The organism is Cupriavidus sp. GA3-3 (assembly GCF_000389805.1).
GTDB lineage: Bacteria > Pseudomonadota > Gammaproteobacteria > Burkholderiales > Burkholderiaceae > Cupriavidus > Cupriavidus necator_D.
The window spans coordinates 1-56,009 of sequence record NZ_KB944460.1 but is presented as its reverse complement, the minus strand read 5'-3'; the positions used below and the strand labels follow the sequence as shown (position 1 = coordinate 56,009).

Genomic DNA, 56,009 nt, shown 5'->3' with positions numbered 1-56,009 from the left:
GTCCCCGAACAGCGAACTGAAGAAACACAGCGCGCCCACGGCGGTGGTGGCCAGCAGCGCATTGAACGGCACGCCGCTCACGGTCAGCTTGCCGAACGCGCGCGGCGCGCGGCCGCTGACGGCGAGGCCGTAGAGGATCCGGGTCGATACATACATGCTGGAGGTGCCGGCCGAGAGCAGCGCGGTCAGCACCACCGCGTTCATCAGCCCCGCAGCAAAGGCCAGGCCGGCGTGGCGGAACACCAGTGCAAACGGACTCACGCCCACGTCGGTGACGTCGTTGCGCAGCAGGCTGGGATCGGTATAGGGAATCAGCACCCCGATGATCAGGATCGCGACCACATAGAACAGCAGGATGCGCCAGAAGGTCTGCCGGATCGCGCGCGGGATGGTCCTGGCCGGGTTCTCCGCTTCGCCGGCGGCCACGCCCACCGTTTCCGTGCCCTGGAAGGAGAAGCCCGCGATCATCGCCACGCCGATCATGGCCGGGATGCCGCCGACAAAGGGCGCGTCACCCATGGTGAAGTTGTGCCAGCCAGACTGCGGGCCGCCTTTCATGATGCCGAAGATCATCAGCAGGCCCACGCCCAGGAACACGATCACGGTCACCACCTTGATCAGCGCGAACCAGTACTCGGCCTCGCCGAAGCCGCGCACCGAGAACGCATTGAGCCCGAACATCAGCAGCAGGAACGCGGCGCTCCAGACCACGCCGGGCATTTCGGGGAACCAGTACTGCATCACCAGCTGCGCCGCGGTCAGTTCCACGGCGATGGTCACCGCCAGGCTGAACCAGTAGTTCCAGCCCAGCGCGAAGCCGAAGCCTTCGTCGACATAGAGCGCGCTGTAGGTGACGAAGGAGCCGGCCACCGGCATATGCACCGCCAGCTCGCCCAGGCTGGTCATCAGGCAATAGACCATCAGCCCGAGCAGCATATACATCAGCAGCGCGCCGCCGGGGCCGGCCTGCGCGATCGAGGCGCCCGAGGCCACGAACAGCCCGGTGCCGACCGCGCCGCCGATGGCAATCATGCTCAGGTGGCGGGCCTTGAGCCTGCGCTTGAGGTGGTCGTGCTCGACCACCGGGTGCTGGTGCTCGTGGGCGTGGGAATGTGAGGGGGAAGACATCAGGGTCGCTGGACCTTCCGCCGATCCGGCATCTTGTGGAACCCGGACGGCAAAAAACGAAAAGCCGCGAGTTTACAGGGTCGGCCCGCGCGATTTGTCCGTGTCGGCCAAATAAAGTCCGATACTGGTTTAGAGGCGGCACTCAGTCGCACTCGGCAAGTGCTTTATCCGCCATGGCGGGACGATTTAGCACCGCGTCAGGCGCCCCGCCATGCATCGCGGTCAGGGGCGGCATTAGCGCCGCGCATGTCGCCGGAAAAGTCCGAAAATTAAAATTGAACGACCGTGCTATTTTGTGTATGCTTGTTTCGCCCAGGCGCCGGAAGGCGTTGCGGGACGCGGGAAAGCGGCAGGTCGGGCGGAGGGTTTACCCGCTCATGACGGCAGCCTCCCGCAACAGTCGCCGGCCGCTGCCGGCCGCGCCGTGCAGTAAAAATTGAATTCGAGAATTCGAATCCCGAGACAACTTTTGACACCAAAGGAACCAGCATGACAGCGCAGTATCAGGTTCAGGACGGCGTAGCCGTCATCACGCTCGACAATCCCCCTGTCAACGGCCTGGGTCACAGCACCCGGCTTGGCATCGTCGAAGGCATGACCCGTGCGCTGGACGATGCCGCCGTCAAGGCCATCGTCATCACCGGCGCTGGCAAGGCTTTCTCGGGCGGCGCCGACATCCGTGAATTCAATACGCCCAAGGCCATGCAGGAGCCGACGCTGCACTCGGTGATCCGCGTGCTGGAAGGCTCGTCCAAGCCGGTCGTGGCCGCCGTGCACTCGGTCGCCATGGGTGGCGGCCTGGAGCTGGCGCTGGGCTGCAACTACCGCGTGGCGTCCAAGGGCGCCCAGATCGCGCTGCCGGAAGTGAAGCTGGGCCTGCTGCCGGGCGCCGGCGGCACGCAGCGCCTGCCGCGCGTGATCGGCCTGGAGGCCGCGGCCAACATGATCGTGTCGGGCACCCCGGTGCTGTCCGAGAAGTTTGCCGGCACCAAGCTGTTCGATGAAATCGTCGACGGTGACGTGCTGCCCGCCGCGGTCAAGTTCGCGCAGAACGTTGGCGCCGCCACCGGCCCGCATCCGAAGGTGCGCGACCTGAAGGTGCGCCACGAGAACCCCGAAGGCTACCTGGGCTTTGCCCGCAATACCGTGGCCGCGATGGCCAAGAACTTCCCGGCGCCGCTGAAGTGCCTGGAAGCGGTGGCCGGCTCGCTCAAGCCGTTCGAACAGGGCCTGAAGCAAGAGCGCGAGGGCTTCCTCTACCTGGTCACCACGCCGGAATCGCGCGCGCTGCGCCACGCCTTCTTTGGCGAGCGTGCCGCCAGCAAGATCCCCGATGTGCCCGAAGGCACGCCGACCCGCAAGATCGAGAAGGTCGCCGTGATCGGCGCCGGCACCATGGGCGGCGGCATCAGCATGAACTTCCTCAACGCGGGCATCCCGGTCACCATCCTGGAAACCAAGCAGGAAGCGCTCGACCGCGGCGTCGGCATCATCCGCAAGAACTACGAGAACAGCGCCAAGAAGGGCAAGCTCACGCAAGAGAAGGTCGAGCAGCGCATGGGCCTGCTCAGTACCACGCTGTCCTATGACGACCTCAAGGACGCCGACCTGATCATCGAGGCCGTGTTCGAAGAGATGGGCGTCAAGGAGACCGTGTTCAAGAAGCTGGATGAAGTCGCCAAGCAAGGCGCGATCCTGGCCTCGAACACCTCCACGCTGGACGTCAACAAGATCGCCTCGTTCACCAAGCGTCCGCAGGACGTGGTCGGCATGCATTTCTTCAGCCCGGCCAATGTGATGAAGCTGCTGGAAGTGGTGCGCGGCGAGAAGACCGGCAAGGACGTGCTGGCCACGGTCATGCAGGTCGGCAAGAAGATCAAGAAGACCGCGGTGGTGTCGGGCGTTTGCGACGGCTTTATCGGCAACCGCATGATCGAGCAGTACAGCCGCCAGGCTGGCTACCTGCTGGACGAAGGCGCGCTGCCGGAGCAGGTCGACAAGGCCATCGAGAAGTTCGGCTTTGCCATGGGCCCGTTCCGCATGGGCGACCTGGCCGGCAACGACATCGGCTGGGCCATCCGCAAGCGCCGCGCGGTGGACAAGCCGGAGATCCAGTATTCCAAGACCGCCGACCTGCTGTGCGAGATGGGCCGCTTCGGCCAGAAGACCGGCGCGGGCTGGTACGACTACAAGGCGGGCGACCGCAAGCCGTACCCGAACCAGCAGGTCAACGACATGATCGTGCAGCACTCGAAGGACCTGGGCATCACGCGCCGCAAGATCTCTGACGAAGAGATCGTCGAGCGCCTGGTGTTCGCGCTGGTCAACGAAGGCGCCAGGATCCTGGAGGAAGGCATTGCTTCCAAGGCCTCGGATATCGACATGGTGTACCTGACCGGCTACGGCTTCCCGCTGTTCCGCGGCGGCCCGATGCTGTACGCGGACCAGGTCGGCCTGTACAACGTGGCGCTGTCGATGAAGCGCTACGCCAAGGGCTACCACGGTGAAGCGTGGCAGGTCGCGCCGCTGCTGCAGAAGCTGGCGGACGAAGGCAAGGGCTTCAACGGTTAATACCGCCACATGGTTCAGCCTGGAGCTGAGATGAACACCACCATCGGACCGGACGATTGCCTGCTGGTGATCGACGTGCAGAACGACTTCATGCCGGGCGGCGCGCTTGCCGTGCCCCACGGCGATGAAGTGGTGCCCGTCATCAACCGGCTGGCTCGTGCGTTCGGTCATGTGGTGCTGACGCAGGACTGGCATCCCGTCAGCCACGTCTCGTTCGCGGCCAACCATGCGGGCACGCAGCCGTTCCAGACGCTGGCGCTGCCGTATGGCGAGCAGGTGCTGTGGCCGGTGCACTGCGTGCAGGGCACGCCCGGCGCTGCGCTGCATGCGGGCTTGCACGTGCCGCATGCGCGGCTGGTGATCCGCAAGGGCCACCATGCCGACGTGGATAGCTACTCCGCCTTCCTGGAGGCGGACCGCACCACGCGCACCGGGCTGGCCGGCTACCTGCGCGAGCATGGCGTCAAGCGCGTGTTCTGCGCGGGTCTGGCGACGGACTACTGCGTGGCCTGGAGCGCGCTCGATGCACGCGCCGCGGGCTTCGCGGCCGCGGTGATCGAGGATGCCTGCCGCGCCATCGACCTGGAAGGGTCGCTGGCCAAAGCATGGCAGGACCTCGGCGCCGCCGGCGTTGCGCGCGTCACGTCCGCTGAACTGCTCAAGGGCCAGGGCTGAACCGAACCACCGAACTGAACGACACAAGAGATTCCGAGGAGCAAGACATGAACGAAGCAGTCATCGTATCCACCGCGCGGACCCCGCTGGCCAAGAGCTGGAAGGGCGCCTTCAACATGACCCACGGCGCCACGCTCGGCGGTCATGCCGTCCAGCACGCCATTGCCCGCGCCAAGATCGAGGCCGCCGAAGTGGAAGACGTGCTGATGGGCTGCGCCAACCCGGAAGGTGCCACCGGCGCCAACATCGCACGCCAGATCGCACTGCGCGCCGGCTGCCCGGTGACCGTGCCCGGCGCCACCGTCAACCGCTTCTGCTCGTCCGGCCTGCAGACCATCGCCATGGCCGCGCAGCGCGTGATCGCTGATGAGGGCGACATCTTCGTCGCCGGCGGCGTGGAAAGCATCTCGTGCGTGCAGCAGGAGATGAACCGCCATATGGTCCAGGAAAGCTGGCTGCTGAAGAACAAGCCGGAAATCTACTGGAACATGCTGCAGACCGCCGAGAACGTGGCCAAGCGCTACAACATCTCGAAGGAGCGCCAGGACGAGTACGGCGTGCGCAGCCAGCAACGCGCCGCCGCCGGGCAGGAAGCCGGCAAGTTCAAGGACGAGATCGTGCCGATGACGGTGCTGGCGGGCGTGGCCGACAAATCGACCGGCCAGCTGGTGACCAAGGAAGTCACCGTCTCCGCCGACGAGGGCATCCGCGCCGATACCACGCTGGAAGGCGTGTCCAAGATCCGCAGCGCGGTGCCGGGTGGCGTGATCACCGCCGGCAATGCCTCGCAGTTCTCGGACGGCGCTTCGGCAGCGGTGGTGATGAATGCGCGCGTCGCCGAGGCCCGCGGCCTGCAGCCGCTGGGCGTGTTCCGCGGCTTTGCCGTGGCTGGCTGCGAGCCGGACGAGATGGGTATCGGCCCGGTCTTTGCTGTGCCCAAGCTGCTGAAGAAGGCCGGCCTGAAGGTCGACGACATCGGCCTGTGGGAGCTGAACGAAGCCTTCGCCGTGCAGGTGCTGTACTGCGCCGACACGCTCGGCATCCCGATGGACCGGCTGAACGTCAACGGCGGCGCCATCGCCGTGGGCCACCCCTACGGTGTGTCGGGCGCGCGCCTGGTCGGCCATGCGCTGATCGAAGGCAAGCGCCGCGGCGTCAAGTACGTGGTGGTGACCATGTGCATCGGCGGCGGCCAGGGCGCGGCCGGCCTGTTCGAAGTGCTCTGATGTCGGCTGCGGGCACCGCGCGGGCCACGCCCGCCGACATGCTCGCCTGGGGCCGGGAGGTGCTGGCCAGCCAGCCCTTCTCGGTCCTGGTCGGCACCGAGCTGGCGGCGTTGTCGCCGGGCAAGGCTGAGTTGCGCCTGCCGATCCGTCAGGACCTGCGGCAGCAGCACGGCTTCCTGCACGGCGGCGTGGTCAGCTACCTGGCCGACAATGCGCTGACCTACGCGGGCGGCGCGGCCATGGCGGTGCCGGTCGTGACATCCGAGTACAAGATCAACTACGTGCGCCCGGCGATCGGCGAGCTGCTGGTCGCCCGCGCCGAATGCGTCAGCGCCGGCCGCCAGCAGGCGGTGGTGCGCTGCGACGTGTACGTCGTCAGGGATGGCGAGGAGAGGCTCTGCGCGGTGGCGCAGGGAACGATCGCGCGCCTTGGCGAAGGCGCCTGAGCGGCACGCAGGGAAGGGCGCGGCAGCGCCCTTTTTTGACCGCGCCCGGCGCCTCCCATGCTAGCAAAAAGAACTCGCGGCACGCCACGCAGTGCGCCGCATGGAGACACCATGTCGATGATCCTATCCCGCCGCGACCTGAATTTCGTGCTGTACGAATGGCTCAAGGTCGACGAGCTCACGCGCATCCCGCGCTATGCCGACCACTCGCGCGAGACTTTCGACGCCGCGCTGGACACCTGCGAGAAAATCGCCACCGACCTGTTCGCGCCGCACAACAAGAAGAACGACCAGCAAGAGCCGCATTTCGACGGCGAGACCGTCAGCATCATCCCCGAGGTCAGCACCGCGCTGAAGGCCTTCTGCGAGGCCGGCTTGATGGCCGCCGGCCAGGACTACGAACTGGGCGGCATGCAACTGCCGGTGGTGGTCGAGAAGGCTGGCTTTGCCTACTTCAAGGGTGCCAACGTCGGCACCAGCTCGTACCCGTTCCTGACCATCGGCAACGCCAACCTGCTGCTGGCGCACGGCACGCCGGCGCAGGTCGAGACCTTCGTCAAGCCGGAGATGGACGGTCGCTTCTTCGGCACCATGTGCCTGTCCGAGCCGCAGGCGGGCTCGTCGCTGTCGGACATCACCACGCGCGCCGAGTACGAGGGCGAATCGCCGCTGGGCGCGCAGTACCGGCTGCGCGGCAACAAGATGTGGATCTCTGCCGGCGAGCACGAGCTGTCGGAAAATATCGTCCACCTGGTGCTGGCCAAGATCCCCGGCCCGGACGGCAAGCTGATCCCGGGCGTGAAGGGCATCTCGCTCTTCATCGTGCCCAAGTACCTGGTCAATGAAGACGGCTCGCTGGGCGAGCACAACGACGTGGTGCTGGCCGGCCTGAACCACAAGATGGGCTACCGCGGCACCACCAACTGCCTGCTCAACTTCGGCGAAGGCATGAAGTACCGGCCGGGCGGCAAGGCCGGCGCGATCGGCTACCTGGTGGGCGAGCCGCACAAGGGCCTGGCCTGCATGTTCCACATGATGAACGAGGCGCGCATCGGCGTGGGCCTGGGCGCGGTGATGCTGGGCTATACCGGCTACCTGCACGCGCTGGACTACGCGCGCAACCGCCCGCAAGGCCGCGCGGTCGGCCCCGGCGGCAAGGATGCGGCCAGCCCGCAGGTGAAGCTGGTCGAGCACGCCGATATCCGCCGCATGCTGCTGGCGCAGAAGAGCTATGTCGAAGGCGGCCTGGCGCTGAACCTCTATTGCGCGCGCCTGGTCGACGAGGAAGAGGCCGCTGCGGCCGCCGGCGACCAAGCCGCGCATGCGCGCCTGGCGCTATTGCTCGATATCCTGACCCCGATCGCCAAGAGCTGGCCGTCGCAATGGTGCCTGGAGGCCAACAACCTGGCGATCCAGGTGCATGGCGGCTACGGCTATACGCGCGAGTACAACGTCGAGCAGTTCTACCGCGACAACCGCCTCAACCCGATCCACGAAGGCACGCACGGCATCCAGGGCCTGGACCTGCTGGGCCGCAAGGTGGTGATGAAGGACGGCGCCGCCTTCAAGCTGCTGGGCGAGCGCGTGCAGGACACCATCACCCGCGCGCTCGCCGCCGGCAATGCCGAGTTGTCGCAGCAGGCAGGCGCCCTCGGCACCGCCACCAAGCGCCTGGCCGAGGTCACGCAGGCGCTGTGGAGCGCGGGCGACCCCAACGTGACGCTGGCCAATGCCTCGGTCTACCTGGAGGCCTTCGGGCACGTGGTGGTGGCGTGGATCTGGCTGGAACAGGCACTGCTGGCGCAAGCCGCGCTGCCGCGCGCGAACGGCAAGGAAGACGAGGACTTCTACCGCGGCAAGCTGGCCGCGGCGGCCTACTTCTTCCGCTGGGAGCTGCCCAAGGTCGGCCCGCAGCTGGCGCTGCTCGAGTCGCTCGACCGCACCACGCTCGACATGCAGGACGCGTGGTTCTGAGCGGCGCTTGCCCATCCCCGAACACTACAGAACGAAGGAAGACAATATGCGTACCATCCAGCAACTGTTTGACCTGAAGGGCAAGACCGCGCTGATCACCGGCGGCTCGCGCGGGCTTGGCCTGCAGATTGCCGAGGCGCTGGGCGAGCAGGGCGCGCGCCTGGTGCTGTCGGCGCGCAAGGCCGACGAGCTGCAGGCGGCGCAGGCGCACCTGAAGTCGCTCGGCATCGAGGCCGACTGGATCGCCGCCGACGGCTCGCAGGAGTCGGAGATCGCGCGCCTGGCCGACGAGGCCATCGCGAAGCTGGGCCACGTCGACATCCTGGTCAACAACGCCGGCGCCACCTGGGGCGCCCCGGCCGAAGACCATCCGGTCGAAGCCTGGGACAAGGTGATGAACCTGAACATCCGCGGCCTGTTCCTGCTGAGCCAGCGCATCGGCAAGCTGTCGATGATCCCGCGCCGCTACGGCCGCATCATCAACGTGGCGTCGATCGCGGGGCTGGCCGGCAACCCGCCGGGCAGCATGGAGACCATTGCCTACAACACCTCCAAGGGTGCGGTGGTCAACTTCACGCGCACGCTGGCGGCCGAGTGGGGCGAGCACAACATCACCGTCAACGCGCTCGCGCCGGGCTTCTTCCCGTCGAAGATGACCAAGGGCTCGCTCGAGCGCATGGGCGTTGAGGCCATGTGCGCCGGCGTGCCGCTGCACCGCCTGGGCGACGACGAGGACCTGAAGGGCGCCGCGCTGCTGTTTGCCAGCGACGCCGGCAAACACATCACCGGCCAGATCCTGGCGGTGGACGGCGGCGTCAGCGCGGTCTGAGCCGGGCAGGGCGCATTCCGGGCAAGCCGCACCGTGCGGCTTGGCGGAATCCCGGATTGCCCTCAAACTTGGGGCCGGCGCGAGGCCTCGGCCTCGCCGGCACCTAATTCTCGGACTCGCAATTGCCATGAACCAGTTCAAAGGCCCCCTGACCCACATTCCCTTCCTCGCCGACCTCGGCGTGACCTGCAACCTCGCCGAAGGCGGCCGCAGCGAGATCGCGCTGCCGATCGAGAAGCGCCACCAGAACAGCTGGGACATGGCCCACGGCGGCGTAATCATGACGCTGCTCGACGTGGCCATGGCGGTGGCCGGCCGCAGCAGCGACGCGGATGGCCGGGGCGTGGTCACCATCGAGATGAAGACCAGCTTCATGGCGCCGGGGCGCGGCGCGTTGACCGCGCGCGGCACCACCGTGCACCGCACCACCACCATGGTGTTCTGCGAAGCCGAGATCGTCGACGCCGACGGCAAGACCGTGGCGCGCGGCTCGGGCACCTTCAAGTACATCCGGCGCATGCCGCCGCAGCGCCCGGGTGAGACCGATACCGGCGCCGACGGCTGAGCGCCGGCACCGATGCAGCAGACGGGGCAGCGCGGCTGTCCCTTCCCGACGCAGTATTCAAGCCGTTCCATATATTCCTACTGAAAGGAATCGACCATGTCCAAAACGTTCAAGCGCATCGTCCTGGCCTCGCGTCCCGAAGGCGCGGTGACGCCGGCCAATCTCCGCCTGGAAGAAGTGCCCGTGCCGCAGATCGCCGACGGCCAGGTGCTGGTGCGCAACCACTACCTGTCGCTGGACCCGTACATGCGCGGCCGCATGAACGACAGCAAGTCCTACGCCGCGCCGCAGCCGCTCGATGAGGTCATGATCGGCGGCACCGTGGGCGAAGTGGTGGAAAGCAGGAACAGCAAGTTCAAGCCAGGCGACAAGGTGGTCGGCATGTTCGGCTGGCAGGAGATGGGCGTCAGCGACGGCACCGGCCTGCAGCCGGTCGACACCACGCATATCCCGCTGTCGGCCTACCTCGGTTCGGTCGGCATGCCGGGCGTGACCGCCTGGTATGGCCTGAACAAGATCATCCTGCCCAAGCCGGGCAAGACCATCGCGGTCAGCGCTGCCTCCGGCGCAGTGGGCAGCGTGGTCGGGCAGCTGGCCAAGCTGGCCGGCTGCCGCGCGGTCGGCTTTGCCGGCGGCAAGGACAAGTGCGACTACGTGGTCAATGAGCTGGGCTTCGATGCCTGCATCGACTACAAGGCGGCCAAGGATCCCAAGGAGCTCTACAAGATGCTCAAGGAAGCCACCCCGGACGGCATCGACGGCTATTTCGAGAATGTCGGCGGCGATATCCTGGACGCCGTGCTGACGCGCATGAACGCCTTCGGCCGCATCGCCATGTGCGGCATGATCGCGGGCTATGACGGCCAGCCGCTGCCGCTGAAGAACCCGCAGCTGATCCTGGTGTCGCGCCTGACCATCGAAGGCTTTATCGTCTCCGAGCATATGGAGGTCTGGCCGCAGGCGCTGAAGGAACTGGGCACCGCCGTCGCCCAGGGCAAGCTCAAGTTCCGCGAGAGCATTGCCGAAGGCCTGGCCAGCGCGCCGGAAGCCTTTATCGGCCTGCTCAAGGGCAAGAACTTCGGCAAGCAGCTGGTCAAGCTGGTCTGACCGGCGCATGCAGGGCCGCGGCGCGCCTGCCGGGCGCGCCGCGGGCAACGGATTTCACCAAAAAGATGGAGACACCGATGAATGCCCCGCAAGCCCCGCAAATCCAGAGCGGCGACGAGATCGGCGCCGGCCTGCCCGAAGAGGTCAAGGCCCGCTACCGCAACCTGCCGCGCCCGCCGCAGTTCGCCACCGCCGCCGCAGAGCGCCTGCACCGCAAGCAGCGCCTGGCCGCGGCCTTCCGGCTGTTTTCCAGGTTCGGTTTCGACGAAGGCGTGGCCGGCCATATCACCGCGCGCGACCCGGAGTTTCCCGATACCTTCTGGGTCAATCCCTTCGGCGTCCATTTCAGCCAGGTCAAGGTCTCCAACCTGATCCGCTGCGACCACCACGGCGACGTGGTCGAGGGCGACTACCCGGTCAATGCCGCGGCCTTCGCCATCCATTCGCGTGTGCACCAGACCCGCTCCGACGCGGTCGCGGCAGCGCATTCGCACAGCACCCATGGCCGCGCGTGGTCCACGCTGGGCCGCCCGCTCGATCCGCTCACGCAGGACGTGTGCGCGTTCTACCAGGATCATGCGGTCTATGACGATTTCGGCGGCGTGGTGGTGGAGCTCGACGAAGGCCAGCGCATCGCCAATGCGCTGGGCCAGAACAAGGCCGCGATCCTGCAGAACCATGGCCTGCTGACGGTCGGCAAGACCGTGGACGAAGCCGCCTGGTGGTTCATCACCATGGAGCGCTCCTGCCAGGTCCAGCTGCTGGCCGAAGCCGCCGCGGCGCGCACCCAGGCGCCGCTCAAGCTGATCTCCGATGCGGCCGCGCGCCAGGCCTATTCGATCGTCGGCACGGCGCAGGCGGGCTGGTTCCAGTTCCAGCCGCTCTATGCCCGCATCGTCAAGGAGCAGCCGGACCTGCTGGACTGAACCGCACGGCACCCGCTGGCAAACATGGAGTTGGATCGCATGGCCGACATCATTCTTCACCAGTACGCAACTTCGCCATTCTCCGAGAAGGTCCGCCTGCTGCTGGGCGCCAAGGGACTGGCCTGGCACGCGGTGGAAATCCCCGCCATCCTGCCCAAGCCTGACCTGCTGGCGCTGACCGGCGGCTACCGCCGCACGCCGGTGCTGCAGGTCGGTGCCGATATCTACTGCGATACCGCGCTGATCTGCGAGGTGCTGGACGCGCTGGCGCCCGCGCCGGCGCTGTATCCGCCGGCCCAGGCCGCGGCGGCGCGGGTCGCGGCAGCCTGGTTCGATGCGGCGCTGTTCACGGCATCGGTGACCTATGTGTTCCAGCCGGCCGGCGTTGCCAGCATGCTGGGCCACCTGTCGCCGGCGCAGGTCCAGGCCTTCAGCGCGGACCGCAAGGCCATGCGTGGCGACACCAATGCGCTGCGCATGCCGTTGCCCGAAGCCACCGCGCTGCTGCATGAAACGTTCGGCCAACTGGAAACGCAGTTCGCTGCCGGGATCGGGCATGTGGCCGGGCCGGCGCTGTCGGTTGCCGATTTCTCGCTGTACCACAACCTCTGGTTTATCCGCCGCGCCGGCGCGCTGGCGCAGCTGCTGGAGGCTTATCCGCGCTTGCAGGCCTGGTATGCGCGCATGAACACCTTCGGCCATGGCCGGCCGCGCGTGATCGACAGCGAGGACGCGATCGGCGCCGCGCGCAGTGCCGATCCGCTGGCGCTGGATGAGGGCGTGGTCGTGGATGCCGGCCTGCAGGCCGGCGACGCCGTCACCGTCACGCCGACCGACTATGCGCGCGACCCGGTGGCCGGCGTGCTGCTGGCGCTGAGCGCGCGCCGCGTCACGCTGCGCCGCCAGGACCCGCGCGCCGGCGCGCTCAATGTGCATTTCCCGCGGCAGGGCTACCAGGTGCAGCGCGCCGCCTGAGCGCGCATGGCACACGGCCCGCCGTTTCCCAAAACGAATCACGCGACAGGACAGACGATATGAAGGACTTCTCCAACAAGGTGGCTGTCATTACCGGCGGCGCCTCGGGTTTCGGCAAGGAGTTTGCCCACATTGCCGCCGACCTCGGCATGAAGCTGGTGCTGGCGGATGTGCAGGAAGACGCGCTGGACGCGACCGTGGCGGAATTCAAGGCACGCAATGTGCCGGTGATCGGGTTGCGCACGGACGTCTCGCGTGCCGACCAGGTGCAGGCGCTGGCCGATGCCGCCATCGAGGCCTTCGGCCAGGTCAACCTGCTGTTCAATAACGCCGGCGTGGGCGCGGGCGGCCTGATCTGGGAGAACTCCGAGAAGGACTGGGAGTGGGTGCTGGGCGTCAACCTGTACGGCGTCGTGCACGGCGTGCGCATCTTCACGCCGCTGATGCTGGCCGCGGCGGAGAAGGATCCGGCCTACCAGGGCCATATCGTCAACACGGCGTCGATGGCGGGCTTGCTGAACCCGCCGGCAATGGGCGTGTACAACGTGTCCAAGCACGCGGTGGTGGCGTTGACCGAAACCCTGTACCAGGACCTGGGCCTGGTGACGGAGCAGGTGCGCTGCTCGGTGCTGTGCCCGTACTTCGTGCCCACCGGCATCAACCAGTCCCAGCGCAACCGGCCCGCCGACCTGGCCAACCAGGCGCCGCCGACGCGTTCGCAGCTGGTGTCGCAGGCCTTGTCGGACAAGGCCGTCGGCTCCGGCAAGGTGACCGCCGCCGAGGTCGCGCAGCTGACCTTCGATGCCATCCGCGACGAAAGCTTCTATATTTATTCCCACCCCCAGGCGCTCGCCCCCGTGCGCCAGCGCTTCGAGGACATCGTCGGGCAGCGCAATCCCGGCGATCCGTTTGCCGACAAGCCCGAGGTCCGCGCGGGCCTCGTTGCCGCGCTGCGCGGCTGACGCCAGCACAACGCCACAACGAGGAGGACCGCATATGGAGAACAACATGGCTGCCCCCGCCGCCGTGATCCGCCACCTGCAGTACGCCACGCTGCCCAACGGCACCCGCCTGCACTACGCCAGCGCGGGCGAGCGCGGCAAGCCGCTGATGCTGTTCGTGCACGGCTTTCCTGAATTCTGGTTCGAATGGGAGGCCCAGCTGGCCGAGTTCGGACGCACGCATTTTGCCGTGGCGCCGGACCTGCGCGGCTACAACCTGTCGAGCAAGCCCGCCGAGGTCGAGGCCTACCGGCCGCGCCATATCGTCGAAGACCTGGTGCAGCTGGTCAGCGCGCTGGGCTATGACCAGGCCGTGGTGGTGGCGCACGACTGGGGCGGGGCGATCTGCTGGAACCTGGCGATCCAGTTCCCGCAGCTGGTGCGCCAGCTCGTCATCGTCAACTCGCCGCATCCGTACCTGTTTGCGCGCGCGCTGGCCACCGATCCCGAGCAGCAGGCCGCTTCCGCCTACATGAACTGGCTGCGCAAGCCGGGCTCGGAAAAGGCGCTGGCCGCCAACGACTTCGCGCTGCTGGACCGGATGCTGGCCGATGCCGACGGCAAGCCGGCGGCATGGTACACGCCGGAGACGCGCGCCAGGTACCACGCGGCATGGTCCCAGCCGGGCGAAGGCCAGGACGCCGGCGTCCATCCGCTCACCGGCGGCGTCAATTTCTACCGCGCCTCGCCCATGCACCCGCCGGGCGAGGGCGAGCCGCCGCCCGATATCTCGCGCCTGGATCCGGCCGCGTTTGTGGTCAAGGTACCCACGCTGGTGATCTGGGGCGAACGCGACCGCGCGCTGCCGAAGTCGCTGGTGGACGGGCTGGGCGACTTCGTGCCTGACCTGCGCCTGGAACGCATCCCCGAGGGCACGCACTGGGTGATCCATGAGCAGCCGGAACGCGTCAACCTGCTGATCCGGAGTGCGCTGCCGGGGTAGCTGCCAGATGTCGTTCGGGCCGCCAACGAAACCCCAGTCAGCAGCTTCAGCCCCGCCTTGATGGCGGGGCTTTTTGTTGGTGCGCCATGCCTGGCGCTGTCCGGCTCGCGCTGGTGTTTCCGGAACGTCTGAAGCATTTACTGAGTAATCCGGACGACCCCTGACTTTTTATTAAGGGCTGGCTTTCATTCCATGTCTCATTGGGGAAAATATCTACGATGTCCTATTAATTGTCCTATTGAAGCGACAATAATACTGATATATCTTTCGGTCCATGCTTCAGAGTCGATATTCCCTTGACTAATTGGCCTGAACGGGAAGTATCCGATGTCGGTGAACCGATAAATTTCAACGGGTCGAAAGATAGCAGCCGCCATTTATGGGAAACCAAAATTCGCCGATGCCGCGGTATCACCGCATTTACCTGGTGCTGCGGCAGAAAATCCTGAACGGGTTATACGACGAGAGCGGGCTGCCGGCCGAGTTCCGCTTGATGGAGCAGTATCGCGTGGCGCGGGTGACGGTGCGGCGGGCGTTAGCCGAGCTGCTCCAGGAAGGCCTGATCTACCGGCGGCCCGGGCAGGGGACATTCGTCAATATCGAGCAGGTTCGGCTGAACAGGCCACCAGCGCAGATGTGCGGCCTGCTCGACAGCCTGCTCGAAGTCGTCGCCGGCACCTCGGTGCGGGTGGTCGATTTCGGCATGCGGAGCTGCCCCACGCACGTCCGGGAGGCGCTGCGGCTGGCGGAGCGGGACGAAGCCCTGCACGTGATGCGCGTGCGCCTGCACCGGGACGAACCGGTCTCGCTGATCACGACATGGTCGCCGCCGCACGTGGCGCTGTTGCTGACACCGGGCGCGCTGCAGCAGCAGCCCATGCTGGCGCTGCTGGAAGGCGGCGGGGTTCGCATCGGCCACGCCGACCAGACGCTGTCCTGCTGCCTTGCCGACGCGCAGGCCGCGGCGCTGCTGGACGAGCCGGTGGGTGCGGCGCTGCTGTCGGTGGTGCGCGTGGTGCGCGATGTCGACGGCAACCCGGTCCAGTGGCTCAGCGGCCTGTATCGCCCGCAATGCTACGACTACCGCATGGCGCTGACGCGCGCTGGCGAAGACAAGGCGCGTATCTGGCTTGCGCGCGACCTATCCACCGCGACGCGGTGATCCAAGAAATCGGGAGGAGACAGAAATGACCAAGACTTATCCGGCAAGACGCCGGTTCCTGGGCCAGGCCGCGCTGCTTGGCGCCGGTGCGCTGGCGCCGCAGATCGGACGGGCCCAGCCCAGGCCGGTGCGCATCGGCGTGCTGCATCCGGTCACCGGAGCGCTGGCGTTTTCCGGCACGCAATGCCGTGCCGGCGCGCTGCTGGCGATCGCCGACATCAACGCCGCCGGCGGTATCAAGTCGCTGGGCGGCGCCAGGCTGGAAGCGGTGCTGGGCGATGCCCAGTCGCAGCCGGAGATCGGCGCGGCCGAAGTCGAGAAGATGAACGAGGCCGGCGTCAGCGCCGTGGTCGGCGCCTATGCCAGCGCGATCTGCCTGGCCACCACGCAGGCGGCGGCGCGGCATGGCCTGGCGCATGTGGTCGACGTGGGCGTGGCCGATGCCATCGTCGAGCGCGGCCTGACCAACACGTTCCGCTTCGGCCCCGGCTACAAGGTCGCCACCGAAACCGCGATGAGCAACCTGCGCACGCTCAACCAGCTCAGCGGCAACCGCGCGCGCACGGCGATGATCATCCACGAGGAATCGCTGTTCGGCAGTGGCACGGCCAAGCTGCTGAGCCAGCGCCTGCCGGAGTTCGGTTTCGAGGTGAAGGAGGTGGTCAAGCACGCCAACCCGACGCGCGACTTCAGCAATATCGTGCTACGCATGAAGGCGGCCAATCCGGACATCGTGATCGCGGCCAACTACTACAACGAGTACGCCCTGCTGATGCGCACCATGCAGCAGCAGAAGTTCCGGCCCAAGGCGGTCTACTCGGTGCTGGGCGGCGCGGCGTCGAGCTTCAAGTTCATCAAGGAGTTCCCGGCGGCGGCGCAGCATGTGCTGGACTGCAACCACTGGTACAACCCCAGGGATCCTCGCGCCATTGCGCTGCGCAAGCGCGTTGAGGCCAGCGGCCTGTTCTTTACCTACGAGGTTTTCTGCACCTATGCGTCCACCATGCTGCTGGCCGACAGCATTGAGCGCGCCGGCTCGGCGCAGCGCGAGCGCGTGATCGAAGCGCTCGCCAGCAGCAGCTTCAGCAGCCACTTCATGCCGTACGGGCCGACGCGCTTCGTCAACGGCCAGAACACCGGCGCGCAGCCGCTGCTGACGCAGGTGGTGGATGGCGACATCAAGGTGGTCTTCCCCAACGCCTACCGGCAGGTCGACGCGGTGTTCCCGCTGCCGGCCAGCTAAGCGCTTCACGCCGGTCGCGCCGGTACGCCGTTTATCCCTAGTCGCTACGGTCGGGAAGCCCGCCTCCCGACCGCTGGACTCCTGTTGCCGCGAGGAACGCATTACATGTTCGATATCCCGATACTCTGGGCCTCCTGGCTCAACGGCCTGACCACCGGGGCGATCTATGCCCTGGTCGCGCTGGGCCTGACGCTGATCTACGGCGTGCTCCATATCGTCAACTTCGCCCACGGCGCCGCGCTGATGGCGGCGCTGTATGGCGTCTATTTCCTCTTTACCCGGCTCCATGTCGATCCCTACGCGGCGCTGCTGGTGATGGTGCCGGCCATGTTCGCCGCGGGCTACCTGCTGCAGCGCCACCTGATCGCGCGGGCAAGTCGCGGCAACGAGCAGAACGTGCTGCTGGTCACGCTGGGCATCTCGATCGTGCTGGAGAACCTGGCGCTGTACCTGTTCCGCTCCGACACCTACACCATCGACACGCCCTATGCGCTGTCCACCGTCGAGCTGCTGGGTGCATCGATCGCGCTGCCCAAGGTGATCGCCTTCGCCGGCGCACTGTTGGCCTGCGGCCTGCTGATGCTGATGATCCGGCGCACCACGCTGGGCCGCGCCATCCGCGCGGTGGCCAGGGAAAAGCAGGGCGCGCGCGTGGTCGGCATCGATGTCGAGCGCGTCTATGCGCTCAGTTTCGGCATCGGCCTGGCCTGCCTGGGTGCGGCCGCCTGCTTCCTGCTGCCGGCCTACTACGTCAATCCGCGCGTCGGCGACGGCTTCGTGCTGATCGCCTTCACCGTGGTCGTGCTGGGTGGCATGGGCAGCTTCGCCGGGGCGCTGTGGGGCGGCCTGCTGATCGGCGTGGTCGAGTCACTGGGCGGCCTGTGGCTGGGCGACAGCCTGGGCCAGGTCGGCATTTTCCTGATCTTCATCCTGGTGCTGCTGTTCCGTCCGCAGGGCCTGTTCGGCGCGAAGGCGTGACTCGAGGAGCCTGACATGAATCGAATTTCTTCTCTTCCCACGCTCGGCTGGATCGCCATCGTTCTGGCCGGCTTTGCCGCGGCGCCGCTGTGGCTGTCCTCCGGCTTCGCGCTGAACCTGCTGGTGATGGTGCTGCTGATGACGCTGATGGCGCAGTCGTGGAACATCCTCGGCGGCTTTGGCGGGCAGTTCTCGTTCGGCCACGCGGCGTTCTTCGGCACCGGCGCCTATGCCATGGCGATCTTGCAGGTCGCGTTCGGCATGAATGCGTGGCTGGCGCTGGTGCTGGCGACCGGCGTCGGCGCGCTCGCCGGCGTCGGCGTGGGCGTGCTGTCGTTCCGCTACGGGCTCAAGGGTTCGTACTTCTCGCTGGCGACGCTGGCGGTGGCCGAGGTGCTGCGCATCGTGGCCAATGCGGTGGGCTTTACCGGTGCCGGCGCAGGCATGCAGTTGCCGTTGCAGCCCGGTGCCTTGCATCTCCAGTTTGCCGGCAAGGCTGGCTACCTCTGGTTCATCCTGACGTTCGTCGCCGCGGGCCTTCTCCTCTCGTGGTGGCTGCGCAGGTCGCGCTTCGGTGCCTGTCTGATGGCGGTGCGGGACAGTGAGGACGCGGCGAAGGCGCTCGGCATCGACGTGCTGCGCGTCAAGTTGGTAGCCATTGCCATGTCCGCGGCGCTGATGGCGGCGGCCGGCGTTTTTTATACGCAGTACCTGCAATACCTCGATCCGCATATCGCCTACGGTCCGGCCTTTTCGGTGGCCGCGCTGGTTGGGGCGGTGATCGGCGGCACCGCCACGGTGTTCGGCCCGCTGCTCGGCGCGCTGGCGCTGCAGCTGCTCAACGAGCTGACGCGCAATGCGCTGGGCGATGTGCCGGGCGTGAGCCTGGTGATCTACGGCGCGCTGCTGGTGCTGATGGTGATGTTCCTGCCGCAGGGCCTGGCCGGGGCGGCCGGATCGGTGCGCAAGGCGAGGGCATAAGGCAAGGGAAATGACGATGCAGACCATACTTTCGACCCACGGACTGTCGATCCGCTTCGGCGGCCTGGCGGCGGTGCAGGACGTGAACCTGTCCATTGCGCGCGGCCGCATCACCGGCCTGATCGGCCCCAACGGCGCCGGCAAGTCGACCCTGTTCGGAATGCTGTCCGGCTTCCTCGCGCCCACGCAGGGCACGGTGGAGCTGGAAGGCCGCACCCTCAACGGGCTCGCGCCTCATGTCATCTGCCGGCTCGGGCTGGCGCGCACCTTCCAGATCGTGCAGCCGTTTGCCGGGCAGACCGTGCGCGAGAACATCGCGGTCGGCGCCCACCTGCATGTGCGCGGCCGCAATGTGGCGCTGGCACAGGCCGATGAAGTGGCCCGCCGGGTCGGGCTGGAAGACCAGCTGCACAAGAGCGCTTCGAGCCTGACCGTGGCCGGGCGCAAGCGCCTGGAGCTGGCGCGCGCACTGGCCACGCGGCCGCGCGTGCTGCTGCTGGACGAGGTGCTGGCCGGGCTCAACCCCGGCGAAATCGCCGCGATGATCCCGGTGGTGCGCGGCATCTGCGACGACGGCGTGACCGTCGTGATGATCGAGCACGTGATGCAGGCGGTGATGAACCTGGCGCAGGACGTATTCGTGCTGGCCGGCGGCCGGCTGATCGCGCAGGGTTCGCCCGCGCAGGTGACGCGCGACCCGCAGGTGATCGAGGCCTACCTGGGCCACGGCATGGCGCAGCGCATCGGCGCGCAGCAGGAGGCGGCCGCCCATGCCTGAGACCCTGTTGTCGGTGCAAGGGCTGCACAGCGGCTACGGCGAGGTGCAGGTGCTGCACGGCGTCAGCGTGGAGGTGAATCGCGGCGAGATCGTGGCCCTGCTGGGCGCCAACGGCGCCGGCAAATCGACGCTGATCAACACGGCCTGCCGCCTGGTGTCCGGCACCTCCGGCACGGTCCGCTTCGACGGGCGGGACGTCAGCCGGGCCCGGCCGCAGGACATCGTCGGCGCCGGACTGATCCAGGTGCCCGAAGGGCGCCGCATCTTCCCCAACCTGACCGTGCTGGAGAACCTGGAGCTGGGCGCCTGCCGCCGCGCCACGCGCCAGCGCAAGGCCAACCTGGAATCGGTGCTCGATACCTTCCCGCGCCTGCGCGAACGGCTGGGCCAGCGCGCCGGCACCATGTCCGGCGGCGAGCAGCAGATGCTGGCCATCGGCCGCGGCCTGATGGGCGATCCGCGCCTGCTGATCCTGGACGAGCCCTCGCTCGGGCTGTCGCCGCTGATGGTCGAGGAGATGTTCGGCCTGGTCCGCCGCCTGCACAAGGAAGGACTGTCGATCCTGCTGGTCGAGCAGAACGTGGCGCTGTCGCTGGAAATCGCCTCGCGGGCCTACGTGCTGGAAAACGGCGAAGTCAGGTTCTCCGGTACGCCCGGGACGCTGCTGGCAGCCCCTGAACTGCGGGCCGCTTACCTGGGCGTGTGAGCGTATCCATCCAGCCATCAGAGAAGCAAAGAACGGAGTCAAACCGATGGAATTGTCAGACAAGACCGCGCGCCAGATCTGGCAGGAGGTCAGGGCCAACCCCAGCCGGGCGCGCTTCGGCTTCGGGCGCAAGGCGGTGCTGGTCAATATCGACCTGCAGAACGCCTACACCTGCACCGACCGCTTCAAGACCGCGTACGAGACCGATCCCGCGCAGCTGGCGCATATCAACGGGCTGGCGCGGCGCTTCCGGGCGCTGGGCTGGCCGGTGGTGTGGACGCGGGTGGCGTACATGGCGTCCGGCGAGGATGCGGGCATCTGGGGCACCCGCACCGATACGCCGGATTCGCTGCAGAACATCAAGCATGGGTCGGAGCGCGCGCAGTTCGACAGCCGCGTCGACGTCGATCCGGTGCGCGACGTGGTCTATTGCAAGAAGATGCCGTCGGCGTTCTTCGAGACCCAGCTGCAGTCGTTGCTGGTGTGGCACCAGGTGGATACCGTGGTCATCACCGGCGGCTCCACCTCGGGCTGCGTGCGCGCCACGGCGGTGGATTCGCTGTCACGCGGCTATCGCACCATCGTGCCGGAGCAGTGCGTGGCCGACAAGCATGAGAGCTACCACTTCGCCAACCTGACCGACCTGATGCTGAAATACGCCGACGTGCTCGACGTGCTCGAGGTGCAGAACTGGCTCGAAGACCAGCATGCCATGCTGCACACCGCGAAGGGGGACTGACATGCGTGAAAGCCCCGGCTACTACGACTACTGGCCCTACCAGGACCGCCCCAGGATCAGCTGGCCGGGCGGGGCACGGCTGGCCTTCTGGGTCGCGCCCAACATCGAGTTCTATGAACTCGACCCGCCAGGCAATCCGCACCGGCGCGCATGGCCCCATCCGTACCCCGCGGTGCCGGGCTACTCGATCCGCGACTACGGCAACCGCGTCGGCCATCAGCGCCAGATGCGGCTGCTGGACAAGTACGGCATCCGCGGCTCGGTGTCGCTGTCGGCGGCGCTGTGCGTGCATCACCCCGAGATCGTGGCGATGTGCATGGAGCGCGAGTGGGAGTTCTTCTCGCACGGCATCTACAACACGCGCTACACCTACGGCATGTCCGAGGAACAGGAGCGCGAGATGATCCGCGAGTCGATGCAGATCATCGAGGACTGCACCGGCAGCAAGCCGGCCGGCTACCTGGCGCCAGCGCTGTCGCACAGCGAATCGACTCTGGACTTGTTCGCCGAACTGGGCGGCCGCTATACCTGCGACCTGTTCCATGACGACCAGCCCACGCCGGTGCGCGTGCGCGGCGGCCAGCGCTTTATCTCGCTGCCGTACTCGCTGGAGATGAACGACACCATCGCCTACGTGGTGAACAAGGTCGAGCCGCGCCGCTACGGGCAGATGCTGAAGGATTGCTTCGACCGGCTCTATGCGGAAGGGGCCGAGTCCGGCACCGTGATGTGCATCCCGACCCATAACTACCAGGTCAGCTGCCCGCACCGGCTGCGCGCCTTCGAGGAAGCGCTGGAATACATCACTGGCCACGCGGATGTCTGGGTCACCACCGGCCGCGAGATCGCCGATTACTACCTCGAACATTGCTACGACACGGCCGCGGCTGCGATTGCCGCAGCCAACCCGGTGCGGAGGGCGTGCTGATGCCACGCGACCATCAAGCCCCGCAATACCCGCACCGCCGCGCCGGCATGGACCACGACCGCTATGACTGGTCGATGCTGGCAAGCCGCGCGCCGGTGCGCTGGCCAGGCGGCAAGACGCTGGCCCTGTGGGTCAACGTCAGCCTGCAGTTCTTCCCGCTGAACCCGACCGGCAAACCGGTGGCGGTGCCGGGCAACATGACCATGCCGTATCCGGACCTGCGCCACTACACGCTGCGCGACTACGGCAACCGCATCGGCATCCACCGGATGCTGCGCGGCTTCGACCGCTACGGCGTGCGCCCGACCTTTGCCATCAATGCGCGGCTGGCCGAGCTGTATCCGTCGCTGCTCGCCACGGTGAGCGAGCGCGGCGACGAGATCATCGGCCATTCATGGAGCATGGACACCGCACACGCCGGCGGCCTGGATGAAGCCGTCGAGGCGGAAGTCGTCCGGCGTTCGCTGGACCGGCTTCGTACGCTCAGCGGGCAAGACGTCCGCGGCTGGCTCAGCCCCGGCAAGCTGCAGAGCGCCAATACGCCGGAGCTGCTGCGCGCCAACGGCATCGAGTACCTGTGCGACTGGGTCAACGACGACATGCCTTACCCGTTCCGCACGCGCCACGGCAAGTTGTGGGCGATGCCGCTGTCGACCGAGCTGGAGGACCGCTTCGTGCTGATGGAGAACCTGCACCCGGAAGCATCGTGGGCGCGGCAGGTGAAAGACGCCTGCGACCTGCTGCTCGACGAAGCGCGCGAACAGGGCGGGCGCATCCTCGCGCTGTCCGTGCACCCGTGGGTGCTGGGGCAGCCGCACCGGATCCGCTACCTGGAAGCCGCGCTCGAATACGTGATGGCAAGACCTGAAGTCTGGAGCGCGGGCGCGGGCGAGATTCTCGCGGCGTTCGCGGCACAGGATTCCCAACCACAGGAAAACCCATGACAGCAAACATGCAGAACATCGACGTACTGGTCAGCGAAGTCGGCCCGCGCGACGGCCTGCAGATGACCCGGCGCGTGATGGCGACCGCGGCCAAGAAGGCCTGGATCAGCGCGGAAGCCGCCGCCGGCGTGCGCGAGATCGAGGTCGGCTCGTTCGTTCCGGCCACGGTGCTACCGCAGATGGCGGACACGGCCGAGGTGGTGGCGCACGCGCTCGGCATCGGCGGGCTCACGGTGGCGGCACTGGTGCCCAACTACGTGGGCGCCGAGCGCGCCATCGGCGCCGGCGTGCACAAGCTCACCATCCCGGTGTCGGTCAGCGAGACGCACAGCCTGCGCAACGTCAACCGCACCCATGAGCAGATGCTGCGCGAGGTCCGGCGCATTGCTGAACGCATCCGCGCCTTGCCGGCCCATGCGCGGCCGCGCTTCGAGGCGGGGCTGTCGACCGCATTCGGCTGCACGCTGGAAGGCCCGGTCGCCGAGGCGCGCGTGGTCGGGCTGGCCGAAGCGCTGATGGACGCGGGCTGCGACGAAGTCGGCCTGTCCGACACCACCGGCTACGGCAATCCGCGCCAGGTGCGCAGCCTGACGCTGGCGGTATGGCGCGCGATCGGGCAGCAGCACCTGAGCGGCATCCACCTGCACAACACGCGCGGGCAGGGGCTGGCCAATGTGCTGGCGGCGATCGACGTGGGCCTGACCACGGTCGATGCCTCGCTGGGCGGGCTCGGCGGCTGTCCGTTCGCGCCCGGCGCGAGCGGCAATGTGGTGACGGAGGACCTGGTGTTCCTGCTCGAGTCGATGGGGCTGCGCACCGGCATCGACCTGGAGGCGCTGTTCCGCGTGCGCGACATCGTCAGGGCCAACCTGGCGGACGAACCGCTTTACGGGCACACGCCGGAGGCCGGCCTGCCCAAGGGCTTCGTGCCTGCCGTCCTGGCGGCGTGGCAATGATCAGCAGGAGCGACGGATGACAACAATGGAAAGGCCGCTGGTTGGCCTGAAGGTAGTCGAATTCACCCACATGGTGATGGGGCCGGCGATCGGCATGATCCTCGCCGACATGGGCGCGGAGGTGACCAAGGTCGAGCCGCCCGGCGGCGACAACACGCGCCGGCTGGGGGGCTCGGGCGCGGGCTACTTCGCCATGTACAACCGCAACAAGCAGAGCCTGTGCGCGGACCTGAAGTCGGCAGCGGGCAGGGACGCCGTGCGCAGGCTGGTGGACAGCGCCGACGTGGTGATCGAGAACTTCCGTGCCGGGGCGATGGACGAGAACGGCTTCGGCTACGGCGTGCTGGCGGCGCACAACCCCGGCCTGATCTACTGCTCGGCCAAGGGCTTTCTTGCCGGCCCCTACGACCGGCGCGTGGCACTGGACGAAGTCACCCAGATGATGGGCGGGCTGGCCTATATGACGGGCCTGCCGGGCAAGCCGATGCGCGCCGGCGCCTCGGTGATCGACGTCACCGGCGCGATGTTCGGCGTGATCGCCATTCTCGGCGCGCTGCAGGAACGGCACCGGACCGGACGCGGGCAGCATGTGTGCAGCTCGCTGTTCGAGACCACGGCCTTCCTGGTCGGCCAGCACATGGCACAGCAGGCCGTGACGGGCACGCCCGCTCTGCCGATGACGGTGCGCAGTTCGGCGTGGGGGGTCTATGACACCTTCGAGACCATGGAAGGCACCCCGGTCTTTGTCGGCATCGTCAGCGACACGCAGTGGCGCAAGTTCTGCGAGGCGTTTGCACTGGCCGACTTCATCGGCGACCCCACCCTGGACCGCAACGACGGACGCGTGCGGCAGCGGCCGCGCGTGCTGGGCGCGCTGGCGCCGATGTTCCGCAGCTTCGGCAAGCAGGAACTGATGGCGAAGCTGGAAGCGTGTGGCCTGCCGTTCGCGCCGATTTCCCGGCCCGAAGACCTGTTCGACGATCCGCACCTGAACGCGGGCGGCGGGCTGGTGCCGGTGACGCTGCCCTCGGGCCAGCAGGTGCAGCTGCCGGCGCTGCCGATTGCGATGGACGGGCGGCGCTTCGACGTCTACCGCGACTTGCCGCGCGCCGGCGAGCATTCGCGCACGGCACTGCTGGCCGCGGGCATGAGCGGCGACGCCATCGACACGCTGGAGAGTGAGCGCGCGATCGGAGCGCAGCGATGAGCGCCATGTCCCAGGGCCGGACCCTGTTCGACAAGATTTGGCAGGTGCATGCCATTGCCGAACTGGACGGCGCCAGCCTGCTGCATATAGACCGCGTCTTCCTGCACGAGCGCACTGGCAGCATCGCGCTGAGCTCGCTGCGCGCGGCCGGGCGGCGCGTGCGCGCGCCGGCGCTGGCGTTCTGCACCATGGACCATATCGTCGATACGCGGCCCGGGCGCAACGACAGCACGCTGATGCCGGGCGGCGAGGCCTTTATCACCAGCACGCGCGACAGCGCCAGGCGCGAGGCCATCCGGCTGTTCGATATCGGCGATCCCGGCCAGGGCATCGTCCATGTGGTGTCGCCGGAACAGGGCATTGCCTTGCCCGGCACCACCGTGGTCTGTCCCGACAGCCATACCTGCACGCAGGGCGGCCTGGGCGCGCTGGCCTGGGGCATCGGCTCGTCCGAGGCGGAACATGCGCTGGCGACGCAGACGCTGCGCGTGACGCGGCCGCGCACCATGCGGGTGTCGTTCGACGGCGCACTGCCAGCGGGCGTCGGCGCCAAGGACCTGATGCTGTGGCTGATCGCACGCTACTCGGCGGCGGGCGCCGGCGGCCATATGCTCGAATTCGGCGGCAGCGCGGTGCGCAGCCTGCCGGTCGAGGCGCGCCTGACGCTGTGCAACCTGGCGGTGGAGTTCTCGGCGTTCTCGGGCATTGTCGCGCCCGACGACACGGTCTTCGAATACCTCGCCGGCCGGCCGTATGCGCCCGCCGGTGCGCAGTGGGAACCAGCGCTGTCGCACTGGCGCAGCCTGTACAGCGACGCCGACGCCGTGTTCGACCGCGAGCTGTCGGTGGATTGCAGGCGGCTGGCGCCGATGGTGACCTGGGGCACCAGCCCGCAGCACGGCGTGGCCGTCGACGGCGCCGTGCCCGACCCCGCCATGGCGATCGATGCCGATACGCGCCAGGCCATGGAGCGCGCACTGTCCTACATGGACCTGCGTCCCGGGCAGCGGATGGCGGACATCGCCATCGATGCCGCATTTATCGGCTCCTGCACCAACGGCCGGCTGTCGGACCTGCGCAGCGCGGCCGGTGTGCTGGCCGGGCGCAAGGTGGCGCCCGGCGTGACGGCCATCTGCGTGCCGGGTTCCAGCGCCGTCAAGCGCGCCGCCGAGGCCGAAGGGCTGGATCGCGTGTTCCGTGAAGCGGGATTCGAGTGGCGTGAATCGGGTTGCTCGATGTGCTTCTACGCCGGCGGCGAAAGCTTCGGCCACCGGCAGCGCGTGATCAGCAGCACCAACCGCAATTTTGAAAGCCGCCAGGGCCCGCAGACCCGCACCCACCTTGCCAGCCCGGCCACGGTGGCGGCATCGGCCGTGCTGGGGCGCATCGCCGACCCGCGCCGGCCGCCAGGAGCCTGAGATGGAGCCGTTTACCATGCATCGCGGCGTGGCCGCGCCGCTGCTGCGCATCAACATCGACACCGACGCCATCATCCCGTCGCGGGAAATGAAGCGCGTCTCCAGGCACGGGCTGGCCGAGGGCCTGTTCGCCGGCTGGCGCTACCTGGCGGGGACGGACCGCAGCCCCGATCCCTTGTTCGTGCTGAACCAGCCGGAGTACACCGGGGCGTCGATCCTGCTGGCCGGAAGCAATTTTGGCTGCGGCTCCTCGCGCGAGCATGCGGTGTGGGCGCTGAAGGAGTTCGGCATCCGCGCCATCGTTGCGCCCGGCTTCGGTGCCATCTTCCACAACAACTGCGTGCGCAACGGCCTGCTTCCGGTGGTGCTGCCGATGGCAACGGTGCAGGCACTCGCCGACGACTGCGCCGCAGCGCCGGCCACGCGGCAGGTGACGGTCGACCTCCGGCAGCTGGAAGTGGTGTCGCCAGCGGGCGCGCGGTACGGCTTCACGCTGGGCAGCGAGCAGCGGCAGATGCTGCTTGAAGGGCTGGACCCGATCGCGCTGACGCTGAAGCTGGCGTCAAGCATCGACGCGTTCCAGGGCGCGGACCGGTTGCGCCGGCCCTGGATCCATTTCGATGGCTAAGGCGCAGCGGCTGTCGGGCGGGACGGCCTGACGCGCATTCCTGCCTGCGTCTCGTCGTTTTCAAAACGCGCGGCGGTTCTTGGTTCTGATTTTTCCAGGGGTGGATGTTCGGCTTTGCGCCAGCGGCGCAAAGCCGTGCTCACGGCGTGAGCGGCTTTGTCACGCCCATCGCCAGCGAAACGCGGGCGGAATCCCTCAGCAGGTGTCGTTGCAGTGGTTTTCGAAGGCAGTTCCGGGAGGGCCCGCACCCAGTCGGCGCATATGCGAGGGACGCGAATCAACAGGTGCGGCAACAAATTCATAGACGGAGGAAACAGAATGAAAAAGCAGCTTGCAGGTTTTGCATTGATCGGCGGATTCGCGCAGATGGCTTGCGCACAGGGCAGCGTGACCCTCTATGGCGTCGTCGATGAAGGCCTGACCTACAACAACAACGCCGGTGGCCATCACCAGTTTGGCCTGGTCAGCGGCGTGATCCAGGCCAGCCGCTTCGGCCTGCGCGGCAGTGAGGACCTGGGCGGTGGCATGAAGGCGCTGTTCGTGCTGGAAAACGGATTCGACGCCAGCAGCGGCAAGCTGGGGCAGGGCGGCCTGATATTCGGGCGCCAGGCGTACGTCGGCCTGTCCGGCAACTACGGCACGGTGACCATGGGCCGCCAGTACGACTCGGTGGTGGATTTTGTCGGTCCGCTCAACATCGGCGCGCAATGGGGCGGCTTCTACAACGCCCACCCCGGCGATATCGACAACCTGAACAACTCCGCCCGGGTCAACAACGCCATCAAGTTCCGCAGCCAGAACTACGGCGGCCTGAGTTTTGGCGGGGTCTACAGCCTGGGCGGCGTGGCGGGCAGCCCGGCGCGCAACCAGATCTGGTCGCTGGGCGCAGGCTATGGCAGCGGGCCGTTGCTGCTCGGCATCGGCTACCTGAACGTCAGGAACCCCAATACCTCGTTCTACGGCACCGGTGTCACGGCCAACACCACCGGCTCGGCACCGTTGAACACGCTGACCAATATCGGCTCGCCGGTGCAGTCGGGCTACACGTCGGCGCGCTCGCAGGAAGTCTTTGCCGCGGGCGCGGCGTACAGCTTCGGCGCGGCCACGGTCGGGACCACATACTCCAACACGCGCTTCAAGGACCTGGGAGACCTGTCGTCCGGCCCGAATCCGTTCGGCTATCGCGGCACCGCGACCTTCAACAATGTGGAAGTCAGCTTCAAGTACCAGGTGACGCCGGCATTGCTGATGGGCGTGGCCGCGGACTATGCCAGGGGCAGTGGCATCAATGACGCCAGCTACCGGCAGTTCGTGCTGGGGGCGGACTACAGCCTGTCCAGGCGCACCGATGTCTACGCGATGGCGATCTACCAGAAGGCCTCGGGAATCGATTCCACCGGCAAGCGCGCGGTGGCCGCGATCAACGGCGTGCGTCCGTCGGCCGATGACAGCCAGGCGGTGTTGCGCGTGGGCCTGCGCCACAAGTTCTGACGCAGGCGGTGGAGTTCGCGGGGCATGCCCCGCGATCCGTCTCAGGACAAGCGCTCGCGGTACAGGCGGTAGTTCTCGTCGTCGAAGCAGACGAAGGTGACCTGCTCGATCTCCGGCGCCGCGGCCAGCGCCTCGCGCACCGCGGCGATGGCGATATCCGCCGCGCGCTCGCGCGGGAAGGCGTAGATGCCGGTGCTGATATTGGGAAAGGCCAGCCTGCGCAGGTGGTGCTGCGCCGCCAGCCGGATGCTGTTGCGGTAGGCGTTGGCGAGCAGTTCGTCCTCGCCCTGGTCGCCGCCTTGCCAGACCGGCCCGACCGCGTGGATCACGTATGGCGCCGGCAGGTGGCCGCCGGTAGTGATCACCGCCTCGCCGGTGGGGCAGCCGCCCTGCGTGTCGCGGATCGCGCGGCAGGCCTCCTTGATCGCGGAGCCGCCTGCCCCGTGGATGGCCCCGTCGACGCCGCCGCCGCCCAACAGGCCGCTATTGGCCGCGTTGACGATGGCATCGACTTCCATCCGGGTGATATCGCCATGGACTACCTGCAAGTGCTCGCCGCTCATGTTGTCTCCTGCGCTGTGGAGGGAGGGCCGCCGGACAGCCGCTTGGTCGGTCTGACCGGCGGGAAGCCGCTGTGTGCTACATGGACTGCTCAAGCATACGCCGATAATCCGCGGCGCTGGCTTCTTTCGGGTTGGTCTTGTGGCAATGGTCGACCAGCGCACCGGCAATCACCTTGTCGAACATGTCCTCGGTGACACCCATCTGACGCAGCCCGGTGGGCAGGCCCAGGCGCACGGTCATGTCGTGCACGGCCTGCGCGATATCGGCGCCGTCGGGCAGGTGCATGGCGCGGCGCAGGCGTGCGTAGCGGTCGTCGCGCACCACCGTGGGCGCATCGGCGTTGAAGCGCAGCACCGCCGGCATCACCACCGCGTTGAGCGTGCCGTGGTGCAGGCCGGTGCGGCCGTCGATCTTCAGCCCGCCCAGCGGGTGCGACAGCGAATGCACGCAGCCCAGCCCCTTCTGGAACGCCATTGCGCCCTGCATCGACGCGCTCATCATGTTCAGGCGTGCGTCGCGGTCCTGGCCGTCGCGGGTGGCGCGTTCGATATGGCCCCAGCCGCGCTCCAGCCCGTCCAGCGCAATGCCGTCCGCGGGCGGGTTGAAGGCGGGGGCCAGGAAGGTCTCGATGCAGTGCGCGATCGCATCCATGCCGGTGGCCGCGGTCAGCCCGGCCGGCAGCCCCAGCGTCAGTTCCGGGTCGCAGACGGCGGACTTGGGCAGCAAATGCCAGGAATGGAAGCCCAGCTTGCGGCCGTCGTCCAGGATGATGATGGCGCCGCGCGCCACCTCGCTGCCGGTGCCCGAGGTGGTGGGCACCGCGATCAGCGGCGCCGCCTTGTCGGTGATCCTGGCGCTGCCGCCTTCGATGGTGGCATAAGTGGTCAGCTCGCCCTCATGCGTGGCCAGGATGGCGATGCCCTTGGCGAGGTCGATCGACGAGCCGCCGCCCACTGCCACCAGCCCGTCGCAGCCGGCTTCGCGGTATTGTGCGGCGGCCTTGCGCACCATGGCCTCGGTCGGGTTCGACGGGGTTTCATCGAATACCGCAACCTGCAGGCCCTGCATTGCATCGATGGCACGCTGCGCCACTCCCGCGGCGACCACGCCCTTGTCGGTCACCAGCAACGGGCGGCGGATGCCGATGCGCTCGCATTCGGACTTGAGCAGGCTTACCGCGCCGAAATCCAGGTGGATGTGGGTCAGATAGTAGATAAACGCCATGTTTGCTTGTCTCCTGCCGGGATCTGCCGCCAAATTGTCTTTTGCACGGGCCTGGAGCGGATGCTCGCCAGGCCCGCTGTCTTGGGTTTCAATGGACCTGCACTACTGCGTTTCCGGAGCCCTCGGGACCGCTTCAGCCGATCATCGCGCAAAAACTTGCCGCGTGGCAGGCTGACAGCGACTTTTCGGGGTTATCTCGTACTGCCGGGCACCTGCAACATCTGGCATCATACTAAAATCGAACGATCGTTCACAATTCGAACTTGTCCCGATGCGGGCGACGCGCAGAACTTCTGCACGCCGCTGGCACCGGCTCCGGATCCGCGTCATTCCCTATGTCCGCCGCACCGTCTTCCAGCCCTGATGCGCCCGCCACGCCCGGCCTGCCGTCCAGCCCGCTCGACCCGCAGGTGGCCGCGCTGCTGGAGCTGATCGCGCGCGCCAAGCGGCCGCCGATCCACGCGATGGAGCCCGAGGACGCCAAGATCGCCTACGAGAAAAGCGCGCCGATCCTCGATATCAACCCGCCGCCCGTGCATATGGCGGAAGACCTGCTGGCGCCGGCGCGCGACGGCCACGCCATCCCGCTCAGGCTGTACACCCCGCGCGAGGCCAGCTGGACCGAGCCGCTGCCCTTGCTGGTGTATTTCCATGGCGGCGGCTTCACGGTCGGCAGCGTCGATTCGCACGATCCGCTGTGCCGGCTGCTGTGTGGCCAGGCGGACTGCATGGTGCTGTCGGTGGACTACCGGCTCGGGCCGCAATGGCGTTTCCCGACGGCGGCCAACGACGCCTTCGATGTGCTGCACTGGGTCTTCGCCGAAGCCGGCCGGCTCGGTGCCGACCCGGCGCGCATCGCCGTGGGTGGCGACAGCGCCGGCGGCACGCTGGCCGCGGCGTGTGCCGTGGAGGCCCGCAATGCGGGCCTGGCGCCCGTGCTGCAGTTGCTGATCTATCCCGGCACCTGTGCACGCCAGGACACGCCGTCGCACCGCGCGCTGGCCGATGGCTACCTGCTGACGGCGGACATGATCCGCTGGTTCTTTGCCCAGTACCTGGACCAGGAAGCCAGCCGCGACGACTGGCGTTTCGCCCCGCTGGATGGCGGCGGCGCCGGCGCCGAGGTGCGCGGCACATGCCCGGCCTGGATCGCCGTGGCCGGCTACGATCCGCTGCATGACGAGGGTGTGGCCTACGCGGAGAAGCTGCGCGCCGCCGGCGTGGCCGCCACGCTGGCGGACTACCCCGGCATGATCCATGATTTCTTCAAGCTGGGCCGGTTCGTGCCGGCGGTGGCGCAGGCACATGCCGAGGCCGTTGCCGCGCTGCGCGCCGCGTTCGGCACACCGCACAACTAGACCAGCAGCCACGGTCAGGGCCGCACCGGCCCCGGCCTTCCATTTTCAGCAGTGACTTGCAGCACAAGGAGACATAGTCAAATGCAACGCCGCCACTTCATCGCCCGCGCGGGCATCGCCGCCGCCACCGCGGCACTGGGCCTTGCCGCCACGCCCGCCCAGGCACAGGCCGACAAGTTCCCGCAGCGCCCGATCCGCCTGGTGATCGGCTACACCGCCGGCGGCTCCACGGATATCCCGTTCCGCGTGCTCGCCGACAACGCCTCCAAGATCCTGGGCCAGCCCGTGATCGTCGAGAACAAGCCCGGCGCGGGTGGCGTGCTGCCCGCGCAGATGATGCAGTCCACCGCGCCGGACGGCTACACGCTGGCCCAGGTCGCCATGCCGGTCTACCGCCTGCCGTACACCACCAAGATCAACTGGGACCCGGTCAAGGACCTGAACTACATCATCAACCTCGCCGGCTATTCGTTCGGCCTGGTGGTGCCGGCCGATTCGCCGATCAAGACGATGCAGGAGTACATTGCCTACGCCAAGGCCAATCCGGGCAAGCTGACCTACGGTTCGCCGGGCTCGATGACCACGCTGCACCTGACCATGGAAGAGCTGGCGATGAAGCAGGGCGTGCAGTTCTCGCACATCCCCTACAAGGGCAATTCCGAGTCGATGCAGGCGCTGCTGGGCGGCCACGTGATGTCGGTGGCCGACACGCCGGCATGGGCACCGTACGTTGAGCAGGGCAAGCTGCGCCTGCTGTCGACCTGGGGCGAGAAGCGCTCGGCGCGCTTCCCCAACGTGCCGACGCTGAAGGAACTGGGCATCGGCATCGTGCAGACCTCGCCGTTCGGCCTGGTCGCGCCCAAGGGCACCGATCCGAAGATCGTGCAGAAGCTGCATGACGCCTTCAAGAAGGCCATGGACATGCCCAACTACCGCGAATCGCTGGCCAAGTTCGACATGGAGCCGTACTACATGAACAGCCAGCAATACGCGCAGTTTGCGGCCGAGACCGTCAAGAAGGAAAAGGCGATCATCGAGAAGCTGGGGCTGGCCAAGGCACAGTAAGCGCAATCAGCCTGCCGCCGCCATCATCGATCCAGGCCGCCGCGCCTGCCGGTCCTGTCCGGCGGGCCGGCGGCCTGGTGCTTTGACAAGCCACGACAAACAAGGAGACCAGGCCGATGGCCAAAGAGGATTTTCGCCACAGCATCCCGCTGCGCGTGCGCTGGGCCGAAGTCGATCCGCAGTCGATCGTCTTCAACGCGCACTACCTGACGTACTGCGATATCTGCGTGACCGAGTACTGGCGCGCGCTGGGCATCCGCTATCCGGAAGATGTGCTGCACGCGCATGGCGTGGACATCTTCGTGGTCAAGTCCACGCTGGAATACCACGCCTCGGCGCGCTTTGACGACGAGCTGGAAATCCGCGGCCGCATGTCGCGCCTGGGGCGCTCGAGCATGCTGTTCCGGGTGGAGATGTTCCGCGGCGACGAACACCTGATTACCGGTGAGATCGTCTATGTGTGCGCGGACCCGGCCACGCAGAAATCGGCGGCGATTCCGGGGCCGGTGCGGGAGATTATCGAGGGGTATGAGGTGGTGAAGCCGGCGGGGTGATTCCGTGCCGACGAGTCTTCAAATCCCGCTTGTTTGCTCCCCTCTCCCGCTAGCGGGAGAGGGGAGCGGCTCTCAGCAAATATTAGGGCCGTCGCAGCAGGGAGGCGAGATTCGCTTACTTGGCCAGCCCCGCATCTTCCATATAGGCGCGAATCACCTCATCAAAGCTCGCGTCGCTCTGGAACCCCAGCGCCAGCGCACGCTCCGCGTTCCACGCCGCCGGCCAGGTGCCGACGATGTTCTCCACGCGCGCTTCGCGCTCCCACGTCACGCGGTCCGCCACGGCATTGCCCGCCACGCGGCGCAGGGCTTCGATCATGCCGGCAGCCGTGACCGACAACCCCGGCAAGTTCACCACGCGGCGGTTGCCCAGCCGTTCGCCGGCCAGTTCGATGCCATTGACCAGTGCCGCGACGGCCGCTCGCGGCGACAGCAGCCACAGCGGCGTTTCCGGTGCCACCGGGCAGTTGGCAGCAACACCAGACAGCGGCTCACGGATGATGCCGCTGGCGAACGACGAGGCCGCCGCATTGGGTTTGCCGGGGCGCACGCTGATGGTCGGCAGGCGCAGCACGCGGCCGTCGACAAAGCCGCGGCGGCTGTAGTCCGACAGCAGCAGCTCGCCGATGGCCTTCTGCACGCCGTATGACGATTGCGGGTTCAGCGCGGTATCGTCCTGCACCACCGGCGGCAACTGGCCCCCGTAGACCGCGACCGAGCTGGTGAACAGCACGCGCGGCTGGTGGCCCAGCTCGCGGCAGGTTTCCAGCAGCGCGCGCGAGGCGTCCAGGTTGACGCGCATGCCCAGGTCGAAGTCGGCCTCGGCCTGGCCGCTGACCACGGCCGCCAGGTGGAACACGGCGCCAGTGTTGGTGTCGATGGCCTGGCGCAGCACGGCCGGGTCGGACAGGTCGCCGGTGACCACGCGCACGCGCGCATCGTCCAGGCCTTGCGGCGCCACCACGTCCAGCAGCGTCAGGCGCTTGATGGCCACGGGCCGGCCGTCCAGGTTCAGGGTGCCGCGTTGCAGCAGCAGGCGGGCGAGTTGCAGGCCGAGGAAGCCGGCGCCGCCGGTAATCAGTACGTTCATGGCAGGATGGGAGCGGTTGTTCTTGGGGTTGGTCGCGATCAGCGGCCCAGGTAGGGCTTGAGCCAGCCCAGGCCGGCCGAGGTGCCGGCGCGCGGGCGGTATTCGCAGCCGATCCAGCCGTCGTAGCCGAGCGTGTCCATGACCTCGAACAGGTAGGGATAGTTCAGCTCGCCCACGTCCGGCTCATGGCGCTCGGGCACGCCGGCGATCTGGATATGGCCGATGCCCGCGATGTCGCGCTTGAGCTTCATCGCGACATCGCCTTCGACGATCTGGCAGTGGTAGCAGTCGAACTGCACCTTCAGGTTGGCCGCGCCGACTTCCTTGCAGATAGCCTGGCCGTCGTCCTGGCGGTTCAGGAAATAGCCCGGCATGTCGCGCGTGTTGATCGGCTCGATCAGCACGGTCACGCCCTGGGCGGCGGCAGCGTTGGCAGCAAAGGCGAGGTTCTCGAGGTATGTGGCGCGGCAGCGCGCGCGGTCGGCATCGGCAGGGATCAGGCCCGCCATCACGTGGATGCGGTCATTGCCGATCACGCCGGCGTATTCCAGCGCGCGGCCGATGGTGCCGCGGAAATCCGCCTCGCGCCCGGGCAGGGCGGCCAGGCCGCGTTCGCCTGCTGCCCAGTCGCCCGGCGCCGCGTTGAACAGTGCCTGTGTGAGGCCGTTCGCGTCCAGGCGCGCGCGCAGCTCGGCGGCGGCGTGCTCGTATGGGAACAGGAACTCCACCGCCCGGAAGCCGTCGGCCGCGGCTGCGGCAAAGCGGTCCAGGAAGGCGTGCTCGTTGTACATCATCGAGAGGTTTGCGGCGAAGCGCGGCATTCGGAACTCCAAAGCGGTGGTACGGATCCGGCCCGATCGAGACTACGTCGAAAGCGGGCCGGCCAGGATCAGCGGTTGACCAGTTTAGCGGGCGTCAGCCACACCAGCACGGCGCCGACGACCAGGATCGCGGACAGCACGTACATGGGCAGCTGCGTACTTTGTGTCATGTCCTTCAGCGCGCCGACCATGTACGGCGACACGAAACCGGCCAGGTTGCCCACCGAATTCACCACGGCAATACCGGAAGCGGCGGCAATGCCCGACAGGAACGAGGTCGGCAGCGACCAGAACAGCGGCGCGCAGGTCAGCACCCCGGCGGCGGCCAGCGACAGCGCGGCGATGGCCACCGTTGTATTGTTGGTGAACGAGGCCGCAATGGCAAAGCCCGTGGCACCCATCAGCGCCGGCACGATCAGGTGCCAGCGGCGCTCGCGGCGTGCGTCGGCGCTGTGGCCCAGGATGTTCATGACGATCACGGCGCAGATGAACGGGATCGCCGACAGCAGGCCGATGTTCAGGTTGCCGGTCACGCCGCTGGCCTTCACCAGCGTCGGCATCCAGAAGGTCAGCGCGTACTGGCCGGTGACGAAGCAGAAGTAGATCAGGCACATCCACCACACGCGGCGGTCGGAGAACACCGCGCCCAGCGAGTGGCCGTGGGCCTTGCCGGCGGCGCTGGCGGCGTTATGGGCGCCGCGCTGGTCTTCCTCGATATTGCGCTTGAGCACGCGCTTTTCATCGGCGTCGAGCCACGGCGCCTTGTCGATGCCGTCGCGCAGCACGAACACCGTCACCACGCCGATCACAAGCGCGGGCAGGGCCTCGAGCAGGAACATCCATTGCCAGCCGCGCATGCCGTGCGTGCCGTTGAACGCGTCCATGATCCAGCCCGACAGCGGATTGCCGAACATGCCCGCGATGGGGATGCCCGACATGAACAGCGCGATCATCTTGCCGCGGCGGTTGGCCGGGAACCAGTAGGTCAGGTACAGGATCACGCCGGGATAGAAACCCGCTTCGGCGAGGCCGAGCAGGAAGCGCATCACGTAGAACTGGGTCGGCGTCTTCACGAACAGGAACAGCGCCGAGATGATGCCCCACGTGATCATGATGCGCGCGATCCAGATGCGCGCGCCGATACGATGCATCAGCAGGTTGCTGGGCACCTCGAACAGGAAGTAGCCGATAAAGAACAGGCCGGCGCCGAGGCCGAACACGGTTTCGGAGAAGGCCAGGTCCTGGCCCATCTGCAGCTTGGCGAAGCCGACATTGACGCGGTCCAGGTAGGCGACCACGTAGCACAGCATCAGGAACGGCATGACGCGCCAGAACACCTTGCTGTAGGCGCGTTTTTCGATCTGGGCTTCGGTGTCCAGCCGGGCGTTGCCGCCCAGGCTGTCAAGGGCGGGCACGCTTGCCGCCGGTTGGTTTGGATTCACGGTGGTCTCCGGGTATGGTGGTGGGTCTAATGCGGCGGCGCGCGGACTGCAGGCATGCGCGTCCCCCGCACGGTGGCCGCAAGGCAACCGCGCCGGGTGAAGCCGTCGTTTATCGGGGAAAAGCGGTTGTTACCAGCGCGCCTGGAAGGCGTCGCGCAGCTCAGTCAGTGCGCCGTCGGGCAGCGCAGCGCGGGCGGCGAAGCCCGGCGTGTCTTTCATCGTCATCCATAGCTTGGCGGTTTCCTCCAGTTCTTCCAGCGCGAACGCGGCGCGCGAGACGCTGGATTCCCACACTACCGGACCAAGGCGCTCCAGCAGCACGCCACGCACCTGCGCGGCCAGCGTGGCCACGCGCGCGGCCACGGCCGGATCGCCGGGGCGATGGTAGGGAATCAGCGGGATATGGCCGACCTTCATCACGTAGTAGGGCGTGAGCGGCGGCAGTACGTCGTCCGGTTGCCAGACACCGGCCAGCGTCAGGGCCACGAGGTGCGTCGAGTGCGTATGCACCACGGCGTGCGCCTCGCGGTTGTTGTCGTAGATCGCGCGATGCAGCATCAGCGTCTTGGACGGCTTGTCGCCGGAGACCCAGCTGCCATCGGTGGCCACCTTGGCGACCGCGGCCGGGTCCATCATCCCCAGGCAGGCATCGGTCGGCGTGATCAGCCAGCCGTCGTCCAGCCGCGCGCTGATATTGCCGGCCGAGCCCACGGTATAGCCGCGCTGGTACAGGCTGGCGCCGATGCGGCAGATCTCTTCGCGCAGCTTGCTTTCGGTGCTCATCAGTGACCTCCAAGCTGGCGCAGCGCTTCGTCAAAGAAATCCGGGCCGCCGAAGTTGCCCGACTTGAGCGCCAGTGCCAGCGGCTTGGCATCCAGCGTGACGGTGGCCGGCACGCCCGGTGCAATCTGCGCGCCGATACGCAAGGCGCGCACGCCCAGCGCCTGCACCACCGCGCCGGAGGTTTCGCCGCCGGCCACGACGAAGCGGCGCGTGCCGCGTGCCAGCAGCCCGGCGGCAACCGTGGCCAGGCACTGTTCGACCAGGTGTCCGGCGCGCTCGACGCCCAGTTCGGCCTGCACGGCCTTGACTTCGTCGGGGCTGGAGGTGGCGTAGATCAGCACCGGTTCGCCATGACCGTCGGCAAAGGCCAGCGCCGCGTCGGCAACGGCTTCGCCGCGTGCCAGCGCGAGCGGGTCGATGCGCAGCGCCGGGCGGCCTTGCTCCAGCCAGCGTGCTACCTGGCCATTGGTCGCGCGCGAGGCGCTGCCGGCCAGCACCACGCCCGGGCCGTCGATGGCCGGCACCGAGGCCGCGTCACCGCGCTGCGGTAGCAGGCCGGCGCGGCGGAAATTCTCGGGCAGTCCCAGCGCGATGCCGGAGCCGCCGGTGATCAGCGGCAGGTTGGCGCAGGCCTCGCCCAGCGTGAACAGGTCCGCGTCGGACACCGCATCGGCAATCGCCATGCGCACGCCGTCGCTGCGCAGCGCAGCGATGCGCTCGGCGGTGGCATGCGCGCCGCGCGCAACCGCGTCGTAGCGCAGCAGCCCGACCTTGTTCTTGCTCTGGCGCTGCAGTACGCGCACCAGGCTGGCATCGGTCATCGGCGTCAGCGGATGGTGCTCCATGCCCGATTCATTGAGCAGCGCATCGCCCACGAACAGGTGGCCGCGAAAGATGGTGCGGCCGTTTTCGGGGAAGGCCGGGCAGGCGATGGTGAAGTCGCTGTCCAGTGCCGCCAGCAGCGCCTCGGCCACCGGGCCGATATTGCCGGCATCGGTCGAGTCGAAGGTGGAGCAGTACTTGAATACGAACTGGCGGCAGCCCTGCGCGCGCAGCCATTGCAGCGCGGCCAGCGACTGGGCCACGGCCTCGACGGCCGGGATGGTGCGGGACTTGAGCGCCACCACCAGCGCATCGGCTTCGCCAATGTCCTGCACGGCGCCCACGTCGGGCAGGCCGATGGTCTGCACGGTGCGCATGCCATTGCGCACCAGCGTGTTGGCGAGGTCGGTGGCGCCGGTGAAATCGTCGGCGATGCAGCCCAACAGCGGGCGATGGGCGAGGGTGCCTGCGGTCATCTTCGCTTCTCCCTTATTCAGCCTTGCCCGGCAGTTCGATGCCCGGGAAGATCTTGATCACGGCCGAGTCGTCCTCGCCGCCATGGCCGGCGGTCGACGCCATCATGAACATCTGGTGCGCGGCGGCCGACAGCGGCAGCGGGAATTTGCTGTGGCGCGCGGTGTCGAGCACCATGCCCAGGTCCTTGACGAAGATGTCGACCGCCGACAGCGGCGTGTAGTCGCCCTTCAGGATATGGGGCACGCGGTTCTCGAACATCCACGAGTTGCCCGCGCTGTGCGTGATCACGTCATAGAGCGCATCGGGGTCCACGCCTTCGCGCAGGCCCAGCGCCATCGCTTCGGCGGCCGCGGCGATATGCACGCCGGCCAGCAGCTGGTTGATGATCTTGACCTTGGAGCCCGCGCCATGCGCGGCACCCAGGCGATACACCTTGCCGGCGATGGCGGCCAGCACGTCCTCGGCCAGCGAGTAGGCTTCGGCCGGGCCGGAAGTCATCATGGTCATTTCGCCGCTGGCGGCGCGCGCGGCGCCGCCGGAGACCGGTGCGTCCAGCATCAGCAGGCCCTGTTCCGCCAGCCGGCGGCCTAGCGCCTCGGCAAAGCCCGGCGGCACGGTGGCGCTGGCGATCACCAGCTTGCCCGGCTGCATCGCGGCCGCGGCACCGTTGGCGCCGAACAGCACGGCCTCGGTCTGCTGCGCGTTGACCACCAGCGTCAGCACCACGTCGCAACGGCTGCCCAGCTCGGAGGGCGAGGCGCACGGCACGCCGCCGGCATCGGCAAAGCGCTGCAGCACTTCGGGGCGCAGGTCGCACGCGTGCACGTTGAAGCCGGCACGCAGCAGCGACTGCGCGACACCAAAGCCCATGGCACCAAGGCCGATGACGCCGATATTCCTGGACATGAAGGGACTCCTGAAACAGATACGGATAATTCGATGGTTCGGGCTTGCGCGCGCGTCAGTTGGCGGCGCCGTGCGCTTCGCCGCTCTCGTCCGCACCCAGCTGGGCGAGACGGTGCGCGGCGTTGTACATATGGTTCTGCGCGGCATTGCGCGCGGCCAGCGGGTCGCCGGCGCGGATGGCGGCGACGATGGCCTGGTGTTCTTCACGCACCTGGCGCGAAAAGTCCGCGCGGCGCGCCTCGTTGGTGCGGGTCACGCGCGTGGCCGCTTCCAGGTACTGGCTGAGGAAGGCCAGCGTCTTCAGGAAATACGGGTTGCCGGTGGCCTCGGCGATGGCGCGGTGGAAGGCCACGTCTTCGGCCACGCCGTCGCCGCCTTGCGCAACCTCTTCGTCGAGCCGGGCCAGTGCGGCGTCGATGGCCGCCATCGACGCATCGGTGCGGCGGCGGGCGGCCTGCGCGGCCACCTCGGCCTCGATCGCGCGGCGCAGTTCGACGATCTGAAGCACCGATTCCAGCGTGCCGGTTTCGGTGTAGTCGATGCGCAGCGGCCGGATGCCGGCCTGTAGCGTCACGAACACGCCGCTGCCCTGGCGCGACTCCACCACGCCTTCGTACTTGAGCCGGGAGATGGCTTCGCGCACCACGGTGCGGCTGACGCCGAATTCCCCGGACAGCACCGCCTCGGTCGGCAGCTTGTCGCCGCGGGCAAAGGCGCCGCTCTGGATCTTGTCCAGCAGTTGTTCGGCGACATTGTCGGTGAGGGCGCGGGCAGGGACTTTCTGGAACACGGCAGCTTCCCGGGTTATTCGGTAATCAGGTCATCATACAAATTTGCTAGGACGCTGCCGACCCCGGGCAAACCCTGATATGGTGCAACTTCAAGAGCGGAGATGCGGCGAGTGATCCGCTTTGGTGCATCGACGGTCACTGCGACACTGGCGTATCATGGGCGCCCGTCCGCATCCCCTGCCCGACGCAATCGTTCCCCAAGCGCCTGATTCCACACGCCATGTCCATCACTGTCCTGATCTGCCCCTGGTCCGAAGCGCGCGAACGCGCGCGCGCCATCCGTTACACCGTCTTCGTCGAAGAGCAATGCGTGCCGGTGGAACTGGAATGGGATGAGTGGGACGAGCCGAGCTGGCACGCGCTGGCGCTGGCCGAGGATGGCACGCCGGTGGCCACCGGACGGCTGCTGCCGGATGGCCATATCGGGCGCATGGCGGTGCTGCAGTCCGTGCGTGGCACCGGTGTCGGTGCAATGGTGCTGGACGCGCTGATGCGCAAGGCTGAAGCGCTTGGCTACCCGGAACTGGTGCTCAATGCGCAGACGCACGCGGCGCCATTCTATGCGCGCGTGGGCTTTGCGCAGGTGGGGCCGGAATTCGAAGAGGCGGGCATCCCGCACGTGGAGATGCGCAAGCGGCTGGCCGGCTGAGCGCCGGAATCCTCGGTTCCAGCGGGCCTCAGCGCGGCGCTGGCACGATGCCGGTGTCGCGTTGCAGGTTCAGCTTGCCGTGGAAGTTGACGTCGCCGATGCGGCCGTCGGCGTCGAAGCTGCGCTCGCTCAGGTCGAAACGGCCATCGTGGCGCACGCGCAGCACCGTGCTGGCGCGCGTGCCGTACAGCGGCGAGCGGATGAAGGCCGACGACAGCAGCTTTTCCCATTCCGGCGCCACGCCCGTGGCAGGCAGTTCGAAATCCGCCGCCTGGCGCTCGTCGGCGAGCATTTGCAGGTAGGGCTCGGCGCTGGCGTTGGCCTGGCCGCTGTCGGCGGCCAGCACTTCGGCCAGCGCGCCCACGCGGCTGCGCACCTTGGGCCAGGGCGTGTCGAGCAGGGCGTTGGACAGGCCGTACAGCCCCGGGCGCAGCCGTTGCGGCTGGCGCGAGGCGGCGCGGTTGCTGTACCACCAGAGTTCACGCAGGTCGCTCGCCAGCAGGTTGAAGCCGTTGTAGCGGCCGTCTTCGCCGGCGAGGCCGTCCAGGTAGTCGAACGGCGCCTCGCGTCCGCGCAGGAAACCGGCCACCAGCTCGCCGCGCGAGCGCGCGTCGGTGCGTTTTTCGGACGGGGCGCGGTAGTTGGTCAGTGCCGCGAAGCGGCCGTCGGCGTTGACGCCCATCCAGGTGCCGGGCTCGCCGATGACTTCCGCCAGGTCGCGCCCGGCCAGCACCTGCGGTGCATCCTGCCACCAGTGCGCGGCCGCCGCGGGGCGGACATAGAATTCATCGCGGTTGCCGGCGACGACCAGGGCATAGTCGGGGTGGGATTGCCAGGCAACCAGGATCAGACACATCGCTTTGCTTCCTTTGCCGCCGGGGTGGCTGCAGTGGCACCCGGCGTACGTCAGTCCAACGGCATCCTGGACGCCTACAGCACGTCCAGGTCGACAAAGTGCTCGGCCCGCCGCTCGCCATCGACCCATTGGTCCAGCCCGCTCTGCCGCCACAGGCCTTCCAGCGTGGCATCGAACGCGGGCGGCACGTCGGGGTAGCACTCCATCCAGGTCTGCACGCCGGCGCGGGTTTCCGGCCTGCGCATCAGCGTACCACCAATTCCGGTTGCTTCGGCGACAGTCTCCATCCAGCGGTGCCAGTGCGGCAGCGCCTCGGCGGCAACGGCTTCCGGGACGCGGAAATAGACGTAGAGGTGATCGCTCATGGCAGGTCCTGTGGGTTTCAGCCAGCGGCCTGGGCGGCCTCGCCCAGCGGCACCTCGTAGGGCAGGGTGGCCGTAGCCACTGCCGCGCCCTCGGCGCTGCCCAGGCGCAGCGCACTGGCGGCGGCATCGATCTTCAGCTCGGCCAGCCCGGCCCAGCCGCCCTGGGGCGCCGGTGCGGCGTTGACGATCATGCCGCACGGCTGGCCCGGATCTTCCGGACGGTAGATTTCAGCCGCGGGCGCCGGCACTTCGCCTTCACCCTGCACCAGCCACATGCGGCGCTTGAGCGTGCCGCGGTACTGGCTGCGCGCGACGATTTCCTGGCCGGGATAGCAGCCCTTGCGGAAATTGACCCCGCCCACCAGTTCGAAATTGATCATCTGCGGCACGAACTGCTCCTGCGTGGCCGCGACGATGCGCGGCAGGCCCGACTGCACTTCCAGCCAGTCCCACAGCGCGGGCGTCGCATCCTGCAGCGAGGCGGCAAGTGCCGCGCGCACCGCCTCGGCGCGCTCGGCCGGCAGCACCAGCTGCCAGCGCGGCTGGCCGGCGCCATCCGGCAGGCGGATCACGGTGATGCCGTCGGCTTCGGCCACGGCAAAGGCGACCTCCGGCACAGGCAGGCCCGCAGCGGCCAGGGCCTTGGCAGCGCCGGCCCCGGCGAGGCCGAGGATCGCATGGGTGGGGGTGATGTCGGACAATTTGGCCTTGGCGCGCAGCACGAACATCGACAGGCGCTTCTGCACCGGGGCCTGGATGTCGGCCGACAGCTGCAGCACGATGCCTTCGACATCGCGCCACATCAGGAAGGTGGCGAGCAGGCGCCCCTTGGGCGAGCAATAGCCCGCCAGGCGGGCCGCGCCGGCCTTCAGGTCTTCGACCGCATTGGTCAGCTGGGTGTGCAGGAAGCTGCCGGCATCGTCGCCGGCCACACGGACCAGGCCAAGCCCGGGCGGGCTGCAGACGATGCCGCTGCCGCTCAAGGCTTCAAGGTTTGCGGCGAGTTCCTGGGCTTGGGCATTCATCACTGGCATTGCGTGGCAATCGTTGAGGCAATTCGGGAGAGGGAAGGCGCCGGTCGTGCGCCGTGCCGGGCGGGCCGTCAAGCGGCGCCGGCGCCGCGGCACATGGTCGGTGCGAGGCTGCCGGTTATTATATGGGGCTATGAGATTTTCGGCCGGCGCCGGCAGCACGTGGCGGCAAGCGGTGGCGCGCAAGCCCTCCGACGGATCCGGTCAGCCGCCCCTATCCCTGATACATGAAACGATTTTTCCTTAGTCTTGGCCTGGCCATCCTGGTGTTCGCGCTGGCGGCCGCGGGCGCGTTCGCGTGGTGGGCCAATCACCCGCTGCCCCTCAGCAAGTCACCCGTGGAAGTGGTGATCAAGCCCAATTCCGGCGTCGCCAGCGTCGGCCGCCAGATCCAGCGCGGCGGCGTCGGCATGGACCCGCGGCTGTTCATGCTGCTGGTGCGCCTGACCGGCCACGGGCCTGACCTGAAGGCCGGCGGCTATGAATTCGCGACCGGCGCCACGCCGCTGTCGATCATCGGCAAGCTGGCGCGCGGCGAGGTCACGCACTATGTGGTCACGGTGATCGAGGGCTGGGAATTCCGCAAGATGCGCGCCGCCGTGGACGCCAGCCCGGCGCTGCGGCACGACACCCGGGACATGTCCGATGCGGACCTGATGAAGGCAATCGGCGCGGCCGAGACCTCGCCCGAAGGCATGTTCTTCCCGGACACCTACCTGTTCGCGCGCGGCAGCAGCGATATTGACCTGTACAAGCACGCCTACCGTGCCATGCAGCGGCGCCTGAACGAGGCCTGGAACGCACGCTCGCCCGACCTGCCGTACAAGACCCCGTACGAGGCCCTGGTGATGGCATCGATCGTCGAGAAAGAAACCGGCCAGGCCGCCGAACGCCCGATGATCGCCGCCGTGTTCATCAACCGGCTGCGCAAGAACATGATGCTGCAGACCGACCCGACCGTGATCTACGGCCTGGGCGATGGCTTCGACGGCGACCTGCGCAAACGGGACCTGCAGGCCGACAACCCGTACAATACCTACACCCGTACCGGCCTGCCGCCCACGCCGATTGCGCTGCCGGGGCTGGCCTCGCTGGCGGCGGCCACCACGCCGGCGCCATCCGACGCACTGTACTTCGTCGCCCGCGGCGACGGCAGCAGCCATTTCTCCAACTCGCTTCCCGAACACAACCGCGCGGTCGACAAGTACCAGCGCGGCAAATAGGCATTCCATGCGCGGAAAATTCATCACGTTTGAAGGCATCGACGGCGCCGGCAAGAGCACCCATATCGACTGGGTCGCCGACCGCCTGCGCGCACGCAGCGACATTGCCGGCGTCGTCACCACCCGCGAGCCCGGCGGCACCTCGCTGGGCGAAGACCTGCGCCAGATCCTGCTGCATCGCAAGATGCACCTGGAAACCGAGGCGCTGCTGATGTTCGCGGCCCGGCGCGAACATATCGCCGAGGTCATCGCACCCGCGCTGGAGCGCGGCAAGTGGGTGATTTCCGACCGCTTCACCGACGCCACCTTCGCCTACCAGGGCGGGGGCAGGGGCCTGGCCACCGAGCGCCTGGAAGTGCTGGAAGACTGGGTGCAGGGCGGCCTGCAGCCGGATCTGACGCTGCTGTTCGACGTGCCGCTGGAAACCGCCAGCGAGCGCCTGGCCGGCGCACGCGCGCCTGACAGGTTCGAATCCGAATCGCGCGCGTTCTTCCAGCGCACCCGCGATGAATACCTGCGCCGCGCGGCCCAGTCGCCGCAGCGCTTCCGGGTGATCGACGCCACGCGCAGCATTGCCGACATTCGCGATGAACTTGAAAAAATCATCGCAACTATCTGATTTTTGGCCGATATATGGCTGACGTGATAGGTGTGAATGCCGCGCCATTGCGCAATTCGCAATCGCATGGCTATCACAGGTAAAACTTGAAGTTAGATCGCTAACCCACTGATTCACATGCTATATCCCTGGCAGAAGGAAGACTGGCAACGGCTTGGCGCGCTGCGTGAACGGCTGCCGCATGCCTTGCTGATCCATGGCCAGCAAGGCATCGGCAAGCGCGACCTGGCCCTGCATTTCGCGCAGGGGCTGTTGTGCGAGGCGCCGCTGCCGGACGGCCAGCCCTGCGGCCAGTGCGCCGCCTGCCACTGGTTCAGCCAGGGCAACCACCCGGACTTCACCGTGGTGCGGCCCGAGGCGTTGGACGCCGCGGCCGAGGCCGAGACCGACGAGGGCGGCAAGAAGAAGGCGCCCAGCAAGATCATCCGCATGGAGCAGGTGCGCGCGCTGATCGAGGCCGTGGGCGTGGGCACGCACCGGGCCGGGCTGCGCGTGGTGGTGGTCTATCCGCTCGATGCGCTGCAGACCGAGGGCGCCAACGCACTGCTGAAGACGCTGGAAGAGCCGCCGCCGTCCACCGTATTCCTGCTGGTGACCGACCGCCTCGACCGCATCCTGCCGACTATCCTGTCGCGCTGCCGCCAGTTCTCGGCCCAGCGCCCGACGCCGGAGGCCGCGCTGGCCTGGCTGCGCGGCCAGGGCGTGGCCGATGCCGAGGCCCAGCTGGCGCTGGCCGGCGGCTCGCCGCTGACCGCGCTGCATGCGGCCGAGGCCGAGGAGCAGCCGCTGCAGCGCTGGCTGGTCGGCCAGCTCGGCGCCGCCGCCGCCTTCGACGCTTCCGCGGCGGCCGAGCAACTGCAGAAGCTGCCGGTGCCTGCCGTGCTTGGCATCCTGCAGCGCTGGACGTACGATCTGCTGACGCTGCGCCTGGACGGCAGCGCCACGCCGCGGTACCTGCCCAAGGAACGGGCGGTGCTGGCGCGCTGCGCCGGGGCCACCGACGCGCACCGCCTGCAGGCCTTTGCCACCCGGTTGACCGCGCATCGCCGCAGCGAGAACCATCCGCTGGCGGCCCGGCTGGTGATGGAAGCGGTATTCCTGGAATACCGCCAGCTGTTCCGGTAGTACGCCTGGCAGTCAAAATAAGCCATAACAACAAGCAGCACCGTCATTCAGGGGGTCAACCATGAACACAGCAGTCGCCGGCGCACCGCCCGCTGCGCCAACCGGCAGCGGGGCGGCATCGCGCCCCAATGTGCTGTCCTTGTCGATCAAGGACCAGGCCGGGCTGTATGCGGCCTACATGCCGTTCCTGGCGCGCGGCGGCATCTTCGTGCCGTCGAACCGGCCGTTCCGACTGGGCGAGCAGGTGTTCCTGGTGCTGTCGCTGCTGGACCGGCCGCAGAAATACCAGATCGCGGGCCATGTGGCCTGGATCACCCCGGCGGGCACGCCGATGAAGACCCCCGGCGTCGGCGTGCATTTCCCCGACGACGACAACGGGCGCAACCTGCGCCGCGCTGTGGAGGAGATCCTGGGCAAGATGCTGGAGTCCGGGCGCCCCACGCAAACTTTATGAACGTTGTGAGGTTGTTCTCACAATATTTTGATTTTCAATGAATTTTTCACTTCGCATTGCCGAGCCCCGCGACCTGCCGGGCATCGTCGCCATCTATAACGGCACCGTGCCCTCGCGCATGGTCACCGCCGATACCGAACCGGTCACCGTGGCCTCGCGCCAGGCCTGGTTCGATTCCCACCAGCCTGAACGCCGCCCGCTGTGGGTGTGCGAGGATGCCGACGGCCGCATGGCCGGCTGGATGAGCTTTTCAGACTTCTACGGCCGCCCGGCCTACGGCGCCACCGCCGAGGTGTCGATCTACCTGGACGCGCAGCGCCGCGGCCAGGGGCTGGGCCGCTACCTGCTGCAACAGGCCATCGACCATGCGCCCAGGGTCGGGGTGAACACGCTGCTCGGCTTTATCTTCGGCCACAATGCGCCCAGCCTGGGCCTGTTCGCGTCGCTGGGCTTTACGCGCTGGGGCGACCTGCCGCGCGTTGCCGTGCTCGACGGTGTCGAGCGCGACCTGATCATCGTCGGCCGCCGCGTGGACTGAGCCACCCGCCAACAGAGATTCCCCATGTTTGTCGATTCCCACTGCCATATCGATTTCCCCGAGTTGGCCGCGCGCCTGCCGGAACTGCTGGAGAACATGCGCGCCAACCAGGTCACGCATGCGCTGTGCATCTCGGTCACGCTGGAAGACTTCCCGCGCGTGCTGGCGCTGGCCGAGCAGCATCCCAACCTGTACGCCTCGGTCGGCGTGCACCCGGACTACGAAGAGGGCGAGGAACCCACGCTGGAGCGCCTGGTGGAGCTGTCCGCCCACCCGCGCGTGGTCGGCACCGGCGAGACCGGGCTGGACTACTACCGCCTGAACGGCCGCAGCATCGCCGACATGGAATGGCAGCGCGAGCGCTTCCGCACCCATATCCGCGCCGCGCGCCAGACCGGCAAGCCGCTGATCATCCATACCCGCTCGTCCGCCGACGACACGCTGCGCCTGATGCGCGAAGAGAACGCGCGCGAGGCCGGCGGCGTGATGCACTGCTTCACCGAGACCTGGGACGTCGCCCGCCAGGCGCTGGATGAGGGTTTCCATATCTCGTTCTCGGGCATCGTCACCTTCAAGAGCGCGGCCGACCTGCAGGAAACCGCGCGCAAGGTGCCGCTGGAGCGCATGCTGATCGAGACCGATTCGCCCTACCTGGCGCCGGTGCCATACCGCGGCAAGACCAACGAACCTGCCTGGGTGCGCCATGTGGGCGAGTTCATCGCGCAGCTGCGCGGGGTCCCTGTGGAACAGGTCGCGGAACAGACGACGGAAAATTTCTTCAAGCTATTCAAGCATATTGACAGGGAATCGCATGTTTGACATGAAGTTTGCCCGACGCGCTGCCGGCGCCCTTGCGCTGGCCGCCGCCACGCTGGCGCAGGCCGCGCCTGCCGACGACATGCGCAAGGCCGTCGAATTCGACGACGCCAACACCGTCAAGAAGCTGCTGGCCAAGGGCGTCGATCCCAATCTGGTGGACAGCCGCGGCAACCCGGCGCTGGTGCTGGCGCTGCGCGAGAAGTCGCTGAAGGCGGCCACGGTGCTGATCCGCGCCAAGGACATCGATTTCGACAAGGCCAACCCGGCCGGCGAGACCCCGCTGATGATGGCCGCGCTGCAGGGTGAGCTGGACATGGTCAAGCTGATGGTCGACGAGATGGAGGCCGAGATCAACAAGACCGGCTGGACCCCGCTGCACTATGCGGCCACCAATGGCCACAACGACGTAGTCAAGTACCTGGTCGACCATGCCGCCTATATCGACGCTGAAAGCCCCAACGGCACCACGCCGCTGATGATGGCCGCGCGCGGCGGCCATATCGAGACCGTCAAGCTGCTGCTGGACGAGGGCGCCGACATGCGCCTGAAGAACCAGCAGGGCATGACCGTGATCGACTTTGCCGAGCGCTACAACCAGGCAGAGATCGCCAAGGGCCTGAAGGCGCGCTGGCAGAAGCTGTACCCGCAGACGCCGATCGCGGCGGCGCCGCCGCTGAAGGCGCCCACCGGCGAGCCGGGCGGGCAGCGGCCCGCGGCGCAGCAGCCCAAGACCAAGGGCTGGTAAGCGCTGATGCCGGCGATGGCCGTCGGCGCACGCCTGCGCCAGTGGGCGCGCGGGCTCAAGGCGAGCCTGCTGATGCTGTGGTTCTGCAGCCGCCACCCCGGCACGCCGTGGAGCGCGCGGCTGCTGGCCGCGCTGGTGGTGGCCTATGCCTTCAGCCCGATCGACCTGATCCCCGATTTCATCCCGGTGCTGGGCTATGTCGATGACGTGCTGCTGGTGCCGCTGGGTATCTGGCTGACGCTGCGGATGATTCCGCCGGCGGTCAAGGATGAATGCCGCGGCCGGGCCCAGGCGTGGCAGGCCACGCATGCAAAACGGCCGCGCAATCGCGCGGCCGCCGTGGTCATCGTGCTGGTGTGGGTGTTGCTGGCCTGGCTGGCGTGGCGCTGGCTGGCGCCGGCCTAGACATCGTCCGCCAGCCGCACCCCGGTGAACTGCCAGCGCTGGTGCGGATAGAAGAAGTTGCGGTACGTCGCCCGGATATGCGATTCGGGCGTGACGCAAGACCCGCCGCGCAGCACCATCTGGCCGCTCATGAACTTGCCGTTGTACTCGCCCACCGCACCGCCGTTCGGGCGGAAGCCCGGATACGGCAGGAAGGCGCTGCCGGTCCATTCCCACACATCGCCGAACATCTGGCGCAGCACGCCCGAGGTGTTCTGCCGGTCCGGCAACGGCCGCAGCGCGCGGCCTTCAACAAAATTCCCGGTGGCCGGCAGGCTGCGCGCCGCGTGCTCCCATTCGGCCTCGGTCGGCAGCCGGCGTTCGGCCCAGCGCGCGAATGCCTCGGCCTCATAGAAGCTGACGTGGGTGACGGGGCTGTCCGGGTCGACCGGATGCATCCCGCGCAGCGTCATCTGCCACCACGTGCCTTCGCGTTCTTCCCAGTAGAGCGGGGCCAGGATGCCTTGCTCGCACACCCAGCGCCAGCCGTCGGACAACCACAGCCCCGCCGTCTGGTAGCCGCCATCCTCGATGAATTCAAACCATTGCCGGTTGCTGACCGGGTGCGAGCACAGCGTGAACGGTGCCAGGTAGGCCTTGTGCCGCGGGCTTTCACAGTCAAAGGCAAAGGTCTCGCCGCGGTGGCCGATCTCCACCAGGCCGCCGTCAAAGCCAATCCAGTCCGGCGCGGGCCGAGGGTCGGCGATCACCGGCTCGGGCAGTTCCGGGGCAAAGGCGGGGCGCAGCGGGTTCTGCGCGAACAGATGCAGGATGTCGGCCAGCAGCAGTTCCTGGTGCTGCTGTTCATGCTGCAGGCCAAGCATGATCAGCGCTGCCTCGTCATCGGTCTGGGCGCTGCCCAGCAGCGTCAGCATCGATTCGTCCACGGCCTCGCGGTAGGCCAGCACCTCGTCCAGCGAGGGGCGGGTCAGCAGCCCGCGCTGCGGCCGCGGGTGGCGCGGTCCGACCGCTTCGTAGTACGAGTTGAAGAGGTAGCGGTAGTCCGGGTCCACCAGCTCGTAGTCCGGGATCCGCGCAGCCAGCACGAATTCCTCGAAGAACCATGTGGTGTGCGCCAGGTGCCATTTTGCCGGGCTGGCGTCGTCCATGGACTGCACGGTGGCATCGGCATCGGACAGGTCGGCCACCAGGGTCTCGGTGGCGGTGCGTACGTGGCGATACTGTGAAAGCAGGGCGGGTTCGTGCGGCGGATGGAGGGCGGCGGCTGGCAACAGGGCTGAAGTCATGCGGGCTCCCGGGAGTGGATCGGTCGATGACTGCAGGCGGCACGACAGCCGCGGGCAAATAGCCGGGGCCGGCGCGCCGCCCATGGCACGCGGGGCGCCATAGCGCCCCGATCCATCATAGACCCGATCCGTCCGCGGGGCGAGCCGGCGCCGTCCTGCAGCGCCGGCCGTCCACAGGACTTCAGGCGGCCAGGCGGCTGGCGTCGTTCAGCGCCGCGATTTCGGTGCGGGCGCTGGCCAGGCCGGCTTCGCGGAACTGCGGACCCATGGCCAGGCCGTGGGCACGCACGTAGGTGATGTCGGTGATGCCCAGGAAGCGGAACACGATGTCGACGGTCTTTTCGTGCAGGTCCAGTTCATTGGCATCCTGGCGCACGCCGCCGCGCGACGACACCACGATCACGCGCTTGCCGCCGGCCAGGCCCACCGGGCCGTTCTCGGTGTACTTGAAGGTGCGGCCAGCCTGCGCGATGCGGTCGATCCAGGCCTTGAGCTGGCTGGGGATGCTGAAGTTGTACTGAGGCACGCCCACCACCAGCACGTCGGCGGCCAGGAATTCGGCCAGCCATTGCTCGGTGCGCTGCAGCTCGGCTTCCTGGATGGCGCTCAGGCCTTCCTTCGGGCCGCCCAGCACGGGCAGCAGGTTGCCGGACAGGTGCGCCGGAGCGTCCTGGTCCAGATCGCGCACGGTGACCTTGGCGTCCGGGGTGGCGGCGACCAGGTCGGCCACCACGCTGGCGGTCAGGCTGCGCGAAACGGAGTTGTCGCCAAGTACGCTGGAATCGATCTGCAGGATGTTCATGTCTATCTCCACAAGGTGTGCGGTTGCGATGGATGAAAGATAGCGGCTGGCCATTGGTATCGGTAGTGAGGCAAAATGCAAATGATTGTTCTGCCGGCGCAACGCAGCCTGGCGGCCGCACGTGATCCCGGAGCCATCCATGCAAGACCTCAACGACTTGTCCCTGTTTGCCCAGGTGGTCGAACACGGCAGTTTTTCCGCGGCCAGCCGCGCCTCAGGCGTGCCCAAGTCGCGCCTGAGCCGGCGCATCGCCCAGCTGGAACGCGACCTGGGCGTGCAGCTGCTGCGCCGCACGACACGGCAGGTGCGCGTTACGCCGCTTGGCGAATCCTTCTACGAACGCTGCCGCGCCATGCTCAATGAGGCCAAGGCGGCCCGCGAGGTCATCGAGCAGGCGCGCGAGCAGCCTGGCGGCACGCTGCGCGTGAGCTGCCCGATCGCCATCGCCCAGATCCTGCTGGCGCCGGCCATCGGCCATTTCATGCGCGCCAACCCGGCCGTGCGGATCGAGCTGGAGACCACCAACCGGCGCGTGGACGTGATCGGCGAAGGCTTCGACCTGGCCCTGCGCGTGCGCGAGTCCATGGAGGACTCCAGCCTGGCCGTGCGCACCTTCGGTGAAAGCCAGCTGATGCTGGTGGCCAGCCCCGCGCTGCTGGATAGCATCGGCCGCCCGCGCACACCGCAGGCGCTGGATGGCATGCCCGGCGTGGGCCAGCCGCCGCACGACGGCAAGCATGTCTGGACCCTGCGCTGCAAGACCAACGACTCGATCCAGATTGCCTATGAACCGCGCCTGGTCACCGAAGACTTCGTGCTGCTGCGCGAGGCGGCGATCGCCGGCGCGGGCGTGGCCATGCTGCCGCGGATGTATTGCCGCGATGCGCTGGAAAGCGGCGAGCTGGAACTGGTGTTGCCGCAGTACGACATGCCGGTCGGCACGCTGCACGCGGTGTTCCCCTCCCGCAAGGGCGTGACGCCTGCCACCCGGCGCTTTCTCGACTTTCTGGGCGAGGTCCTGCCCGAATGCGCATACAAGGTCGGCATGCTTGAGCCGCGGCAGCCAGCGATGCACCGGGTGGTGTAGCGCAGGCCTTCCGGATACGGCATGGCGGGATTGGCGAGGTGGTGTGCCGGTCGCATCCCGGCCACCAGGCAGTCTCGTATTTGCGGCTTTACCTTCACGCCGCCTCGCACTAAGGTACAGGGGGCGAACCTTGCGCGTGAGGGTAAAGGCGCTTGGCTTCGACAACCAACTCGACAGACAACGGCAAGGAGAACGGCCATGGGTGGCTCTCAGGGTTCCCAGGACTTGGGCAAGGCGCTGCTGCGCATCGTGCTTGGCGTGTTGATCCTGATGCACGGCATCGCCAAGCTGACCGGTGCGTCCGGCATGGGCTTTGTGGGGAAGGTGGTCGCCGACGCCGGCTTGCCGGCATGGCTGGCCTACGGCGTCTACATTGGGGAAGTCGTGGCCCCGATCCTGCTGATCATCGGGCTGTGGAGCCGGCTGGCGGCGCTGATCGTTGCCATCAACATGGTGTTTGCGGTGGCGCTGGTGCATACCAAGCAGCTCGGCATGCTGTCCGATACCGGCGGCTGGGCGCTTGAGTTGCAGGGGATGTTCCTGGCCGCGGCGCTGGCGGTGGCCCTGCTGGGGGCGGGCCGGTTCAGCGTGGGCGGCATCAATGGCAAGCTGAACTAGTGCCCTGTTCCGCAAATACCTTGCCATGAAATCGCCCAGTTGGCCGCCATGCGTCGTTGCTCGTCGTTGCCATAGCTACGGCTATGGCGCCTCCTCGCGTTTAGCCTGACGACCAACTGGACGATTTCATGGCAAGCCATCTGCGGAACAGGACACTAGCCCATCGGGTCAGATGGCGTACGGTGCGCCGGCGTTCCGGCGCCGGTGGCGCTTGCGCGTGGCTGCATGTGCGCGCTGCCGCGGACATCATGGAGATGTATCGTGAAACCCTTCCGGCAGCTCTTTCCCGTCGTGGCCGCGGCGCTGGTCCTGTCAGGCTGCGCCAGCGTGCCCGACATCAAGACTGACTACAATCGCAGCACTGACTTCAGTGCCTACCGCAGCTTTGGCTTCGTCGAGCATCTCGGCACCGACCGCCAGGGCTATGAAAGCCTGACCACCCAGTACTTCAAGTCTGCCGTGCAGCGGGAACTGACCGCGCGCGGCTACCGCTATGCGGCGCAGTCGCCGGACTTGCTGGTCAACTTCAATGCCCGGCTGCAGGAGAAGGTCCAGGTCAGCCCGGCGCCGACGCCGATGATGGGGTATTACGGTTATCGCGGCGGGCTGTATGCGCCGTGGCCGGGCTACGGCTTCTATAACGACGTCTATACCTACACCGAAGGCACGGTCAACATCGACCTGGTCGACCGGCGCCAGATGAAGCTGGTCTGGGAAGGCGTGGCGGTGGGCAGCGTGGACACCAGCGACAAGGCCAGCGCCCAGCAGCGCATCGACAAGACCGTGGCGCAGATCTTTGCCAAGTATCCGTTCCGGGCCGCGCAGTAGGGCCAGCTCACGCCGCCGGCGTGACTGCCGCCCGGTCGATGGCATCCGCGACGAAGACCTCGGCCGGCTTGGGCGCGGACCACAGGTAGCCCTGGCCCAGCGGGCAGCGCAGCGCCAGCAGCGCTGCGCGCTGGGCGTCGGTCTCGACGCCTTCGGCCACGCACTCCAGGCCCAGCTCGCGCGCCAGGTTGATCATGTTGCGGCAGATCGCGGCACGCTGGCCATGCCCGTCGACCTCGACAACGAACGAGCGGTCGAGCTTCAACTGCGTGAAAGGCAGGTCCGCCAGCAGCCTGAGCGTGGCGATGCCAACGCCGAAATCGTCGATCGCCACGCCGTAGCCGAGCAGCCGCAAGCGGTTCAGCGCGACCGACAGCGCCAGCGTATCGGGCACCGGATAGCCCTCGGTCAATTCCACCGTCAGCGCGTGCCGCGGCACGCCGCTGGCGGTCACCAGGGCATCGAACGTCTCCAGCACACCGGGCCGGCACAGGGTTTGCGCCGAGGCATTGATGCCCAGCGTGATGTGGATGCCCGCCGCGCGCAGCCGCTGCTGCGCTGCCAGGCACTGGCGGGCCACGAAGAAGAACACCGGGTCGGCCGCGTCGAGCGCTTCGAGCCGTGGGATAAAGAGGTCGGGCTGCACCAGACCGTGTTCGGGATGGCGCCAGCGCACCAGTGCCTCGGCACCGGCCAGCCGGCCGCTGGCAATCTCGTGCTGGGGCTGCAGCATGACCAGCAGGTCCGTGCCCGAGCGGGTGGCGGGGACCAGTTCTGCGTCGTCGGGCGACCACGCCGGCGCGGTGGATTCGCTAACAGGCTGGCGCACCAGCGCATCGGCCAGGATCTCTTCCACCGCATCGCGCGACAGCGGCTTGCGCAGCGCGTGCACGCGCGGGATGCCGGCGGCGTGCGCCAGGCCGCGGTTTGAATCCAGGATGTCCTCCGCCAGCGCCGTCACCCAGACCCATACCGGCGCCTTCCCGGCAAAGGCATGCTGCCCGCGCCGGTGCAGTTCGGCAATCAGCTCGGGGCCGTTGCCGCCAGGCATCTCGATGTCGCAGAACACGATGTCGAACGGTTCGCGTGCAAGGATCTCGGCCGCCTGCGTGCCGTTTTCAGCTGAAACCAGGGTCTGCACGCCCAGATACCGCAGCAGCCCCTCGGCCGCGACGCGCTGGAACGGATGGTCTTCGACGACAAGAACGCGCAGCCTGGCGTAGCGGATCGGCATGGGGGAGGGGAAGGCGGCGGGCCGCCGGAGTGCAATTCGATTGGGGGTTGCCGCATGGTAGCGCGGCGCCGCTGCGCCAACCACCGGATGGCGCAAAGTCTGGCGCCGCTGGCATGCGGAATCGCACAGGGGATCGTTGCGCAATCGCCCCGGAAACGCGCTGCGTTACGAATATTTGCGCTTTCCGATTCAATCGCCGCCTGCCATAACCGCTACAATCGCTGCCCGTAGTTTTGAACATGGCATGTCGATAATGGGTTTTGGCTGGTTCGGATTTTCGACTTTCTGGATAGTGCCGCTGGTCTGGCGGCTGGTGACGCGCTGGCTCGCCGGCGAGCGCCGGCTGGCAGGGCCCGGCTCATTGCGCGTCTGGCTCGGCACGCTCGCCGTGCTGTGCGCGAGCGCCTGCCTCGAAGCGCTGACCAGCGGCACCGATCCGGAATCGAGCGCTGGCGGTTCGGCCGGCCGCGCGCTGGCCGGCATGATGGGCAACCTGTTCGGCTGGACCGGTGCCTTGCTGTTGATGCTGGGCGTGCTGGCGCTGGCCGCGCCGATGGTGTTCGGTGAAACCTGGCGCAGCCTGTTCTCGCGCAAGCCGCGCCGCGCCGCCGCGCCTGACGCGGCGCCGGAAGAGCCGCCGGTTTCCTTTGCTGCCACCCAGCCGATGCGCGACGCAGAGCGCCGCGATGCGCCGGCGGCAGGCAACCCCGGCTGGACCGCGCCCGCCACGCGCCATCGCAGCTTTGAGGCGGTCTCGGCGCGCCGCCAGCCCGCCTGGCAACCGCCGCGCCGCACGCGTGAATCCCCGCCGCAGCCGGGCGAGATCTGGCTGCACCACGCCGAGTCGCCGGGCGCGGTCAAGCCGGCGCGCGCCGCGCCGCCCGCACCCGTGGCGGCGGCACC

Annotated in this window: 58 protein-coding genes (1 of these 58 running past the window's edge); 42 read left to right on the top strand and 16 right to left on the bottom strand. The window is 67.7% G+C overall.

All coding sequences use genetic code 11. The features are described from left to right. Positions 1–1,128 carry the 5' portion of an amino acid permease gene (locus tag C265_RS00290; RefSeq protein ID WP_052181573.1) on the bottom strand. The gene continues 462 nt to the left of window position 1, outside the view, so the window shows 1,128 of its 1,590 coding nt (coding positions 1–1,128); the start codon lies at positions 1,126–1,128; its stop codon lies off the left edge, out of view. A 489-nt stretch (positions 1,129–1,617) separates the two neighbouring features. On the opposite strand from C265_RS00290, the gene C265_RS00285 reads away from it, so the two are divergent. The 26 genes from C265_RS00285 (at position 1,618) to C265_RS00160 (ending at position 28,525) form a co-directional block, all read left to right on the top strand. After that, entirely contained in the window at positions 1,618–3,699 is a 2,082-nt protein-coding gene (locus C265_RS00285; RefSeq protein WP_010810046.1) for a 3-hydroxyacyl-CoA dehydrogenase NAD-binding domain-containing protein, read from the top strand. Between the two features lie 30 nt (positions 3,700–3,729). Further along, positions 3,730–4,374 carry a bifunctional nicotinamidase/pyrazinamidase gene (gene pncA, locus C265_RS00280; protein WP_010810045.1) on the top strand — a complete coding sequence of 215 codons (645 nt, stop codon included), beginning with the start codon at positions 3,730–3,732 and terminating at the stop codon, positions 4,372–4,374. Between the two features lie 47 nt (positions 4,375–4,421). Continuing rightward, entirely contained in the window at positions 4,422–5,600 is a 1,179-nt protein-coding gene (locus C265_RS00275) for an acetyl-CoA C-acyltransferase (RefSeq protein WP_010810044.1), read from the top strand. Next, positions 5,600–6,046: a PaaI family thioesterase gene (locus C265_RS00270; protein WP_010810043.1), complete on the top strand. Its 447-nt coding sequence runs from the start codon at positions 5,600–5,602 to the stop codon at positions 6,044–6,046. The genes C265_RS00275 and C265_RS00270 overlap by 1 nt, the downstream gene beginning before the upstream one ends. A 111-nt stretch (positions 6,047–6,157) precedes the next feature. After that, complete coding sequence (locus C265_RS00265) at positions 6,158–8,020, top strand: acyl-CoA dehydrogenase (RefSeq protein ID WP_010810042.1); 1,863 nt, start codon at positions 6,158–6,160, stop codon at positions 8,018–8,020. Positions 8,021–8,066: 46 nt separating this feature from the next. After that, entirely contained in the window at positions 8,067–8,849 is a 783-nt protein-coding gene (locus C265_RS00260; RefSeq protein WP_010810041.1) for an SDR family oxidoreductase, read from the top strand. A 127-nt stretch (positions 8,850–8,976) separates the two neighbouring features. Then, on the top strand, positions 8,977–9,414 hold the full coding sequence (locus C265_RS00255) for a PaaI family thioesterase (protein ID WP_010810040.1): 438 nt from the start codon (positions 8,977–8,979) through the stop codon (positions 9,412–9,414). Between the two features lie 96 nt (positions 9,415–9,510). After that, positions 9,511–10,521, top strand: coding sequence for an NADP-dependent oxidoreductase (locus C265_RS00250; RefSeq protein WP_010810039.1), 1,011 nt, complete (start codon positions 9,511–9,513; stop codon positions 10,519–10,521). 77 nt (positions 10,522–10,598) lie between these two features. Next, positions 10,599–11,447 (top strand): class II aldolase/adducin family protein, encoded by an 849-nt coding sequence (locus C265_RS00245; protein WP_010810038.1) that lies wholly within the window; start codon positions 10,599–10,601, stop codon positions 11,445–11,447. Positions 11,448–11,486: 39 nt separating this feature from the next. Beyond that, a complete protein-coding gene (locus tag C265_RS00240; protein WP_010810037.1) occupies positions 11,487–12,422 on the top strand; it encodes a glutathione S-transferase family protein in 936 nt (311 codons plus the stop codon). A 59-nt stretch (positions 12,423–12,481) separates the two neighbouring features. After that, a complete protein-coding gene (locus tag C265_RS00235; protein WP_010810036.1) occupies positions 12,482–13,384 on the top strand; it encodes an SDR family oxidoreductase in 903 nt (300 codons plus the stop codon). A 34-nt stretch (positions 13,385–13,418) separates the two neighbouring features. Continuing rightward, positions 13,419–14,366 (top strand): alpha/beta fold hydrolase, encoded by a 948-nt coding sequence (locus tag C265_RS00230; RefSeq protein WP_010810035.1) that lies wholly within the window; start codon positions 13,419–13,421, stop codon positions 14,364–14,366. 379 nt (positions 14,367–14,745) lie between these two features. Further along, positions 14,746–15,528: a GntR family transcriptional regulator gene (locus C265_RS00225; protein ID WP_010810034.1), complete on the top strand. Its 783-nt coding sequence runs from the start codon at positions 14,746–14,748 to the stop codon at positions 15,526–15,528. Between the two features lie 25 nt (positions 15,529–15,553). Further along, a complete protein-coding gene (locus tag C265_RS00220; RefSeq protein WP_010810033.1) occupies positions 15,554–16,771 on the top strand; it encodes an ABC transporter substrate-binding protein in 1,218 nt (405 codons plus the stop codon). A 105-nt stretch (positions 16,772–16,876) separates the two neighbouring features. Further along, positions 16,877–17,749: a branched-chain amino acid ABC transporter permease gene (locus C265_RS00215; protein WP_010810032.1), complete on the top strand. Its 873-nt coding sequence runs from the start codon at positions 16,877–16,879 to the stop codon at positions 17,747–17,749. Between the two features lie 15 nt (positions 17,750–17,764). Continuing rightward, on the top strand, positions 17,765–18,730 hold the full coding sequence (locus C265_RS00210) for a branched-chain amino acid ABC transporter permease (protein WP_010810031.1): 966 nt from the start codon (positions 17,765–17,767) through the stop codon (positions 18,728–18,730). Positions 18,731–18,740: 10 nt separating this feature from the next. Continuing rightward, a complete protein-coding gene (locus C265_RS00205) occupies positions 18,741–19,508 on the top strand; it encodes an ABC transporter ATP-binding protein (protein ID WP_010810030.1) in 768 nt (255 codons plus the stop codon). Further along, complete coding sequence (locus C265_RS00200) at positions 19,501–20,214, top strand: ABC transporter ATP-binding protein (RefSeq protein ID WP_010810029.1); 714 nt, start codon at positions 19,501–19,503, stop codon at positions 20,212–20,214. Before C265_RS00205 ends, C265_RS00200 begins: the two co-directional genes overlap by 8 nt. A gap of 46 nt (positions 20,215–20,260) precedes the next feature. Then, positions 20,261–20,953, top strand: a complete 693-nt coding sequence (locus C265_RS00195; protein ID WP_010810028.1) for an isochorismatase family protein — start codon at positions 20,261–20,263, stop codon at positions 20,951–20,953. A 1-nt stretch (position 20,954) separates the two neighbouring features. Then, positions 20,955–21,881 (top strand): polysaccharide deacetylase family protein, encoded by a 927-nt coding sequence (locus C265_RS00190; protein WP_010810027.1) that lies wholly within the window; start codon positions 20,955–20,957, stop codon positions 21,879–21,881. Further along, a complete protein-coding gene (locus tag C265_RS00185) occupies positions 21,881–22,825 on the top strand; it encodes a polysaccharide deacetylase family protein (RefSeq protein WP_010810026.1) in 945 nt (314 codons plus the stop codon). The genes C265_RS00190 and C265_RS00185 overlap by 1 nt, the downstream gene beginning before the upstream one ends. Then, positions 22,822–23,781 (top strand): hydroxymethylglutaryl-CoA lyase, encoded by a 960-nt coding sequence (locus C265_RS00180; RefSeq protein WP_011615144.1) that lies wholly within the window; start codon positions 22,822–22,824, stop codon positions 23,779–23,781. The genes C265_RS00185 and C265_RS00180 overlap by 4 nt, the downstream gene beginning before the upstream one ends. A 16-nt stretch (positions 23,782–23,797) precedes the next feature. Then, positions 23,798–24,988, top strand: coding sequence for a CaiB/BaiF CoA-transferase family protein (locus C265_RS00175; protein ID WP_037023301.1), 1,191 nt, complete (start codon positions 23,798–23,800; stop codon positions 24,986–24,988). Then, positions 24,985–26,406, top strand: a complete 1,422-nt coding sequence (locus C265_RS00170) for a 3-isopropylmalate dehydratase large subunit (RefSeq protein ID WP_010810023.1) — start codon at positions 24,985–24,987, stop codon at positions 26,404–26,406. The genes C265_RS00175 and C265_RS00170 overlap by 4 nt, the downstream gene beginning before the upstream one ends. A gap of 1 nt (position 26,407) precedes the next feature. Beyond that, positions 26,408–27,034, top strand: a complete 627-nt coding sequence (leuD, locus tag C265_RS00165; protein ID WP_010810022.1) for a 3-isopropylmalate dehydratase small subunit — start codon at positions 26,408–26,410, stop codon at positions 27,032–27,034. Between the two features lie 318 nt (positions 27,035–27,352). Next, a complete protein-coding gene (locus C265_RS00160; RefSeq protein ID WP_010810021.1) occupies positions 27,353–28,525 on the top strand; it encodes a porin in 1,173 nt (390 codons plus the stop codon). Positions 28,526–28,566: 41 nt separating this feature from the next. Here C265_RS00160 and C265_RS00155 read toward each other — a convergent pair whose 3' ends face one another. Further along, the gene (locus C265_RS00155; protein ID WP_010810020.1) at positions 28,567–29,088 is read right to left on the bottom strand and encodes an O-acetyl-ADP-ribose deacetylase; all 522 of its coding nucleotides are present in this window, start codon (positions 29,086–29,088) and stop codon (positions 28,567–28,569) included. Positions 29,089–29,164: 76 nt separating this feature from the next. Then, positions 29,165–30,313: an iron-containing alcohol dehydrogenase gene (locus C265_RS00150; protein WP_010810019.1), complete on the bottom strand. Its 1,149-nt coding sequence runs from the start codon at positions 30,311–30,313 to the stop codon at positions 29,165–29,167. Positions 30,314–30,648: 335 nt separating this feature from the next. Here C265_RS00150 and C265_RS00145 point away from each other — a divergent pair, with 335 nt between their 5' ends. The 3 genes from C265_RS00145 to C265_RS00135 all read left to right on the top strand — a co-directional run bounded on the left by C265_RS00145 (position 30,649) and on the right by C265_RS00135 (position 33,290). Further along, positions 30,649–31,671: an alpha/beta hydrolase gene (locus tag C265_RS00145; RefSeq protein ID WP_010810018.1), complete on the top strand. Its 1,023-nt coding sequence runs from the start codon at positions 30,649–30,651 to the stop codon at positions 31,669–31,671. Positions 31,672–31,752: 81 nt separating this feature from the next. Continuing rightward, entirely contained in the window at positions 31,753–32,736 is a 984-nt protein-coding gene (locus C265_RS00140) for a tripartite tricarboxylate transporter substrate binding protein (protein WP_010810017.1), read from the top strand. 116 nt (positions 32,737–32,852) lie between these two features. After that, positions 32,853–33,290 carry a YbgC/FadM family acyl-CoA thioesterase gene (locus C265_RS00135; RefSeq protein WP_010810016.1) on the top strand — a complete coding sequence of 146 codons (438 nt, stop codon included), beginning with the start codon at positions 32,853–32,855 and terminating at the stop codon, positions 33,288–33,290. A gap of 115 nt (positions 33,291–33,405) precedes the next feature. Here the strand turns inward: C265_RS00135 and denD are convergent, their stop codons facing one another. From denD to C265_RS00100, 7 genes are all read right to left on the bottom strand, one after another. Then, a complete protein-coding gene (gene denD, locus C265_RS00130) occupies positions 33,406–34,380 on the bottom strand; it encodes a D-erythronate dehydrogenase (RefSeq protein WP_010810015.1) in 975 nt (324 codons plus the stop codon). A 38-nt stretch (positions 34,381–34,418) separates the two neighbouring features. Next, on the bottom strand, positions 34,419–35,201 hold the full coding sequence (otnI, locus tag C265_RS00125) for a 2-oxo-tetronate isomerase (RefSeq protein ID WP_010810014.1): 783 nt from the start codon (positions 35,199–35,201) through the stop codon (positions 34,419–34,421). A gap of 68 nt (positions 35,202–35,269) precedes the next feature. Then, positions 35,270–36,643 carry an MFS transporter gene (locus C265_RS00120; RefSeq protein ID WP_010810013.1) on the bottom strand — a complete coding sequence of 458 codons (1,374 nt, stop codon included), beginning with the start codon at positions 36,641–36,643 and terminating at the stop codon, positions 35,270–35,272. Between the two features lie 129 nt (positions 36,644–36,772). Then, positions 36,773–37,426 (bottom strand): aldolase, encoded by a 654-nt coding sequence (locus C265_RS00115; RefSeq protein WP_010810012.1) that lies wholly within the window; start codon positions 37,424–37,426, stop codon positions 36,773–36,775. After that, positions 37,426–38,724: a 3-oxo-tetronate kinase gene (gene otnK, locus C265_RS00110; protein WP_010810011.1), complete on the bottom strand. Its 1,299-nt coding sequence runs from the start codon at positions 38,722–38,724 to the stop codon at positions 37,426–37,428. Before otnK ends, C265_RS00115 begins: the two co-directional genes overlap by 1 nt. A 13-nt stretch (positions 38,725–38,737) precedes the next feature. Beyond that, positions 38,738–39,631 (bottom strand): L-threonate dehydrogenase, encoded by an 894-nt coding sequence (gene ltnD, locus C265_RS00105; protein WP_010810010.1) that lies wholly within the window; start codon positions 39,629–39,631, stop codon positions 38,738–38,740. 55 nt (positions 39,632–39,686) lie between these two features. After that, a complete protein-coding gene (locus C265_RS00100) occupies positions 39,687–40,421 on the bottom strand; it encodes a FadR/GntR family transcriptional regulator (protein WP_010810009.1) in 735 nt (244 codons plus the stop codon). 221 nt (positions 40,422–40,642) lie between these two features. Here C265_RS00100 and C265_RS00095 point away from each other — a divergent pair, with 221 nt between their 5' ends. Then, positions 40,643–41,071: a GNAT family N-acetyltransferase gene (locus C265_RS00095; protein ID WP_010810008.1), complete on the top strand. Its 429-nt coding sequence runs from the start codon at positions 40,643–40,645 to the stop codon at positions 41,069–41,071. A gap of 28 nt (positions 41,072–41,099) precedes the next feature. Here C265_RS00095 and C265_RS00090 read toward each other — a convergent pair whose 3' ends face one another. The 3 genes from C265_RS00090 to C265_RS00080 form a co-directional block, all read right to left on the bottom strand. Beyond that, positions 41,100–41,927 carry an NRDE family protein gene (locus tag C265_RS00090; protein WP_010810007.1) on the bottom strand — a complete coding sequence of 276 codons (828 nt, stop codon included), beginning with the start codon at positions 41,925–41,927 and terminating at the stop codon, positions 41,100–41,102. 74 nt (positions 41,928–42,001) lie between these two features. Further along, positions 42,002–42,292: a DUF4936 family protein gene (locus tag C265_RS00085; RefSeq protein WP_010810006.1), complete on the bottom strand. Its 291-nt coding sequence runs from the start codon at positions 42,290–42,292 to the stop codon at positions 42,002–42,004. A 17-nt stretch (positions 42,293–42,309) separates the two neighbouring features. Next, entirely contained in the window at positions 42,310–43,326 is a 1,017-nt protein-coding gene (locus C265_RS00080; RefSeq protein ID WP_081050197.1) for a folate-binding protein YgfZ, read from the bottom strand. Between the two features lie 224 nt (positions 43,327–43,550). Between C265_RS00080 and mltG the strand changes: the two genes are divergently transcribed. From mltG to C265_RS00040, 8 genes are all read left to right on the top strand, one after another. Continuing rightward, positions 43,551–44,546 carry an endolytic transglycosylase MltG gene (gene mltG, locus C265_RS00075; protein ID WP_010810004.1) on the top strand — a complete coding sequence of 332 codons (996 nt, stop codon included), beginning with the start codon at positions 43,551–43,553 and terminating at the stop codon, positions 44,544–44,546. Positions 44,547–44,553: 7 nt separating this feature from the next. After that, complete coding sequence (tmk, locus tag C265_RS00070; protein WP_010810003.1) at positions 44,554–45,165, top strand: dTMP kinase; 612 nt, start codon at positions 44,554–44,556, stop codon at positions 45,163–45,165. 117 nt (positions 45,166–45,282) lie between these two features. Then, a complete protein-coding gene (locus tag C265_RS00065; RefSeq protein ID WP_010810002.1) occupies positions 45,283–46,290 on the top strand; it encodes a DNA polymerase III subunit delta' in 1,008 nt (335 codons plus the stop codon). A 61-nt stretch (positions 46,291–46,351) separates the two neighbouring features. Then, on the top strand, positions 46,352–46,744 hold the full coding sequence (locus C265_RS00060; protein ID WP_010810001.1) for a PilZ domain-containing protein: 393 nt from the start codon (positions 46,352–46,354) through the stop codon (positions 46,742–46,744). Between the two features lie 37 nt (positions 46,745–46,781). Continuing rightward, positions 46,782–47,282: a GNAT family N-acetyltransferase gene (locus C265_RS00055; RefSeq protein WP_010810000.1), complete on the top strand. Its 501-nt coding sequence runs from the start codon at positions 46,782–46,784 to the stop codon at positions 47,280–47,282. Between the two features lie 24 nt (positions 47,283–47,306). Continuing rightward, positions 47,307–48,101, top strand: coding sequence for a TatD family hydrolase (locus C265_RS00050; RefSeq protein ID WP_010809999.1), 795 nt, complete (start codon positions 47,307–47,309; stop codon positions 48,099–48,101). Then, positions 48,094–48,846 (top strand): ankyrin repeat domain-containing protein, encoded by a 753-nt coding sequence (locus C265_RS00045; RefSeq protein ID WP_010809998.1) that lies wholly within the window; start codon positions 48,094–48,096, stop codon positions 48,844–48,846. The genes C265_RS00050 and C265_RS00045 overlap by 8 nt, the downstream gene beginning before the upstream one ends. A gap of 15 nt (positions 48,847–48,861) precedes the next feature. Continuing rightward, positions 48,862–49,251: a YkvA family protein gene (locus C265_RS00040; RefSeq protein WP_037023381.1), complete on the top strand. Its 390-nt coding sequence runs from the start codon at positions 48,862–48,864 to the stop codon at positions 49,249–49,251. Here the strand turns inward: C265_RS00040 and egtB are convergent. Further along, positions 49,248–50,537: an ergothioneine biosynthesis protein EgtB gene (egtB, locus tag C265_RS00035; protein WP_010809996.1), complete on the bottom strand. Its 1,290-nt coding sequence runs from the start codon at positions 50,535–50,537 to the stop codon at positions 49,248–49,250. The two genes, C265_RS00040 and egtB, sit on opposite strands and share 4 nt — an antisense overlap. A gap of 181 nt (positions 50,538–50,718) precedes the next feature. Then, positions 50,719–51,339 carry an FMN-dependent NADH-azoreductase gene (locus C265_RS00030; protein ID WP_010809995.1) on the bottom strand — a complete coding sequence of 207 codons (621 nt, stop codon included), beginning with the start codon at positions 51,337–51,339 and terminating at the stop codon, positions 50,719–50,721. A gap of 139 nt (positions 51,340–51,478) precedes the next feature. On the opposite strand from C265_RS00030, the gene C265_RS00025 reads away from it, so the two are divergent. From C265_RS00025 to C265_RS00015, 3 genes are all read left to right on the top strand, one after another. Next, positions 51,479–52,426 carry a LysR family transcriptional regulator gene (locus C265_RS00025; RefSeq protein WP_010809994.1) on the top strand — a complete coding sequence of 316 codons (948 nt, stop codon included), beginning with the start codon at positions 51,479–51,481 and terminating at the stop codon, positions 52,424–52,426. A gap of 198 nt (positions 52,427–52,624) precedes the next feature. Next, positions 52,625–53,044 (top strand): DoxX family protein, encoded by a 420-nt coding sequence (locus C265_RS00020; RefSeq protein ID WP_010809993.1) that lies wholly within the window; start codon positions 52,625–52,627, stop codon positions 53,042–53,044. 261 nt (positions 53,045–53,305) lie between these two features. Then, positions 53,306–53,872 carry a DUF4136 domain-containing protein gene (locus C265_RS00015; RefSeq protein WP_010809992.1) on the top strand — a complete coding sequence of 189 codons (567 nt, stop codon included), beginning with the start codon at positions 53,306–53,308 and terminating at the stop codon, positions 53,870–53,872. 7 nt (positions 53,873–53,879) lie between these two features. Here the strand turns inward: C265_RS00015 and C265_RS00010 are convergent, their stop codons facing one another. Then, a complete protein-coding gene (locus C265_RS00010) occupies positions 53,880–55,106 on the bottom strand; it encodes an EAL domain-containing protein (protein ID WP_010809991.1) in 1,227 nt (408 codons plus the stop codon). Between the two features lie 253 nt (positions 55,107–55,359). Here C265_RS00010 and C265_RS00005 point away from each other — a divergent pair. Then, the coding region (locus C265_RS00005) for a DNA translocase FtsK 4TM domain-containing protein (RefSeq protein ID WP_010809990.1) at positions 55,360–56,009 on the top strand (650 nt) is incomplete at its 3' end.

Bases quoted from the DNA above. Each gene is read 5' to 3' on its own strand.
- C265_RS00285 (WP_010810046.1), top strand. From the start codon at position 1,618: ATGACAGCGCAGTATCAGGTTCAGGACGGCGTAGCCGTCATCACGCTC.
- pncA (WP_010810045.1), top strand. From the start codon at position 3,730: ATGAACACCACCATCGGACCGGACGATTGCCTGCTGGTGATCGACGTG.
- C265_RS00275 (WP_010810044.1), top strand. From the start codon at position 4,422: ATGAACGAAGCAGTCATCGTATCCACCGCGCGGACCCCGCTGGCCAAG.
- C265_RS00270 (WP_010810043.1), top strand. From the start codon at position 5,600: ATGTCGGCTGCGGGCACCGCGCGGGCCACGCCCGCCGACATGCTCGCC.
- C265_RS00265 (WP_010810042.1), top strand. From the start codon at position 6,158: ATGTCGATGATCCTATCCCGCCGCGACCTGAATTTCGTGCTGTACGAA.
- C265_RS00260 (WP_010810041.1), top strand. From the start codon at position 8,067: ATGCGTACCATCCAGCAACTGTTTGACCTGAAGGGCAAGACCGCGCTG.
- C265_RS00255 (WP_010810040.1), top strand. From the start codon at position 8,977: ATGAACCAGTTCAAAGGCCCCCTGACCCACATTCCCTTCCTCGCCGAC.
- C265_RS00250 (WP_010810039.1), top strand. From the start codon at position 9,511: ATGTCCAAAACGTTCAAGCGCATCGTCCTGGCCTCGCGTCCCGAAGGC.
- C265_RS00245 (WP_010810038.1), top strand. From the start codon at position 10,599: ATGAATGCCCCGCAAGCCCCGCAAATCCAGAGCGGCGACGAGATCGGC.
- C265_RS00240 (WP_010810037.1), top strand. From the start codon at position 11,487: ATGGCCGACATCATTCTTCACCAGTACGCAACTTCGCCATTCTCCGAG.
- C265_RS00235 (WP_010810036.1), top strand. From the start codon at position 12,482: ATGAAGGACTTCTCCAACAAGGTGGCTGTCATTACCGGCGGCGCCTCG.
- C265_RS00230 (WP_010810035.1), top strand. From the start codon at position 13,419: ATGGAGAACAACATGGCTGCCCCCGCCGCCGTGATCCGCCACCTGCAG.
- C265_RS00225 (WP_010810034.1), top strand. From the start codon at position 14,746: ATGGGAAACCAAAATTCGCCGATGCCGCGGTATCACCGCATTTACCTG.
- C265_RS00220 (WP_010810033.1), top strand. From the start codon at position 15,554: ATGACCAAGACTTATCCGGCAAGACGCCGGTTCCTGGGCCAGGCCGCG.
- C265_RS00215 (WP_010810032.1), top strand. From the start codon at position 16,877: ATGTTCGATATCCCGATACTCTGGGCCTCCTGGCTCAACGGCCTGACC.
- C265_RS00210 (WP_010810031.1), top strand. From the start codon at position 17,765: ATGAATCGAATTTCTTCTCTTCCCACGCTCGGCTGGATCGCCATCGTT.
- C265_RS00205 (WP_010810030.1), top strand. From the start codon at position 18,741: ATGACGATGCAGACCATACTTTCGACCCACGGACTGTCGATCCGCTTC.
- C265_RS00200 (WP_010810029.1), top strand. From the start codon at position 19,501: ATGCCTGAGACCCTGTTGTCGGTGCAAGGGCTGCACAGCGGCTACGGC.
- C265_RS00195 (WP_010810028.1), top strand. From the start codon at position 20,261: ATGGAATTGTCAGACAAGACCGCGCGCCAGATCTGGCAGGAGGTCAGG.
- C265_RS00190 (WP_010810027.1), top strand. From the start codon at position 20,955: ATGCGTGAAAGCCCCGGCTACTACGACTACTGGCCCTACCAGGACCGC.
- C265_RS00185 (WP_010810026.1), top strand. From the start codon at position 21,881: ATGCCACGCGACCATCAAGCCCCGCAATACCCGCACCGCCGCGCCGGC.
- C265_RS00180 (WP_011615144.1), top strand. From the start codon at position 22,822: ATGACAGCAAACATGCAGAACATCGACGTACTGGTCAGCGAAGTCGGC.
- C265_RS00175 (WP_037023301.1), top strand. From the start codon at position 23,798: ATGACAACAATGGAAAGGCCGCTGGTTGGCCTGAAGGTAGTCGAATTC.
- C265_RS00170 (WP_010810023.1), top strand. From the start codon at position 24,985: ATGAGCGCCATGTCCCAGGGCCGGACCCTGTTCGACAAGATTTGGCAG.
- leuD (WP_010810022.1), top strand. From the start codon at position 26,408: ATGGAGCCGTTTACCATGCATCGCGGCGTGGCCGCGCCGCTGCTGCGC.
- C265_RS00160 (WP_010810021.1), top strand. From the start codon at position 27,353: ATGAAAAAGCAGCTTGCAGGTTTTGCATTGATCGGCGGATTCGCGCAG.
- C265_RS00155 (WP_010810020.1), bottom strand. From the start codon at position 29,088: ATGAGCGGCGAGCACTTGCAGGTAGTCCATGGCGATATCACCCGGATG.
- C265_RS00150 (WP_010810019.1), bottom strand. From the start codon at position 30,313: ATGGCGTTTATCTACTATCTGACCCACATCCACCTGGATTTCGGCGCG.
- C265_RS00145 (WP_010810018.1), top strand. From the start codon at position 30,649: ATGTCCGCCGCACCGTCTTCCAGCCCTGATGCGCCCGCCACGCCCGGC.
- C265_RS00140 (WP_010810017.1), top strand. From the start codon at position 31,753: ATGCAACGCCGCCACTTCATCGCCCGCGCGGGCATCGCCGCCGCCACC.
- C265_RS00135 (WP_010810016.1), top strand. From the start codon at position 32,853: ATGGCCAAAGAGGATTTTCGCCACAGCATCCCGCTGCGCGTGCGCTGG.
- denD (WP_010810015.1), bottom strand. From the start codon at position 34,380: ATGAACGTACTGATTACCGGCGGCGCCGGCTTCCTCGGCCTGCAACTC.
- otnI (WP_010810014.1), bottom strand. From the start codon at position 35,201: ATGCCGCGCTTCGCCGCAAACCTCTCGATGATGTACAACGAGCACGCC.
- C265_RS00115 (WP_010810012.1), bottom strand. From the start codon at position 37,426: ATGAGCACCGAAAGCAAGCTGCGCGAAGAGATCTGCCGCATCGGCGCC.
- otnK (WP_010810011.1), bottom strand. From the start codon at position 38,724: ATGACCGCAGGCACCCTCGCCCATCGCCCGCTGTTGGGCTGCATCGCC.
- ltnD (WP_010810010.1), bottom strand. From the start codon at position 39,631: ATGTCCAGGAATATCGGCGTCATCGGCCTTGGTGCCATGGGCTTTGGT.
- C265_RS00095 (WP_010810008.1), top strand. From the start codon at position 40,643: ATGTCCATCACTGTCCTGATCTGCCCCTGGTCCGAAGCGCGCGAACGC.
- C265_RS00090 (WP_010810007.1), bottom strand. From the start codon at position 41,927: ATGTGTCTGATCCTGGTTGCCTGGCAATCCCACCCCGACTATGCCCTG.
- C265_RS00085 (WP_010810006.1), bottom strand. From the start codon at position 42,292: ATGAGCGATCACCTCTACGTCTATTTCCGCGTCCCGGAAGCCGTTGCC.
- C265_RS00080 (WP_081050197.1), bottom strand. From the start codon at position 43,326: ATGCCAGTGATGAATGCCCAAGCCCAGGAACTCGCCGCAAACCTTGAA.
- mltG (WP_010810004.1), top strand. From the start codon at position 43,551: ATGAAACGATTTTTCCTTAGTCTTGGCCTGGCCATCCTGGTGTTCGCG.
- tmk (WP_010810003.1), top strand. From the start codon at position 44,554: ATGCGCGGAAAATTCATCACGTTTGAAGGCATCGACGGCGCCGGCAAG.
- C265_RS00065 (WP_010810002.1), top strand. From the start codon at position 45,283: ATGCTATATCCCTGGCAGAAGGAAGACTGGCAACGGCTTGGCGCGCTG.
- C265_RS00060 (WP_010810001.1), top strand. From the start codon at position 46,352: ATGAACACAGCAGTCGCCGGCGCACCGCCCGCTGCGCCAACCGGCAGC.
- C265_RS00055 (WP_010810000.1), top strand. From the start codon at position 46,782: ATGAATTTTTCACTTCGCATTGCCGAGCCCCGCGACCTGCCGGGCATC.
- C265_RS00050 (WP_010809999.1), top strand. From the start codon at position 47,307: ATGTTTGTCGATTCCCACTGCCATATCGATTTCCCCGAGTTGGCCGCG.
- C265_RS00045 (WP_010809998.1), top strand. From the start codon at position 48,094: ATGTTTGACATGAAGTTTGCCCGACGCGCTGCCGGCGCCCTTGCGCTG.
- C265_RS00040 (WP_037023381.1), top strand. From the start codon at position 48,862: ATGGCCGTCGGCGCACGCCTGCGCCAGTGGGCGCGCGGGCTCAAGGCG.
- egtB (WP_010809996.1), bottom strand. From the start codon at position 50,537: ATGACTTCAGCCCTGTTGCCAGCCGCCGCCCTCCATCCGCCGCACGAA.
- C265_RS00030 (WP_010809995.1), bottom strand. From the start codon at position 51,339: ATGAACATCCTGCAGATCGATTCCAGCGTACTTGGCGACAACTCCGTT.
- C265_RS00025 (WP_010809994.1), top strand. From the start codon at position 51,479: ATGCAAGACCTCAACGACTTGTCCCTGTTTGCCCAGGTGGTCGAACAC.
- C265_RS00020 (WP_010809993.1), top strand. From the start codon at position 52,625: ATGGGTGGCTCTCAGGGTTCCCAGGACTTGGGCAAGGCGCTGCTGCGC.
- C265_RS00010 (WP_010809991.1), bottom strand. From the start codon at position 55,106: ATGCCGATCCGCTACGCCAGGCTGCGCGTTCTTGTCGTCGAAGACCAT.